Raw genomic sequence first — 57671 nt, 5'->3', positions numbered from 1 at the left:
CCCGGCGTGCGCCACAGGGGGCGCATCACGGGTTGCATCAGCACCCCGATGAATTCCAGCAGGCCGAAACCGAGCAGGAAGGTCAGGGCCATGGCGCCGATAGGCACGATGAGACCCACAGACATGGCCAGTTTGTCGAACAGGAAGGGGAGGCGATCCGGGGTCATCAACCAGGCAGGGCCCCAGTCTGTGACATACAAAATGGCTAGGGCCAGCCCGAGCAGCTTGAACAGGCTCAATACCCTGTCGATGGGACGGGCGCGCCAGCGGCCATCCAGCAAGGGGGTGATGGCGCCATAGGCGATGAGCAAGAGAATGAGGGTCAGGGCAAGGGGGCGCTGGGCAATCAGAAAGCCGGCCAGGTGATCCACCACTATGGTGCTGCGCCCGCCAAGCTCGAAGGGAACAAAAAAGATGGCGATGCCAAGCAGGCTGGCCAACAGCAGCTTGATGCCGGCCCCTGATCCTGCCGGTGCAGTGAGCGTGTGTTCAGGTTCCATTTTCTCTCCTTGTGATCCGCATGGTTCAATTCCATTGAGGGGATGATTTGTATATACAATATCGTCCGGCGCTCAAAATGGAAACACCAAAGTCACCAAAATGCAACATGTGAATCGGTGTGGATGCAGATGACCCCAATGTTGAAAAGCGTGATCTTGGGGGGAAGAGGGGCCGGGATGGCGAGTGGGTGGTTAGACATCAAGAGGTAAAACAGGGAGGTAAGCGACCAGCGCCAGGAAAAACATGAGCGGCTATTTACCCTTTTTGGCCATATTCATTCATGAGCCTATATTCATGACTATTTATGAATAAATCATAAACCCTTTGTTCATTTGACTACTTTTCGACTATCCCATTGCAGAGTAAGATGCCTCTTCAATAAAAATAAGAATTAGGAGTTCGGGTGTGAAGGCATTAGAGAAAGAAAGGATATCGCCCTATATCAGCCAGTTATACGAGTGCGGTATTAATGATTCTGACATTAAGCTCGTCGTGGACCAATTTCGTGCCGACGTTTCCTGTAGTTCATCCCTGTTTTTATTGCGGGATGATGACAAGAGCGACGGAATAAAGCTTTTTTCCAGCGGTCTGACCGAGGCCCAGCAGCAGTTTTACCTGCAACATCATCGCCAGGATGTGTGGTTCAACCATTACCTGGATAAAGGGTGCAAGGGGATTGTCAGCGCCAACAGCATTTCAAGCTCGGTGGGCCTGCTGGCAAGTTTCGGCGCCCAATTCGCCGCCGGCGGCGTCTGCCAGGTGAAAGGGAGGGGGCTGAGCAGCCTGTGCAGTTACCGTGGTGCAACGCAAGATGATTTCAGCAGTCGCGACCTCACCTCGCTCTCGGAAATCTATTCCGGACTGGCGGCCTGGAGCCACCATTATTGGAACTTGCTGGCCCTGGAAACCCAGAACTATCAGTTGCAACAACTGGTGAAAAACCATAATAAGCCCAGCGCCATCATAGACGACAAGGGGCATATTCATTATTCCAATGTGGCCTTCAACCGTATCGCCGATGAAAATGTGGAATTGCGGGCCATCAATGGCATTTTCTCTTTGCAAAATAAGGAGCAGCAACGTCAGCTCAAGGAGATCCTCAATGGCTTTGCCTATTTGCTGCCCGGCGCCAGCGCCTATATGTCCATTCCCCGTCAGCCTAACCTGCGCCCGCTGCTGGTCCAATGCACCCTGATGAGCGGACTCAGCCGCTTTGAACGCTATGTGGAAGTGGTGCTGCGTGACCCCGAGCACGCCTTCAACCCCGACATCGAAGCGCTGGCCAGCCTCTATCCTCTCACCATTGGCGAGAAGGAGCTGCTGGTGCTGATGAGCAAGGGTTACAGCAGCAACGACATTGCGGAGCTGCGCGGTGTCAAGGTGGAAACCGTCCGCTCCACTCTGAAAGGGGTGTTCAAGAAGACCGACTGCCACAGCCAGAACGAGCTCTTGCTCTTGCTGCAATCCATCTCCTGATCCATGCGGACTATGCTTGGAGTGAGCCGGACATAGTGCCCGGCTCTTGCCTCCCCTCGGGAGGCTCGTTGGGGGAAAGCGTCATGGAATCACTCAAAGCAAAGGACTACATGCAGACCAAGCCCATCACCTTCAGCGCAGAGATGATGGTACAGGCGGCGGTGGAAAAATTTCTCAACAGTCATCAGTTGGGCGGCCCCGTAGTGGACAGCCAGGGACATCTGATTGGCTGGGTCTCCGAGCAGGATTGCATCGCCGTCATGTTGAAAGAGGCCTACCACTGTGAACAGGTGGCCCAGGTCAGGGATGTGATGCGCAAGGAGGTGCTGGCCGTCGGCCCCGATACCAGCATCCTGGATCTGGCGGAGATGATGATGGGTCAAAAGCCCAAGATCTATCCTGTGGTGGAGGAGGGGCGCCTGCTCGGGGTCATCAACCGCCACAATGTGATGCAGGCCATCCACGCCCAGCTTGGCACCTGTTTCGTGCATCAGGCCAGAGTCTGAACGGTGTTGTCTGGTTGTTTTCAAAGAGCAGGCTCCGGCCTGCTCTTTTCATCCGTGACGGTCATGACGCCTCCGGCTTGATATGCTGGCGCGGCGCTTTAAGGCTTGCACCGCCCAGCCTCGCTCTTTAGGATCTCCCCCAGCTATCGATATGGCCCTTGATGGGCACTCTTTTAAGGAATTCGTACCTTGTCTCTCTCTATCGAGGCGCTGCGCCGCCGTCTTACCGCCTGCATGAATCTCGACGCCCGCCGTCTCTCCAGTCGACTGCACGGGGTCAAGAAGCTGCCGGAAGCCAATCAGGCTGCCGTGCTCGAGACCATCGCCGCTGACCTGGATGTGGCACAGGCGCGCTACCAATCTCGTCTGGCGGGCGTGCCCAAGGTCACCTATCCGGACAATCTGCCGGTCAGCCAGAAGCAGGCGGAGATCGCCAAAGCCATTGAAGAGCATCAAGTGGTGATCATCGCCGGCGAAACCGGCTCGGGCAAAACCACCCAGATCCCCAAGATCTGTCTGGCGCTCGGGCGCGGGGTCAAGGGCCTCATCGGCCACACCCAGCCACGCCGTCTGGCGGCCCGTACCGTCGCGGCCCGTATTGCCGAGGAGATGGAGTCCGAGCTTGGCCACTACGTGGGTTACAAGGTGCGCTTTACCGATCAGGTGAGCGAGCAGACCCACATCAAGCTGATGACCGACGGTATCCTGCTGGCGGAGATCCAGAACGACCGGATGCTGACCCAGTACGACACCATCATCATCGATGAGGCCCACGAGCGCAGCCTCAACATCGACTTCATCCTGGGCTATCTCAAACAGCTGCTACCAAAACGCCCGGATCTCAAGGTGATCATCACCTCGGCCACTATCGACCCCCAGCGCTTCTCCCGCCATTTTAACAAGGCGCCGGTGATCGAGGTCTCCGGTCGCACCTATCCGGTGGAGGTGCGTTACCGCCCACTGTTTGTTGATAAAAAAAGCAGTGACAAGAGCGAAGGGCTGGAGGAGCGCGACGAGCTGCAGGGGATCTTTGATGCGGTGGAAGAGCTGGCCCGCGAGGGGCTCGGGGACATCCTCATCTTCATGAACGGCGAGCGGGAGATCCGCGATACCGCCGATGCCCTGCGCAAGCTCAACCTGCGCGATACCGAGGTGCTGCCGCTCTACGCCCGCCTCTCCAACGCCGAGCAGAACAAGGTGTTCCAGCCACACGCCGGACGGCGCATCGTACTGGCCACCAACGTGGCGGAGACCTCGCTGACGGTGCCGGGCATTCGCTACGTCATCGATCCGGGCACCGCCCGCATCAGCCGCTACTCCTGGCGCACCAAGGTGCAGCGCCTGCCCATCGAGCCGGTCTCCCAGGCCAGCGCCAACCAGCGTAAAGGGCGCTGTGGCCGGGTGGCGGACGGTATCTGTATCCGCCTCTACTCCGAGGAGGATTTCAACGGCCGTCCGGCCTTTACCGACCCCGAGATCCTGCGCACCAACCTGGCATCGGTCATCCTGCAGATGCTGGCGCTCGGCCTTGGCAATATGGAGGCGTTCCCCTTCGTCGAGCCACCCGAGTCGCGCCATATCAAGGACGGCCTGACCCTCTTGAAAGAGCTGGAGGCGGTGCGCGAGCTGCCCGCCACCGGCGATCGCGAAGCCAAACTGCAGCTGACCGAGACCGGTCGCCAGCTCTCGCGCATTCCACTTGATCCGCGTCTGGCCAAGATGGTGATCAGTGCGGCGCAGACCGGCTGCCTGAGCGAGGTGATGGTGATCACCGCCGCCCTCAGCATTCAGGATCCCCGCGAGCGGCCCATGGAGAAAAAGCAGGCCGCCGACGAGCAGCACAGACGCTTTGAAGACAAGGATTCCGACTTCCTCGCTTTTGTTAACCTCTGGAACTATCTGAAAGAGCAGCAGGATGCCCTTGGCAGCAACCCGTTTCGCCGCATGTGCCAGAAGGAGTTTCTCTCCTACCTGCGGGTGCGCGAGTGGCAGGATATTCACTTCCAGCTGCGTCAGACGGTCAAGGAGCTGGGCTTCAAGGCCAACCAGGAACCGGCAGATTTCAAGACGGTGCACTGCGCCCTGCTGACCGGCCTCTTGAGCCATATCGGCAACAAGGAGCTGGAGAAGCCCGAGTTCCTCGGCGCCCGCAATGGCCGTTTCCACCTCTTCCCGGCCTCGGGTCTGTTCAAGAAACCGCCCAAGTGGGTGATGGCCGCAGAATTGGTGGAGACCTCGCGCCTCTACGCCCGCATCAACGCCAAGATTGAACCGGAGTGGGTGGAGCCGCTGGCAGGTCACCTCATCAAGCTGCACCACAGCGACCCCCACTGGTCGAAGAAAAATGGCGCCGTGATGGCCAAGGAGAAGGTGACGCTTTATGGCCTGACTCTGGTCAACGAGCGCACCATCAACCTCAGCCGTATCGATCCGGCGCTGTGCCGCGAGCTCTTTATCCGCCGCGCCCTGGTGGAGGGGGATTTCGAGACCCGTCACCGCTTCTTCAGCGATAACCGCAAGCTCCTGGCCGAGGTGGAGGCGCTGGAGCACAAATCCCGTCGGCGCGACATCCTGGTGGATGACGAGGACTTGTTCCGCTTCTACGATGCTCGTTTGCCGGAGGAGGTGATCTCCGCCCGCCACTTCGACAAGTGGTGGAAAGAGGCGCAAAAGCGGGAACCCGAACTGCTCAACTTCGAGAAAGAGATGCTGATGAAGGGGGATGCGGCCCACATCAGCGATCTCGACTACCCCAACTTCTGGCAGCAGGGGCGTCTCAAGCTCAAGCTGACCTATCAGTTCGAGCCGGGGGAGGCCGCAGATGGTGTGACCCTGCATATTCCGCTTCCGCTCCTGAATCAGGTGGAGGTGAAGGGGTTCGAGTGGTTGATCCCCGGGCTGCGTCACGAGCTGTTGGTGGCCCTCATCAAGTCGATGCCCAAGCCGATGCGCAAGAATTTCGTGCCGGCGCCGAACTATGCCGATGCGCTGCTTGCCACCCTCAATCCCGAGCAGGGGCCGCTGTTGGACGAAATGGAGCGTCAGCTGCGCCGCATGACCGGCGTGACCGTGCCCCGCGAATCCTGGGATTGGGCTGCGGTGCCCGATCACCTGAAACTCACCTTCCGTGTGGTGGACGACAAACACAAGAAGGTGGCGGAAGGCAAGGATCTGGAGGCATTGAAAGAGTCCCTGCGCGGCAAGGTGCAGGAGACCCTGTCGCAAGTGGCGGACGATGACATCGAGCAGTCTGGCCTCACCCTGTGGAGCTTTGGCGAGCTGCCCCAGGAGTACAGTCAGAAGCGGGGCGGGTTCGAGGTGAAAGCCTATCCGGCCCTGGTGGATCAGAAGGATTCGGTCGCGATCCAGCTGGTGGAGAGCCCTGTGGTGCAGCAGCAGCTGATGTGGGCAGGCCAACGCCGGCTGGTGCTGCTCAACGTGCCATCCCCCATCAAGTACCTGCAGGAAAAGCTGCCCAACAAGGCCAAGCTCGGGCTCTATTTCAACCCCTTTGGCAAGGTGGCCGAGCTGATTGACGACTGCATCGCCTGCGGCTGCGACAAGCTGATTGAGCAGCACGGTGGGATGGCGTGGGACGAGGCCGGTTTCGAGGCGCTCAAGGAGTATGTCCGCGCCGAGCTCAACGATGCGGTGGTGGAGGTGGCCAAACAGGTGGAAGCCGTGCTGACCCTCTCCCATGAGATCAAGAAACGGCTCAAGGGCAAGATGCAGCTCGACACCGCCTTTGCCATGTCGGACATCCAGCAGCAGTTGGGTAACCTCATTCACAAGGGCTTTGTCACCGAGACCGGCTGGCAGCGGCTGCCTGACTTGCTGCGCTACCTGCGGGCCATCGAGCGGCGGCTCGAGAAGCTGGCCATCGATCCCAACCGGGATCGGGTCTACATGCTCAAGGTGCACAGCGTGGAGTCGGAGTACAAGGCACTGCTCGCCAAGATCCCCAAATCCCAGCTGATCCCGGCCGAGGTGGCCAATATCCGCTGGATGATCGAGGAGCTGCGAGTTTCCTTCTTCGCCCAGCAACTGGGGACGCCATACCCTATCTCGGATAAACGGGTGCAGAGCGCCATTGCCCAGTGCTAAGCTGCTATCTATCTGTTTTCTGAGCCATAGTGTGAAAGCAACGAGACGCCAAAGGGAAGGGAGGCCGTCATATGCTGGGGATCTGGTTGGGGGTGGCACTGGTCAACATCAGCGGGTATCAACCCATTGCGGAACAAACCTGGGTGCAGCTCAACCCGGAGTTCTATCCGGTGCAGCGCCCCGTGCCGCCCATTTTTGCGGCCTGGCGGGGCAATCAGTTTCCCCCTCTTGAACAGAGAAAGAAGAATGGCCGCTGGCAGATCCTCTTTCCTGCCCGGCTGGTGCCCCCCTTCGATCTGTTCGAAGGGGAGGCCCAGCTCTCCAAGGCTTACCTGGCCAGGCTAAAGCGCATCGATGAGATGGCCTATGGCATGGCGCCCCACCAATCAGTACAGCAAGCCGCCTCCTCGGCCCCCTCGTTCGAAGTCCCGGGCGCTGTCGCCTTTGTCGCCGAGTTCTCCCTGCCTCGGGAGAGGAAGGCGCGGATGCCCCTGGGGGAGCCCTTGCTCGCACGGCTTGGGGGGCAGGGAGTCCCCACCCAGGCCTTGGCAAGACAGGGAGATGCACAGCCCATGGCCACCGCAGATTCTGCCCCTGAGCAGGCGACCCTGACTCTTTCCGCCACGGCGGCAGGGGAGGCATCGCGGGTTTGTCATCAGGTGGCGGCGGGAGAAACCCTGTGGCGCATTGCAAGCCAGCTTCAGTCAAAGGAGGCCGGCGGCTCGGATACTTACAGTTATCTGCTGGCGCTGGTGCAGGAAAATCGTGACAGGATGGCCAAAGGGATCCAGGTACAGGCCGGGCTGCGCCTCTATTGCCCGAAAGCGCAGACTCTGGCGCAATTCGATTCCCTGAGCCCGGCCCAGCGACAGCAGCAGTTTGCCCGTCTGGAGCAGGGGCGTTAGGGGATGGCGAGAGGCGTGGTGGAGTGCCTTTTTGCCTAGAGAGGAGTGCCGCGGGTTCTTTCCTTGTATCCCCTCCGGGCCCGTGCTAGTATTCGCGCTCGTTTTGCGAGGTGCTGACCGGTCGCAGTCAACACCATACATTCATCTTAAAAGAGATAATCACTATGTCTTTCGTATTCCAAGCTGAAGTCCGTTCTGACCTGGGGAAAGGTGCGAGCCGCCGCCTGCGTCATGCTGACCTGGTTCCTGCCATCGTTTACGGTGCAGGCAAAGAAGCCGTGTCCGTTACCCTGGACCACAAAAAGCTGATCCTGGCCCAAGAGAAGCCGGAGTTCTACTCCTCCGAGCTGACCCTGGTCATCAACGGTGAAGAAGTCAAAGTGAACGTGAAGGCTATCCAGCGTCACCCGGTTCGCTACAAGCTGGTTCACCTGGATTTCGTTCGCGTCTAATCGACAACGAACTTTCCTGTGAAGAGGCCACCCAATCGGGTGGCCTCTTTGTTTTTACAGCATTTTTTCCGGGAAAATAAAATACTCAAACAGCACTATTGGTCTTTACTTGTAGGCATGATTGACAGCAGGACACGTGTTGTGGTGCTCTGATGTTCAAAAAGTACTCGGGTAAGTCCATTTTTCGGGGCGATGTTGACCGTTATGAAAGGAATCGTACGGACATATATCCTGCTGTTTTCACCTATTCTGCTGCTGGTCCTGGCGGGTGGCTATCTGCTGGGCAATGCACTGATCGAGCGCGAGCTCTATCGCGTTCGCAGCGATGAAAGCACCTTCCTGGCGCTTGCCAGCGGCCGCCTTGACGGCGAGCTGGCGGTGCCGCTGCGCCATGTGCGCAGCATGTCGGAAGAACCCATCCTGCTCGAAGCGGCGGCTCGCAATGACCGTGACACCCTGGCCGTCCAGTTCACCATCCTGCTGAACCGCAATCCCGACTATGCCCAGGTGCGTTGGCTTGCCCCGGATGGCATGGAGCGGGTGCGCATCGATCGCCAGGGCCAGCGTCTGTGGCGTGTGACGGACGACCAGTTGCAGAACAAGGGGGAGCGTTACTACTTTCGCGATGCCATGGCGCTGCCCTGGGAGCGGGTCTACGTCTCGCCGCTCGATCTCAACGTTGAACACGGGGTGATCGATCGCCCCTTCAACCCCATGATCCGCATTGCCAAGCGTCTGCGCCTTGGGGGACGTGATCTTGGTCTGCTGCTAATCAACGTCCAGGCTGCCCGTATGCTCAAGGAGTTTGCCGACAACCGCGGCAAGGCAGCCGATCACATCATGCTGTTCAACCAGGATGGATACTGGCTGCGCAGCCCGGACCCATCCCGGGAGTGGGGCTTCATGCTCGAGCGCCCGGATCTGACTCTGAAGCAGACTTCTCCCCAGGCCTGGCAGGCGTTCTGGGACGCATCAAACGGCCAGATGGAGTCTGCCGACGGACTCTGGAGCTGGACCACCCTGTACCCGGCACAGAATCATGATCAGCTGATCTGGAAAGCCGCGTCCCTGGTGCCGCACAGCGAGCTGCAGGCCATTCGCACTCATATCTGGGGGATCATCTTGGCCGCCAGCGCCGTGCTGCTGCTGTTGTTTGGTGCCGGTGTGGCTGCACTGGTGCGCAGCAGGCACAAGGAGCAACTGGCCCAGCAGGAAGCGGCCAGGTTGGCACAGGTCAAAGGTGATTTCATCGCCAACATGAGCCACGAGATCCGCACCCCCATGAACGCCATCATGGGGCTGACCTACCTGCTCGAACAGGGAGGGCTCGACGATGGTCAGCATGCCCTGGTGCGCAAAATCCACCAGGCCGGGCAGGCGCTGCTCGGGATCATCAACGACATCCTTGATTTCTCCAAGATTGAGTCGGGTCGGCTCGAGCTTGAGCGGGTGCCATTCAGTCTCGAAGAGGTGCTCGATCACGTGGCGGCCATCATGTCCACCTGCGTTGGCCAGAAGCACCTCGAACTGGTGGTGAGCAGTGCCCCCGAGCCGGTTTCCCATCTGATTGGGGACGCCCTGCGCCTCGAGCAGGTGCTGCTCAACCTGACCGGCAATGCCATCAAGTTTACCGAACGCGGCGAGGTGGAGGTCAAGGTTGTGCTGGAATCAGAGCAAGACGGCATGGCCACCTTGCTGTTTCGGGTGCGCGACACCGGGATCGGCATTCCCCCCGAGCAGCAGGCCAACATTTTCAATGCATTCTCCCAGGCAGACTCCTCCACCAGTCGCCGCTTCGGGGGCACCGGGCTTGGTCTGACCATCAGTCGCCGCCTGGTGAATCTGATGGGGGGGGATATCGGCGTCACCAGCGAGCTTGGCAAGGGGAGCGAATTCTGGTTCCGCGTCCGGCTGGAGCAGGTGGAGCGGCCCGAGGCCTTGAACGAGCGCCTGCAGCACATCTCGCTGCTCATCGCCGACGACAATCAGGTGACCCGCGACGCCCTGTCGATGACGGTGGGTTCCCTCGGATGGCAGTCGCGGGTGGTGGAGTCCGGTGAGCAGGCGCTACACCATCTGCTGCGCCAGGGGGAGCGTTTCGACGTGATCCTGCTCGACTGGATCATGCCGGGCATGGACGGGCTCGAGACCTGCCTGGCCATTCGCCGCGCCTTCGAGCAGCAGGAGCGTTCACCCATCATCATCATGGCGACCGCCTATTCCCAGGATGAACTGATGCACCGCCCCGGCTCGGATCAGGTGGATCTGGTACTGCACAAACCGGTCACCGGCTCCAGTCTCTACAACGCGGTGGCGCGTCTCATCCACGAGAAGCGCGAGCATGTGGAGCCCCTTGAGAGTGGCCAGCGCCGTCTGCGCCTGCCGGGCGTGCACATACTGCTGGTGGATGACAGCGACATCAACCTGGAGGTGGCGACCCGCTTGTTGCAACGGGAGGGGGCCGAGGTGATGACCGCCATCGATGGGGAGCGAGCCCTGGCCTGCCTGGCAGATCCGGCACGGCGCATCGATCTGGTGCTCATGGATGTGCAGATGCCGGTGATGGATGGCTACGAGGCGACCCGTCGCCTGCGCCTGCTGCCGGGGCGGGAGGAGACTCCCGTGCTGGCACTCACCGCAGGGGTATTCAAGGATCAGCGGGAGGCGGCGCTGGCCTCTGGCATGAACGACTTCATAGCCAAGCCGCTCGATGTGGAGCAGCTCATCGCGACCTTGCTGCGTTATCTGCCGGACGTAGTCCTGCCGCTCACCGTGAACGACGAGCGACTCCCCCACGAGCCGGTGGCCGGCATCGATATCGATACCGGACTGCGCAACTGGGGTGAAGCCTCGGTCTATCTTAAATACCTGCGGCGTTTTCGCGATGACTACATGACGGTCGGTACCGTGTTGCCGGGTTACATCGCCCAGCACGAGACCGATGCGGCCGCGAGCCTGACCCACAAGCTCAAGGGGGTGGCGGGCAGCCTGTCGCTCACCGATGTGGCGCGTATCAGTGCCGAGTTGAACGAGGCCATCGAGCAGGGGAGCGATACCAGCCAGCTTATCGCACCCTTCCTCGAGGCCCTGGAGCGGGCACAACACTCCATCGATACCTATGCCGGGCGCGAGCCGGGCGCGGTCAGTTCCCCGCTGGCCCAGGGGGAAGCGCGGGAGGTCTGCCTGCACGCCCTGCATCAGGCCCTGGTGAGCGAGGATCTGGATCTGATTGAGCCGGCGCTGAGCCAGGCAAGGAGTCACTTGCCTTGCGAGCTGGTGAGCGAAATAAGTGCAGCCCTGGAGCTGTTCGATATCCCGTTCGCCACCCGCAAGCTGGAGGATTATCTGGAGGATCGGGAGGAACCTGCGCCATGAGTCGACCGCGCGTGTTGATCATCGACGACGAGCCGAGCAACCTCGGGTTGCTGCGGCAAATCCTCAAAGAGGAGTACAACCTCTTCTTTGCCAAAGGGGGAGAGGAGGGGTTGGCCGCCGTGGGGCGTCACGAGCCGGCACTTATCCTGCTGGACGTGCGCATGCCCGACATGGATGGTTACGAAGTGTGCCGCCGGCTCAAGGCCGATCCGGCTCACGCCGGGATCCCGGTGCTCTTTATCACCGCGAGCGACAACGCAGACAGCGAGAGCCAGGGGTTCGAGGCGGGCGGAGTGGATTATATCTACAAGCCGGTCTGTCCGAGCACGGTGCGTGCCCGGGTGCGCAATCATCTCTCCCTGGTGCGCCTCGATCAGCTCGAGTGCAGCTATCGCACCGCCATCGTCATGCTGAGCGAGGCGGGCCACTACAACGACACCGACACGGGGGTGCATATCTGGCGCATGGCCGCATACGCCCGGGCCCTGGCTGATGCGGCGGGCTGGAGCCCGGAGCAGTCGGATCTGCTGGAGCTTGCGGCCCCCATGCACGACATGGGCAAGATTGGTATCCCCGATCACATCCTCAAGAAGCCCGGCCCCCTCACCGAGGAGGAGTGGGTCATCATGCGAAGTCATCCACGCATCGGTTACGAGATCTTGAGGCGATCCGATGCCCCCATTTTTCGCATGGCGGCGGAGATTGCCCTGCACCACCACGAGAAATGGGACGGCTCGGGCTACCCCGCTGGCGAGACCGGTGAGGGGATCCCCGAGGCGTCGCGGATAGTGGCCATCGCTGACGTCTTTGACGCCCTGAGCGTGCGTCGTCCCTACAAGGAGCCCTGGCCCCTGGACCGGGTGCTGGCTACCATGCGCGATGGTGCAGGCCAGCACTTCGATCCCCGGCTGCTCTCCCGTTTTCTCGAGATCATGCCGGAGATCTTGCGCCTCAAGGCGCAATGGGATGCCCGCGAGGAGCGGGGGGATTACCAGATGGGCTGTGTCAGATAGGGATTGCTGGCCCGTTCGTGACCAAAGGTGGAGCTCGGGCCATGGCCCGGAATAAAGACGATCTCATCCCCGAGCGGCAGCAGGGTCTCGGTGATCGACTTGATCAGCGTCCCGTGATCCCCGCGCGGGAAATCGGTGCGGCCTATGCTGCCGGCAAAGAGCACATCCCCCACCCATGCGAGGCGTTCTGCCTGGCAGAGCAGCACGATGTGGCCCGGAGTGTGGCCCGGGCAGAAATAGACCTCCAGCTCGCATTTGCCAACCTGTACCTTGTCACCCTGTTCGAGCCAGCTATCCGGTGTAAAGGCCGGAGTATGGGCAAAGCCGAACATCTGGCTCTGCTGGGGCAGGATATCGAGCCAGAAAGCATCCTCCTTGTGGGGGCCGGTAATGGCGATACTGGTTCTCTCGCGCAGCTCGGCGGCGGCGCCCACGTGATCCAGATGGCCGTGGGTCAGCAGGATATGGGTCAGGGTCAGCCCCCGTTTGGCAATGGCGGCCAGCAGCTTGTCCGCCTCGCCGCCGGGATCGACGAGGGCAGCCTGGCGGGTCTCGTCACACCAGATAAGGGAACAATTCTGGGCGAACTGGGTGACCGGGATCACCTCGAACTTCAACATGTGGGACTCTCCTGAGGGGTCTGAAGGGGGGAGCGTTTGGCGAAGAAGGCGAGGCAGGCCTCCTTGTCACCACGAAACAGGATCCGCTCGCGCTTGTTGTCCAGCTGATAGCGGTACATGGGGTCATAGTAGCGAGTCAGCAGCAGCCTGATCCAGACCAGATGGGCGCGGGTGTCCCCGCTCTGGGCCTGTTCCCTGAGGGCGGCCTGCAACAGCCCATCGAGTTCGCGATAATCCTTGTCCCCGAGTCGGCGCTTGAGCCTGGCCATGGCGTCGGTGAGGTAGCCGGCAAAGAGGGGCCAGCCTGCATCTGGCCCATGGAACTCCAGATAGCGCAGCCAGAGATCCTGCACGTAATCGGTGCGGATCTGCTCGGCCCGTGCCTCCTGCGGCACCTCCACCACCACCAGAGGAGCCCGGCACATGGCCTCATAAAGGTTGAGTGGCAGGGCGCAGCGACCGATGAGACGGCTCTCGTCTTCCAGCACAAACTGTGATTCCCCCCGGTTGCGACGCTGAAGCAGCTCGATGGCAAGCCGGTTTTCGAAGTCGATGTTGCCGGGTTGCCCACCCGGCAGCTGGCCAAACGACGACCCCCTGTGACGGGCGTGCCCTTCCAGATCCACCGCCTGGGTGATGTGCGCCAGCATGTGGGTCTTGCCGGAGCCGGTCATGCCGGTCAGCACGGTCCAGTCGCACTCTGCACTGGCCTTCGCCTGGGTCTCGATGAGAAAGTGGCGCAGCGCCTTGTAGCCGCCCGCGACCCGGGGGCGGGTGATGCCGGCCTCGGCCAGCCACTGCTGCACTGTCTGGGAGCGCAGGCCGCCGCGAAAACAGTAGAGCAGGGCGTCGGGTTGCTGGCGCAACCTGGCCAGCCAGCCTTCCATGCGCGCGGCGCGCACCGCGCCACCCACCAGTTGATGGCCCAGGGTGATGGCTGCGGCCTGTCCCTCCTGCTTGTAACAGGTACCGACCCGGGCACGCTCCTCGTCCGTCATCAGCGGCAGGCTGACGGCGGTGGGAAAGGCCCCTTCCTTGAACTCGACGGGGGCACGCAGATCGATGAGTGGAACCTCATCCAAAAAGATCTGGGCGTAATCCGTGGCCAGTGGCAGGACACTCATTGGACAACCTCGATGAACTGGTTGCCGGTGCGGGCCTGCAACTGGCCGATGGGAGAGAGGGGCAGCCCTGCCTGTGCGGCAATGGCAAGGAGCTCGGCTTCACTTTCTTTACCGACGGCCACCAGCAGGCCGCCGCTGGTCTGCGGGTCGCACAGGATGTTGCGAGTGCGATCATCCATGGCACCCAGCTTGTCACCATAGGAGTCGAAGTTGCGCAGGGTACCGCCCGGTACGCAGCCCTCACTCAGGTAGTAATCCACCTCGTCAAGCAGCGGCAGCGCCTTGAAGTCCAGACGGGCACTGACGCCGGAACCTTCGCACATCTCCAGCAGGTGGCCTGCCAGTCCAAAACCGGTCACGTCGGTCATGGCGTGCACGCCGGGTAAGGCGGCGAAGCGCTGGCCAATCTTGTTGAGGGTGCACATGGCATCCGGGGCCAGTTGCTCATGCTCGGGCTTGAGCTTGCCCTTCTTCTGAGCTGTGGTGAGGATGCCGATGCCAAGGGGCTTGGTCAGATAGAGGGTGTCGCCCACCTGGGCGGTGTCATTCTGCTTGATGGCGTCGAGTGGCACGATACCGGTCACCGCAAGACCGAAGATGGGCTCGGGGGCGTCGATGCTGTGGCCACCGGCGAGCGAGATACCCGCCTCGTGGCACACCTGGCGGCCGCCGTCGATCACCTGCTGGGCCACTTCCGGCGCCAGCGTGTTGATGGGCCAGCCGAGGATGGCGATGGCGACGATGGGCTTGGCGCCCATGGCATAGATGTCGCTGATGGCATTGGTGGCGGCGATGCGACCGAAGGTGAAGGGATCGTCGACGATGGGCATGAAGAAGTCGGTGGTGGAGACGATGCCCTGGCCGTTGCCGATATCGACCACGGCGGCGTCATCTTTGCTGCTGTTGCCGACCACCAGGGTGGGGTCGTCAAAGCCCGGGATCTGGCTCTTCAAGATGGTGTCGAGCACCTTGGGGGAGATTTTGCAACCGCAGCCAGCGCCGTGGCTGTATTGGGTCAGACGAATGGAAGACATGCTTTCCCCTTGTGTGGGCAGACTTGCGTGTACAAATAACTGCTGTGGCACCGTCAAATGTGCGCGCAAAAATAGGGTGGCCCTGGCGGCCTGTGAACACAGTGATGTCAGGCTGCCTGGCAGGACGGGAGGAGGGCAAGGATGCGCCGGCGAAGCCCCGCCGAGGACCACAGGACGGGCCATTATGCCACAGACGGCCCTCTTGATTCGAACTGGAATTCACACAAAGCGCAGGGGATTGTCGGGTTCAAAAAGAGCCGTACTCTTCGCCTTGCTCTGGCTAGTCCCACTTTGAGCCGCCCCGACGGCGTGCCTGTCTTGCATCGGGGCAGCATGTGGTGACGGAAGCTAGCCAGCTTGCTCCATCACTGGTTGGGGAGCCTTGCCTAGCCGGCGCAGGCGCCGTTGCAGCGGCCGCTCCAGCAGGGTGTAGCTCAGCGCCGAGAGCCCGATCAGCACGGCGAGCATCAACAGGGTGGCCAGCACCCCCAGCAAGGGGTTGGTCTGGGCGTACCACCACGCGGTGAGCCCCGGCGCCAGAGAGTGGACAAGCTCGCAGCCGGTGAGCAACACCAGGGCGTGGAGCAGGTAGATGGAGTAGGAGAGATCCCCCAGCCAGTTGGTGAAGCGGTTGTCTAGGAGGCGCAGCAGCGGGCTCTGGCGATCACCCTGGGCAGCGGCAATCCAGATCAGCAACACGTAGGCGCTGATCAGCAGCAGGGTCAACAACGGTGTCATGGTGAACTGCATCAGTGCGAAGGGGAGCACAAAGGCGAGCAGCAGCGGCAGATCTTGCTGCATCATGGACCACTGGCGGGCAGCCTTCACCTTCGGCAGCAGCCAGAGGCCGAGCACGAATTCACTCACCCCGCGCCCGATGGCCAGCGCCCCGCTGGTGACATCCAGGGTACCGCGACTGTGCACGATAAAGGCCAGCACCGTCAGGGCCAGCAAGGGGGCGAGGTTGCTCCAGGGGCTGCGGGTGACGGCGAGGGGAATGAGCAGCGGAAACAGCAGATAGCTAATCCACTCCACGCTGAGCGACCAGGCAGCGAAGTTCCAGGTCAGCCCCTGATCCGTCACCACCTGCAGCAGCAACAGGCTGCTTGGCAGCGCCTCGGCCGGGGTAAAGGGTGAGCCAAAAGGAGGCATTCCTTCCCACTCCCACATCTTGAACAGGGGACCGGCGAAGAAGCCAATCCCGTGGTGGGCCTTGTAGAGCTCCCAGCCTACCAGCAGCAGCAGGGTCACCAGGTAGAGGGGATACACCCGGGTCAGCCGCAGCCAGAGGAAGCGGCCATAACCGATGGTGCGGGGCGTGCGGGCGAAGGCCTCCCCGTAGACGTGGGCCAGCACCAGCCCGCTCAAAATAAAGAAGAGATCGACCCAGAGGTAGCCGTTCTCGATGAGTTGGGTGTGGCCGGCGATCGACTCCATCCACTGGGGAAAGAGCAGCAAGCGGGCGTGGAACAGCACCACCATCAGGGCAGCGATGCCCCGCAGCGGCGTCAACAGCGGCAATGATTGATTCATGACGGGATCCTTGATGATGTTCAGCTTGGCCTGACATCAATTTTTGTTGTGGTGCCGCTCATCAATCCTGATGAGTCGGCAGCCCCGGCTTGGCGGCCGCAGGCGGGATCACCCTACCTAAAAGAGAGTCATACGAGTGTGATTGACGTCATGAATGGGCGTTTATCATCCCAAAACCAGCATGGGATAGGGACGCATCGAAAATAGAGAGGGGATCTAGACTAGGGAAGTCATCCCTCTGAGCGTCAGGAACATCCCCATGAAACTCTATGCCCACCCCTTTTCGTCCTACAGCCAAAAAGTGCTGATCGCTCTCTACGAGAATGCCACGCCGTTCGAGTACCGGGATCTCGAAGAGCCGGCGGCGAACGCCGAACTTGCCGCCCTCTGGCCACTCAAGCGCTTCCCGGTGTTGCTGGATGACGGTCGCTGCATCCTCGAGAGCAGCACCATCGTCGCCCATCTGCAGGCGCACCACCCGGGCCCCGTCAGCCTGATCCCGCCCGGCGATGCGGGTCTGGAGGTGCATATGCTGGATCGCGTCTTCGACAACTATGTGATGACGCCGATGCAAAAAGTGGTGCTGGATGCGCTGCGCCCGGCCGCTGATCGCGACCGCTATGGCGTAGCGGAGGCCCGCGAGATGATCAATCAGATCTACCCCTGGCTTGATCAGCGACTGGAAGGACGCCACTGGATTGCCGGCGCAGACTTCACGCTGGCCGATTGCGCCGCCGCCCCCTCGCTCTTCTACGCCGACTGGGCCCACGAGATCCCGGCTGGCTATGGCCGTCTGCGTGCCTATCGCGCCCGTCTGCTCAATCATCCCTCCATCGTGCGGGTGGTGGAGGAGGCGAGGCCATTTCGACACTACTTCCCGCTGGGCGCGCCAGCGCGTGATTGAGCGGGATGACTTGTGGTGGGCGAGTATTGTCGCCCCAGGCAATGTGCGAGGCGGACAAGGGGCATGGCGTGATCCATTGCAGGGGAAAACAGCAATATTCATTCAAATGAGTGGGTATGCGTTTATGGCTGATATTTCCCCGAGGATTTTTTAATATTGATACGTAATATTTCATGCTTTTGCATAAAGCAAATGCCGGGCATGTCTCTGCTGGTGGGTTGTGTAGTGAAAGAGAGATGAGAATCGGGTTAACGATGCGGCAACTCTTGATTGAGGATGGCAGTCGTCAGTCGAAGAGGAGGGATGGGGGCAGCAATCGCTGTTGGTGGCAAAGTCGGGGGGAGGTTGTCTCTTTGGCGGCCGCATAAAAAAAGCCCGCTACGATCGCGGGCTTTTTGATGGCTTGCCGGACCCCGTCCTGGCCCGGATCTGGAACCGGGGAGAAGGGTTGTCAGCGCTGGTCTGCTCGGCTTAGCGGGCGCGCACCACCAGCCCCTTGAGGTAGAAGCCTTCCGGATAGGCGGTACCGATGGGGTGATCGGATGCCTGGGAGAGGAGCTCCAGGATCTGGGCGTCGCGGCCGGCATCGAGCGCTGCATCGGCGACGATCTTCTGGAACAGGCTCTGCTCCATCAGACCGGAGCAGGAGTAGGTCAAGAGCACGCCACCCGGCGCCAGCAGCTGGAACGCCAGCATGTTGATGTCCTTGTAGCCGCGGCAGGCGCCCAGCAGTTGGGCCTTGCTCTCGGCAAACTTGGGTGGATCCAGCACGATGACATCGAATTTCTCGCCCTTCTCGCGGTATTCACGCAGCAGCTTGAACACGTCGTGGCGGACGAACTGGGTGTTGCTGGTATCCAGCCCGTTCAGTTCGGCGTTCTGGCGGGCGATGTCCAGCGCATTTTGGGAGAGATCGACGTTGACTACCTCCTTGGCGCCGCCCTGGAGGGCATAGACGCCAAAACCGCCGGTGTAGCAGAAGCAGTTGAGCACCCGCTTGCCTTCAGTGTATTTCGCTGCGGCAAGGCGGTTATCCCGCTGATCCAGATAGAAACCCGTCTTGTGACCGTTACGAATATCGACCAGGATCTTGACGCCGCCGTTCTCCTCGATGACCACGGGGTCGGTCGGGGTCTCGCCATGGATGACACCGGTGCGCTCCTTCAGCCCTTCCTTCTTGCGCACGGCCACGTCGGAGCGTTCATAGATGCTGCACTCGGGGTAGAGGGTACGCAGCGCTTGCGTGATCAGCTCGCGCTGGAACTCGGCGCCGGCAGAGAGAATTTGGCACACCAGGAAGTCGGCGTAACGGTCGATGGTCAGACCCGGCAGGCCGTCGGATTCGGCGGCGCAGAGGCGATAACCGGTGAGGCCCTGACGCTTGATGAGCCCGTCACGGGACTCCTGCGCATATTTGAGGCGACGGATGAAGAAGTCGAGATCGACGCTCTCATCCTTGTCGAAGGTCCAGACCCGGGCACGGATCTGGGAGCTGCCGGACCAGGCACCACGGGCGAGCCATTTGCCGTCATGGGTGAAGATCTCGACGGTATCGCCGTCAACGGGGTTGCCCTGCACCCGCTCAATGCCCTTGGAGAAGATCCAGGGGTGGCGACGCAGCAGGGATTTTTCGCGGCCTTTGACGAGATAGATGGAAGCGCTCATGGGTAGTTGCCGATGGTAGAAAAGAAGGGGGCATATAGTAGGGGCTGTGAGGGTAGGCACGCAAGCCGCGTCTACCGGGATCCGTGCATCCACACGTGGTCAGGGTCGGACGGGCTGTTTCGCGCGTCCCCAGCGCCTGGCCCAGACATGGCAGGCCATCTGGACGATGGCCTGCCGGAGGGGTCAGATCCGCAGGCCGGTGAGCGCCTGACCGAGTTCGCTGGCGGTTCCCTTGAGGCCGGTGGTGCCGGCGACCGCCGCGCTGGCGGACTCCTCCACCCGGCTTGCCTCGTGGCGCACCTTGTCGAGGTTGCGGGTGATCTCCTCGGCCACCGAACTCTGCTCTTCGCTGGAGGTGGCGATCTGGGTGCTCATCTCCAGCACCGCATCGCTGTGGTTGCTGAGCCGCTCGATGTCCATGCCCACCTCGGTGATGAGCTGCTGGCTGTCGGCGGCGCGCCCCACCGTCTTCTCCATGATGTCGTTCAGCGCCTCGGTACCGGCCTGGAGCTCCTCGATCATCTGCTGGATTTCCACCGTGGCCTGCTGGGTGCGGCTGGCGAGGGTGCGCACCTCGTCGGCCACCACCGCAAAGCCGCGTCCCTGTTCACCAGCCCGGGCGGCCTCGATGGCAGCGTTGAGGGCCAGCAGGTTGGTTTGCTGGGAGATGGCGTTGATGACGTTGACCACTTCGTTGATGCGATTGGCGTTGTGAGTCAGCCGCTCGACCGCGCCCGAGGCATTGCCAATCTCGTCTGCCAGGGTGCGGATGGCGGTAATGGTACGTGCCACCCGCTGTGCCCCGTGAGTCGCCTCGTCGCTGGACTGGCGGGTTTGCAGCAGGGTGTCATTGGCGTTGCGGGCCACTTCCCGGATGGCGGCGGACATCTGCTCCATGGCGGCGGCCAGGGAGTCCATGTGCTGGCGCTGGGCGCGGGCAAGCTGCTCGCCGTCGCTGGCATGCTCGCGAAATTCGTCTGCGGCCAGGGTAAGGGCATCGGCGGACTCTTCCACCAGTTGCACTATCCTGTGCTGGCGGTCGGTGAAGGTGTCGATGCTGCCCGCCAGAATGGAGAACTCGTCCCGTACCGGGAAGAAGTTGAGCCGGAAGGTGAGATCGCCGTTCGCTACCGTCTGCAACGCCTTGTTGGTGGAGTAGAGGGCCCCCGAGACAAAGGTCATCAGATAGTGGGTGATGAGGGCCAGCAGGGCGGCCAGCACCGCGATGATGGTGAGCGTGGTGCCCTGACCATCCCAGAGGGCGTAGTGACTCGTATCCAGGGTGCCGGAGACGACGCCCGCCTGTCCTGCGCTGGCGCCATAGCGATAGATGTCCCCCTGCTGGCTAAGGCCGGTGGCGGCGCCAGGCGTGAGTACGAGATCCGCGGGCAGGGTAAGGGTCGGCTGCTGGCTCACCAGCTGGGCCGTGGTCTCGACCCGCCCTTTTAGCTGATCCACTCTGAGCTGCATCGCCTGATCATGGCCATCGGCCAGCAGATACCAGGTGAGGAAGGCGATGAACACCAGGGGGCACCAGAAGGTGATGAGAAATTTCTCGCTGATCGTGAGGTGAATGAGATAACGGTCAACCCACCGAAACTTTACTTCTTTCATAATGGTATTGCGTCCTGCAAGGGGAAGAGAGTGTCGCGCTCATTATCGCCCCGGGGAAAAATTACTTAAGGGAAAGGTGTGATAAATGGGAGAGCAATCGTTTGTCGTGCGGGTGTGGGGTCAGGTTCAGGGGGTGGGGTTTCGCTACTTCACCCGGGAGCGGGCGCTGCAACTGGGGCTGCGGGGGCATGCCTACAACCTGGAAGATGGCTCGGTGGAAATCCTGATTGCCGGTCCCGAACAGAAGGTACAGATGATGCTGGGCTGGCTTGAGCACGGGCCCCGAACCGCCACCGTCACCCGAATGGAGTGCACCCAGGCGTTGCCACCCACCGGAACCGGTTTTCATACCAACTAGCCGGGAGGGTTCATGGGGGAGAGCGGGATTGCGCAGGCCAACCGGCTCGTTGGGCAATATCGGGGGGCGACCCTGGCACTGCGCCAGCACAAGGGGATGGAAGAGGTGCATGCCTACCGGATAGCGGCCCGCCGCCTGCTGGCGCTGCTCGCCCTGTGGCGACCCCTCATTCATGAGCCCGAGCTGGAGCGGCGATTGACCCGTGCCGTCGGCACGCTCTCCGCCCTGCGCGATGCCCAGGTCTATGCGCAGCATCATGGTGGCTCGCTTCGGCAGAACCGCTTGCCACGGGTCCCCCTGTTGACCGGCCTGCTTGCCCGTTGGCTGGCCCGACTGGAAGAGGTGCCCGTCGGTGTCGATCTCTTGTCGCTGTTTCAGCTGCATCTGGCGCTGTCACTGTCGGATGCACTGGCGAAGACCACCTCCCTTCCTGTGGGCACCAGGGCGAAACTTCGGTGCTGGCACCGGCTGCGTCTGGTGCTGAAACAGGCGCGCTACGGGATGGAGCTGCTGACGGCACAGGGGGGAGGGGATCCGGCCTGGTTGTCCATGCTGGTGAGCTGGCAGGAGCGGCTTGGGCAATTGCAGGACAGGCGCCAATGGCTCAGACGCCTTGGGGGCGAAACGGGGCGGGGCCAGCAACGGCGAGCCCTGAAAACAGAGATCCGCTGCCAACTACTGCAACTGGATTGCCATCAGGCGGAGCTGGTCGGCCTTCGCATGGCATTGCTGCAGAGCGGGCAGTAAGCACCCCACAAGATAAAAAAAGAGAGGCCATTGGCCTCTCTTTTCATTGGGACTGTCCGGGAAGGGGCGTATTACTTCACGCGCATGCCCGGCTGGGCACCTTCCTGGGGCTCGAGGATCCAGAGATCCTTGCCGCCCGGACCTGCCGCCAGCACCATGCCTTCGGACATGCCAAAGCGCATCTTGCGCGGGGCCAGGTTGGCCACCATCACGGTCAGCTTGCCTTCCAGATCTGCCGGGTTGTAGGCAGACTTGATACCGGCAAACACCTGACGGGTTTCGCCGCCGATGTCCAGCTGCAACTTCAGCAGCTTCTCGGCTTCCGGCACCGCTTCGGCCTTTTTGATCAGCGCCACCCGCAGGTCAATCTTGGCAAAGTCGTCGTAGGTGATGGTCTCGCTGATGGGATCGTCCACCAGGGGGCCTGCCGGTTTCTTGCTCTGCTCCTTGGCGAGATCTTCCTTGGACGCTTCCACCATGGCATCCACCTTGGCGGACTCGATGCGGGAGAAGAGCGCCTTGAAGGGAGCGACGCCGTGGTCGACCAGAGGGGCGGCGATGCCGTCCCAGGTCAGGGTCTCGCCGAGGAAGGCTTCGGCGCGCTCGGCCAGTTGCGGCATGACGGGCTTCAAGTAGGCCATCAGCACGCGGAACAGGTTGATGCCGACGGAGCAGACGGCTTGCAGCTCGGCATCCGCCCCTTCCTGCTTGGCGATGACCCAGGGAGCCTTGTCGTCCACATAGCGGTTGGCCTTGTCGGCCAGGGCCATGATCTCGCGGATGGCGCGACTGAATTCGCGCGCTTCATAGGCTTCGGCGATGCTGGCGCTGGCGTTGGCAAACTCGGCGTAGAGTGCGGGCTCGGCGCAGGTGGCGGCCAGCTTGCCGTCAAAACGCTTGGCGATAAAGCCGGCGTTGCGAGAGGCCAGGTTGACCAGCTTGTTGACCACATCGGCGTTGACGCGGGAGACGAAGTCTTCGAGGTTCAAGTCCAGATCGTCGATGCGGCTGTTGAGCTTGGCGGCGTAGTAGTAACGCAGGCACTCCGGATCCAGGTGCTTGAGATAGGTGGACGCCTTGATGAAGGTGCCCTTGGACTTGGACATCTTGGCGCCGTTGACGGTCACATAGCCGTGCACGTTGACCTTGGTCGGCTTGCGGAAGTTCGCGCCTTCCAGCATGGCCGGCCAGAACAGGCAGTGGAAGTAGGCGATGTCCTTGCCGATGAAGTGATAGAGCTCGGCGTCGGAGTCCGCTTTCCAGTAGCTGTCGAAGTCGATGTCGCCGCGCTTGTTGCACAGGTTCTTGAACGACGCCATGTAGCCGATGGGGGCGTCCAGCCAGACATAGAAGTACTTGCCGGGGGCACCGGGAATTTCGAAGCCGAAGTAGGGGGCGTCACGGGTGATGTCCCACTGCTGCAGGCCGCTTTCGAACCACTCTTGCATCTTGTTGGCCATCTCTTCCTGGATGGCGCCGGAGCCGCGTACCCAGTCGGCGAGCCAGGCTTCGAACTGGGGCAGGTCGAAGAAGTAGTGCTCGGAGTCCTTCATCACCGGGGTCGCACCGGAGACGGCGGATTTCGGATCAATCAGCTCGGTCGGGCTGTAGGTCGCGCCGCAACTGTCGCAGTTGTCACCGTACTGATCGGGGGACTTGCACTTGGGGCAGGTGCCCTTGACGAAGCGATCCGGCAGGAACATGGATTTTTCCGGATCGAACAGTTGGGAGATAGTGCGGATCTTGATTTTGCCTGACTCTTTGAGGCGGCCATAGATCACGCCCGCCAGCTCGCGGTTCTCGTCACTGTGGGTGGAGTGGTAGTTGTCGAAGCTGATGTTGAAACCGGCAAAATCCCCCTGGTGCTCCTGGGAGACGGCGGCAATCATCTCTTCCGGCGAGATCCCCATCTGCTGAGCCTTGAGCATGATGGGCGTACCGTGGGCATCGTCGGCACAGACGAAATGCACCTGATGGCCACGCATTCGCTGATAACGAACCCAGATATCGGCCTGGATGTGTTCCAGCATGTGGCCGAGATGGATGGAGCCGTTGGCATAGGGGAGGGCGCAGGTTACCAGCATTCTACGAGGATCAGTTGCCATAATACGTTCTTTATGTGCCTGTTGGGATGATACAGTGCCGTGCATGTTACCCGAATTGGGGGCGGCCTGCCTAGGGTTGTGGCCCCCGGTGCCCTGACTGGCGGCATCACGATGACGTCGGCAAGCCACTGATTTATGTGCGGTAACCGTTCACCTCAGCATAACGACAACATAATGGGGAGTTAATGGTGATTGATTCAGTAAAACAGATCCTGGCCGAATTTAAGCCGGCAGGATGGGGCAAGGATCTGGTCGCGGCCGGTTTTGTGCGTACCGTCGAGCGGCACGAACAGACCCTGGCCATCACGCTGGTGCTGCCCTTTGCCGGCCAGTCCCTGTTTGAACAGATCAAAGAGGAGTTCGATGCGCGGCTGCGCAGCGCAACCGGTGCGACCCGCATCGACTGGACGGGGGAGATAGACGTGGCCAGCATGCCTCGCGCGCAGCAACTGGCGGCGGTGCAGGGGATCCGCAATATCCTGGTGGTTGCCTCCGGCAAGGGAGGGGTGGGCAAGTCCACTACCGCGGTCAACCTGGCGTTGGCGCTGCAAAAAGAGGGGGCGCGGGTCGCCCTGCTGGATGCGGACATCTATGGCCCCTCCATCCCGACCATGACGGGGACCCTCAAGGAGCGCCCTGTCAGCTTTGATGGCAAGTTGATGGAGCCGGTGATGGCCTGCGGCATCAAGAGCAACAGCATCGGTTATCTGGTGGCCGAGCAGGATGCCACCATCTGGCGCGGTCCCATGGCGAGCAAGGCACTCGGGCAGATCCTTCACGAGACCCGCTGGGGCGAGGTGGACTACCTGGTGGTGGACATGCCCCCGGGCACCGGCGATATCCAGCTGACGCTGGCCCAGCAGGTGCCCACCACGGCGGCGGTGATCGTCACGACGCCCCAGGATGTGGCGCTGGCAGATGCCCGCAAGGGGATTGCCATGTTCAACAAGGTCAATGTGCCTGTGCTTGGCATCGTCGAGAACATGAGTTACCACGTCTGCAGCGCCTGCGGGCATCACGAGTCGTTGTTCGGTACCGGCGGTGGCCAGAAGATGGCGGAGCAGTATCACGTGGCGCTGCTTGGTCAGTTGCCGCTGCATATCGACATTCGCCAGCACATGGATGACGGCTGCCCCACCGTGTTCGGTGCGCCGGATGGCGAGCTGTCACAGACTTACCTGAAACTGGCTCGCCGGGTAGGGGCCGAGCTCTATTTCAGCGCAAAACCGATTGCGACCCCGCTCTACACGGTGGCGCTGGACGAATAATCGGCGTTCGGCCAAGGGGGACGGATTTGGGGTGGGCATGGCCACCCCTTTTTCATATAATGGATCGGTTTAAACAATCCCCAGTGCTCTTCTCTTTAGGTATTTTCAATGTCTGATACTCAACATTCCTGCGTGATCATCGGTATTGCTGGTGCATCCGCGTCCGGCAAGAGTCTTATCGCCCAAACCATCTATGAAGAGCTGGTGGCCGAGCTGGGAGCGGGTCAGATTGGTGTGATCACCGAGGATTGCTACTACCGTGATCAGACCCACCTGACCATGGAAGAGCGGGTCAAGACCAACTATGACCACCCCAATGCCCTGGATCACGATCTGCTGGTGCAGCATCTGACCCAGCTGACACAAGGGCAGGCGGTCAACATCCCCCAGTACTCCTATACCGAGCACACGCGCATGACCGAGGTCACTACCTTTGCACCGCGCCGTGTCATCATCCTCGAAGGGATACTGCTGTTGACTGACAGCCGCCTGCGCGAACTGATGGACGCCTCCATCTTCATGGATACCCCGCTCGACATCTGTTTGCTGCGCCGTCTGGTGCGCGATGTGCAGGAGCGCGGTCGTACCATGGACTCCGTGCTCAAGCAGTATCAGAAGACTGTGCGTCCCATGTTCATGCAGTTCATCGACCCGTCCAAGCAGTATGCCGACGTGATCGTGCCCCGTGGCGGCAAGAACCGCATCGCCATCGACATGCTCAAGGCGCGTATCCGCCATATGTTGATTGGTTGAGAGAAAACAAGCCGGGTGATGCCCGGCTTTTTTTAATGAATCTTTTGTCAGGAGAGTCGCAGAATGCGTCTTTGTGATACCGATATCGAACAGCACCTGGATGAAGGCAAGATCGTCATCGAGCCGCGGCCCGGTGTTGAGCGGATCAGCGGCGTCAGCGTCGATGTGCTGCTGGGCAACGAGTTTCGGGTGTTTCGCGATCATACCGCGCCTTATATCGACCTTGGCGGGACCAGTGCCGAGATGGCCGATGCCATCGAGCGGGTGATGAGCGAGGAGATCCACGTGCCGGACGGCGAAGCCTTCTATCTGCACCCGGGTCAGCTGGCGCTGGCAGTGACCTATGAATCGGTTACCTTGCCCGCCGATATCGTCGGCTGGCTGGATGGTCGTTCCTCCCTGGCGCGCCTGGGCCTCATGGTGCACGTCACCGCCCACCGCATCGATCCGGGCTGGTCCGGTCGCATCGTGCTGGAGTTTTACAACGGCGGCAAGTTGCCTCTGGCCCTGCGTCCCAAGATGAAGATCGGTGCCCTGAACTTCGAGATGCTGTCAGGTACCGCGGCTCGCCCGTACAACAAACGGGAAAATGCCAAATACAAGAGTCAGCAAGGGGCTGTGGCCAGCCGGATCAACCAGGATTGACCCCCGCACCGTGTGGCTTGTCTATCGAGGAGGGTGCCAGGGCACCCTCTTTTATATCTGACAAAAGGAAACGGACGTGCCGAGCGGGTTGAAAGCGGCCTTTTTCGGGACATTGAGCCATGCTACGGCTTTGATTGGCGCCTATCCACAGCAATGGAATGGACTTAAATTAATCCTCGACAAGCCCCGTTCCTACAGGCCCTAAGACATTTTCTGACGGAATGCCCTTTTTTTTTTTTGCTGAAATATTTCAACAACGGGTATGGCGCATCGAGCCTTCTGGCATAATCCGCCGCAACTCATAAACAGGTTCGTTTTTATGTTTGAAATGTTTAGTGGTTTGGGTTTGTGGTGGTCAATCGGTTTGGTATTGGCCGTTTTTTTTGTGCTGGCCTATGAATTCATCAACGGCTTTCACGATACCGCCAACGCGGTAGCAACGGTTATCTATACCAAGGCGATGCCGGCTCATATGGCGGTGGTGGCTTCCGGTCTGTTCAATTTCGCCGGTGTCATGCTGGGTGGATTGGGGGTGGCCTACGCCATCGTTCATCTGCTGCCCATCGATCTGCTGCTTGGCATGGACTCCACCCAGGGTCTGATCATGGTGTTCTCCCTGCTGTTCTCGGCCATCGTCTGGAACCTGGGAACCTGGTACTTCGGCATTCCGGCATCCAGCTCCCACACCCTGATCGGTTCCATCCTGGGGGTAGGCGGTGCCTATGCCCTGATCAGCCATCAACCCCTGAAAGAGGGTATCAACGTCGGCAAAGCCATCGACATCATGCTCTCTCTCATCATCTCTCCCACTGTGGGCTTCATCATTGCCGCCTTGCTGCTGTTCGCCATGAAGCGCGTATGGCTTGGCAGCAAGATCCACAAGACCCCGGAAGAGCGCCTGCTGGTGGACGGCAAGAAGCATCCACCGTTCTGGGCCCGTGTCACTCTGATTTGCTCCGCAATGGGGGTGAGCTTCGTGCACGGCTCCAACGATGGTCAGAAAGGCATCGGTCTGGTGATGCTGGTGCTGATCTGCATGGCGCCTGCCTATTTTGCGCTGGACATGAACAGCCGCTCCTATGATCTGGACAGAACCCAGGATGCCAACCAGCGCATCATGGAGATCTACCAGCGTAACCAGGATCAGGTCTCCCATCTGGTGAACTTCAGTGTGCCTGCCAAAGCCCAGGAAGAGCTGATGAGCCACTGTGCGGCTGGGGAGGCCCTGCAGGCCATGGCGACCCTCGACAAGCGTCTGGGCCAGGTGCGCACCTACGAGGAGATGAACCTGGTGGATCGCCGCGAGGTGCGTCGTCTGCTGCTGTGCATCGACGACACTGCCCGCAAGGTCTCCAAACTGCCGCTGCCGGCCAAGGAGCTGACCGATCTCGCCAAATGGCGCAAGGATCTGACCGCCACGGCTGAATATGCGCCGACCTGGGTCATCGTGTCCATCGCCCTGGCGCTCGGTTGCGGTACCATGGTGGGCTGGCGTCGTATCGTCTACACGGTAGGGGAGAAGATCGGTTCCTCCGGCATGACCTACAGCCAGGGCATTGCAGCCCAGATCACGGCCGCCGCGTCCATCGGGATTGCGAGTCTGACCGGGATGCCGGTGTCCACCACCCACATTCTCTCCTCTGCGGTAGCGGGGACCATGGTGGCCAACAAGTCCGGCCTGCAGAGCCAGACCATCAAGACCATTCTGCTGGCCTGGGTGCTGACATTGCCGCTCACCATGCTGCTCTCCGGCGGTCTCTTCCTGCTGAACAACCATCTCTTTGGCGGATAAGCGCGACAGTCATTGGAAATGAAACAAGGGCCTTCGGGCCCTTTTTTGTTGCCTGGTGAATGTCACGTCATACGGCAATAGTTCAATGAGTAATAGCTGTATGCCATCAGACAAGAAGTTGAATGACATTATCTATCACCTCTTTGGCTTCTCTACATCCCTGAGCCACTCGTTGTGCACAGTGAGGGGAACCTGCCTGTGTAACGCCTTGTTACGAGCCGACCCTTGCACGTGAAGCTGAAGGGAGGGTGTGCAACGGGTCTATGTTCCTCACCAGAAATGATGAGAGTGAAGAGTGCCACAGGTTGTCCTATGCCTGGCATTCCCGTTCAACCTGGGCTGTCTCAGCCACCACTGAACACACCGACTGTGCTACCAAAGGGGAACGCTGCCAGACTGTTTGCCAATGGCTTCATATGCTGTCAATGCACGGACCCTGTCGACAGAGCAGGGCATGTCGTGATGCTTTGACAGAGATGAATCCTCTGTCTGGTGTGTTATTCACGTATTTTGGGACTGAGTGTGTGTGGCCGCTGAACATCGGGAAAGCGGCGGATATCGAACGGGCAGGGAGGGAGAGCAAGGCGATGTCAGCCCCAATAAAGAGACAAAAAAAGAGCCACACGATGTGTGGCTCTTTATTCAGACTAACGAGTCTGCTCAGGGGCGACCGGCCGGGCTGGTTGCCACGTTGCTGGCAGCGGTGCTGCCACCGTGGCGACCGGAGGTCACGACTTCACTGCGTACCAGGGGAGCGTACTCCACGGGTTCACGGGGGGTCGGGGCAGGAGCCGCAGCCGGCGTTGCCATGGGCGCATAAGCCTTGCGGGCACGGGCCAATACACCGGCACCCTTGCTGACCTTCACTTCGGGGCTGGTTGCTGGCTCGGTTTGCACCACGGCAGCCGGCATCTCGACGACCTCCGCCTCGACGGTGGCCGTCTCCTCAGCGATCACGACAGGTGCCGCTTCAGCAACCGGTGCAACCTCTTCTGGGATGGCCTCCACTTGCTGGGTCTGCTCGACAGCATCGATCACGGCGACAGGTTCGTCATGAGAGGCGGTGTCGACGATAGGTTCGACCATCTCGGGTTCGACAACTGCCACTTCGGCGACGGGTTCAGGGTCTGCTTGCGCAGCCCGCTCAACTTCGTCAGTGGAGGGCGCGTCCACAGCCTGGGCTGCCAGTGCTTGCTCTGCCGCTTCCTCAGCAACGGCTTCAGCCACCACGTGTTCGGTCAGTGCGGCGGACGCCTGCAGGGCGGCTGCAACCGCTTCTGCGCTCGGAATGGTGATGACAGGCACAACCGGTTCTTCCACCTTCACCTGAGCCGCATCGGCCTGGGCAGCGGTAGTCAGCTGCACTTCACCTTGTGCTTCGTCTTCACGCTGGCCACGAGCCTCTTCGTTGATGCGCTTGCGACGTTGCCCTTCGATGCGCTGATTGCGCGGGGTACGGCGGGAACGACGCTGACCTTCGCCTTGCTCTTCTTGTTGCTCAGCAGCGGCGGCTTGCACGTCGGCGACATCGGTGATTTGCTCGTCAGTCGGCAGGGCAGGGGCGTCGGTCGCGGCGACATCGACACGGATCTGCTTGCGTAGTTGGCGACGTTCGCGGCGCTCGGCCACTTTTTGCTCTTTTTCCTGACGCGGTTCAGCGCTGGCGACCGCAGTATCAACGGTATCAACCGCCTCGACGCTCACCTCGGCACGGGGTTCGCGGGGAGCGCGAGGTTCACGAGCCGGACGCGGGGCACGAGGTTCGCGCTCCTGGCGGGGTTCGCGAGGCTCACGCTCCATGCGCTGTTCGGTGCGCACTTCGCCACGGGGTTCCCGTTCCTGGCGCGGTTCCCGCTCTTGACGAGGCTCACGCTCTTTGCGCGGGCGACGATTGCGATCACTGCTCTCGCGGCTGGCTGCGCCTTCACGCTTTTCGCCGGCCTCGGCATTGCGACTGCCGCGGTTGTCATCGCGACGGCCACGTTGACCACGGCTGCGGGATTCATCGCGCTGGTGACGGTGCCCGTCATCCTTGCGAGCTTCGCGCTGGGCGGCCGGTTTGTCGGCAGGCGCCTTCACTTCGGCCGGAGTCGCATCGGAGGAGGCACCGAACAGGCCGGAGAAGGCCTTGGCCAGCTTGCCAAAGAAGCCGACTTGTTCTGCAACCGGAGCGGGAGTCGCAACAGGAGCCGGGACGGTGGGCGCAACCGGCTGGGGAGCCGGGGCAAACCCTTGCAGCAGCGGCTGTTCGCGCTCGACTACCTGAGCCTGGCGCGGCTGATAGACCGGCTTGGCAATCTCGGTTTTGAGCTCGTAGCTGGCCGCTTCCGGGATCTCGTTCTGACGGATGCGGGTCACTTCGTAGTGCGGGGTTTCCAGATGCTGGTTCGGAATGATGTAGACACGCACATCATTGCGCTGTTCCAGATTGGCGATGGAGGTACGCTTCTCGTTGAGCAGATAGGCGGCCACATCGACCGGCACCTGGGCATGAACCTGCTCGGTGTTGTCCTTCATGGCCTCTTCTTCGATGAGACGCAGGATGGACAGGGCGAGGGATTCGTTGTCACGGATGACCCCCTGACCCTGGCAACGGGGGCAGATATGGCTGCTGGACTCGTTGAGGGAGGGACGCAGACGCTGGCGAGACATCTCCAGCAGACCGAAACGGGAGATACGGCCCAGCTGGATACGGGCACGATCCTGATGCACCGCTTCACGCAGACGGTTTTCCACTTCGCGCTGATGGCGAACCGGGGTCATGTCGATGAAGTCGATGACAATCAGGCCACCCAGGTCACGCAGGCGCAGCTGGCGGGCAATTTCGTCTGCTGCTTCCAGGTTGGTCTGCAGGGCGGTCTCTTCGATATCTCCGCCCTTGGTGGCGCGGGAGGAGTTGATATCGATGGAGGTCAGTGCTTCGGTCGGGTCGATGACGATGCTGCCGCCGGAGGGCAGGCGCACTTCGCGCTGGAAGGCCGATTCGATCTGGCTCTCGATCTGGAAGTGGTTGAACAGGGCGACATCGCCCTTGTACAGCTTCACGCGATTGAGAAAATCGGGGCGGACCAGCTCGATATGCGACTTGGCGCGCTCGAAGATGACCGGGTTGTCGATCAGGATCTCGCCCACATCGCGACGCAGATAGTCACGGATGGCGCGCACGATGACGTTGCTTTCCTGGTGAATGAGCACCGGAGCGGAACGTTGTTGTGACGCCTTGTGGATGGAGTCCCAGTGATTGAGCAGAACGTTCAGATCCCACTCCAGCTCTTCCGGGGACTTGCCCACACCGGCGGTGCGCACGATGAGGCCCATGCCGTCCGGCACGGTCAGTCCGCTCAGGGCTTCCTTCAGCTCGGTCCGCTCGTCACCCTCGATGCGACGGGAGATGCCGCCGGCACGAGGGTTGTTCGGCATCAGCACCAGGTAGCTGCCAGCCAGACTGATGAAGGTGGTGAGGGCTGCACCCTTGGTACCACGCTCTTCCTTGTCGATCTGGACAATGACTTCCTGGCCTTCGCGGACCACTTCTTTGATGTTGGGACGACCCTGATAGGAGTAACCGGAGGGGAAGTAATTGCGGGCGATTTCCTTTAACGGCAGGAAACCGTGGCGTTCGGCGCCATAGTCAACAAAAGCAGCTTCGAGACTGGGTTCTACTCGGGTAATTTTGCCCTTGTAAATGTTCGCTTTTTTCTGCTCGTGTCCCGGACTTTCAATATCCAAATCGTAGAGCTGTTGTCCGTCAACCAGCGCTACGCGCAACTCCTCTTCCTGAGTCGCGTTGATTAGCATTCTTTTCATTGAGTTCTCATTATTTTGTCATTTTGATTCCTCCACTGGGTCCTGCCGGCGCCGGCCTCGGGTCTTCAGCATGCTGGGGCAACCTCCCGGTTGGGGTATGCATGAGGCGCAAACTAAGGGCACTCTGGTTCAGCCTTCTCGAGAGGGCGTGAATTAAGGATACCGATGTGGAGACAATTTACGTCGGCTCTGTTTGTGTTCTCCATGCGTTGTACCTCGCACCCGGGAACCGTCATGTTCTTATATACACGGTGTTTCGGGATTGGGTGGCATACATTTTGGCCACTTAGTACAAGGCTTGAACACAATGACAAAACCTTGTTTATTATCCCATTTAAACCACTTTTATAGCAAGACGCCATTTTTTAACAAAGCATGGAGCCAAGGGCTGTTAGCGGTGTTAAAATCCGCGCCATGACACAGATACATCAACAAGTGCAGCTGCTCACCATCGAAGCTGAGCATGACGGGCAGCGCATTGACAATTTTCTCAAGACTCAGTTAAAGGGCGTCCCCAAGAGCCTGATTTATCGCATCCTTCGAAAAGGGGAGGTGCGGGTCAACAAGAAGCGCATCAAACCGGAATACAAGCTTTGTGCCGGTGACGAGGTGCGTGTGCCCCCCGTGCGTGTGGCCGAGAAGAATGAGTTGCCTTCTGCCAACCTCGGCAGCATCCAGCGTCTGGAGAGTCAGATCCTGTTTGAAGACGACGCCATGATAGTGCTCAACAAGCCGTCCGGCATGGCAGTGCACGGCGGCAGCGGCCTCAGTTTTGGCGTCATCGAAGGGCTGCGTGCCCTGCGCCCCGAAGCCCGCTTCCTCGAACTGGTGCACCGGCTGGATCGTGACACCTCCGGCGTACTGCTGGTTGCCAAGAAGCGCAGTGCCCTGCGGAGCCTGCACGAGCAGCTGCGGGTCAAAACCATGCGCAAGCAGTATCTGGCGCTGGTGCGTGGCCAGTGGCAACCCCACGTCAAGGTGGTCAATGCGCCACTTCGCAAAAATGATCTGCAATCCGGCGAGCGGGTGGTGCGGGTCAGCAGCGATGGCAAACCCTCCGAGACCCGGTTCCGGATTGCCCGTCAATTTGCCGAAGCCACACTGGTCGAGTGCAGCCCCATCACTGGCCGCACCCACCAGATCCGTGTCCACACCCAGCACGCCGGCCATCCCATCGCCTGTGATGACAAATATGGTGAGGCCGGGTTTGATGAAAAAATGCGAGGGCAGGGGCTAAAGCGTCTGTTCCTGCACGCCTGGAAGCTCACCTTTACTCATCCGGTGGATGAGCGGGAGATGCAGGTGGAAGCGCCATTGTCACCGGAACTTGAGGCGTTTCTCGCCAAGCTGCCACGCTGACAACCATGAAAAACGGGAGCCAAGGCTCCCGTTTTTCATGGCAGAGTTCTTGTTATGGCAGAGCCAGGCCGTGGCGACCCAGGAGATCAACCAAGCCTATCAGGGGAAGACCGACAAGGGCGTTGGGATCGCGCCCCTCCAGCGCCTTGAACAAGACGATGCCCATTCCCTCGCATTTGAAGCTGCCGGCACAATCCAGAGGACGTTCGGCCTCCACATAGCGACGGATGGCGGCTTCGTCGAGCGAGCGAAAATGCACGGTGAAAGGCTCGACGAGCTGCTCGGCATGGCCATTCGCAGCATTGATCACACAGAGCCCGGTGTAAAAGATGACGCGCTTGCCTTGTGCCCGCAGCAACTGCTCGACCGCCTTCTCCACCGTGCCGGGCTTGCCGAGGATCTGCCCGTCACAGACGCACACCTGATCTGAACCGATGATCAATCCTTGATCACGGTCAGCAGCAACGGCATTCGCCTTGGCAAATGCCAATCTGCTGACCAGGGCTTCTGCGGTCTCCCCGTGTCGCGCTGTCTCATCGACTTGAGGCGCAGCACAGTGAAATGGCTGACCGAGTTTTTCCAGCAAGGTTTTGCGGTAGGACGAGGTGGACGCGAGGATCAAGGAAGGCTGCATGTTTTGATGATATCCATTTATAAATCAATTGGTTGATTCTATCTGTGCAGATGGGGCCACGCAAACAGGAGATGTCTACAGCGGGACTCGCCTAATTAGCTGGAAGCATGCATGCTGATGGAACCACAGCACAAACACAAGAGATCGGAATTGAGCGTGATGACACGATATGCGGCCTTGGTCATGGCACTGATCTCCTTCGCCAGCTGGGCAGGGACATGGCAACCCCGTCAGGGGGATGAGGGGGTGATGCTTTGGACCCATACAAATCCTCCGACCTCTTTTCAGGCCTTACGTCTGGAGATGCGGGTGAATGCCGATCCTGGCGCGCTGATCACGGTGCTGCGCAACACGGCGCGCCATGAAGAGTGGTTGCCCCAGAGCCGTGAAGTCAGGGTGCTGGCCAGATCTGGTCCCGACGATGATCTGGTCTATACCCGCCTGGCGTCTCCCTGGCCGGTGCAAGACAGGGAGCTCATCACCCGCTCCCATTTGAGTCGACGCATCGATTGCGGCCTGACTCTCGAGGTGTGGGCAGAGCCGAATGCCCTGCCATTGCATGCAGGGCTGTTCCGGATCCAGGAAAGCGCCGGACGGTGGGAGGCGCTACCCCAACGGGATGGCAGCACACTAGTTCGGCTCGAAACCTATACCAACCCGGGCAACAACTTGCCGGGCTGGCTGGTCAATCCCATTGCCATCAAGGCTGCCGTGGGCAGTTTCAAAGCCATACGCCGACTGATGGAAGCCGAGCCCAGAGTGGCTGCGACACCAGGCATGCTGGGGAGCGACCCGCGCTGTTCTGCCACCTGATGAGACACCAAAGAGCACATCCGGTGGACAGACAGGGGAGGGGAACAGGATCCTGTGCCAGATCCTGCACGATATGGCATAATCGGCCACCGATGAGCACAAGTTCCTCTTGCAGGGGCCTGTGAAGGTAAAATCATCGGCGGTAAGGACTTTTTCCTTTGACTATCCCTTGTTGGACCTATAATATTCGCGCCCTATGCAAAAGGTGAAGTTGCCCGTTAAGGTTGATCCAGTCCGTAATGCCTTGAAGCTACTCGATTATGTCGGGATAGTGGAAAAGTCGCAGATGCACAGGCTGGAGGAATCAACCGAAGGCTTGCGAAGTGATGTGGATGTCACACTGCACTTTGGCAAAGATGTCCAGAAGTTGACCGTTATGAAAGGCACTGCCCATGCCAAGGTCGACCTGGTTTGCCAGCGTTGTGGTGAGACGTTTGAACACCTTTGTGAAGCTAGTTTTATTTACACTCCGCTGTTCGAAAGAACAAACGAGGAAGAACTGCCGGAAGCTTATGAGCCCATTGAGTTGGACGAAAACGGCGAGATAGATCTTCATCAAATCCTGGAGGATGAACTCATCCTCTCGTTGCCTCAAGTAGCCATGCATCCGGTGGATGTGTGTCCCAGAGGAAACATGGAGATGACCTGGGGTGAAATCGAACCTGCTGATGAGCGGCCGAATCCCTTTGCAGTTCTTGAAGCGCTCAAACGTAAGTGAATTTTAGGAGTTAGCCTACCATGGCCGTACAACAGAACCGTAAAACCCGCGCCAAGCGTGGCATGCGTCGTTCCCACGATGCGCTGACCACCGCTGCCCTGACTGTTGATCAGACCAGTGGCGAAATTCATCGTCGTCACCACGTGACTGCCGATGGTTTCTACCGCGGTAAAAAGGTAATCGCTTAAGGATTGCCTTTGTCTACGCAAACTGTCGCGCTAGACATAATGGGGGGAGATATCGGCCCCTCGGAAACAGTGCCTGCCGCCGTGCAGGCACTGTCTCTTCTACCCCAGCTAAAACTTGTTCTGGTCGGTGATCAACACCAGACCGCCCCTCTTCTGCAGCAACATGGCTTGCTCAACCACCCTCGCGTTCGTCTCGTGCATGCCTCCCAGGTCGTGGGCATGGGCGAAAAGCCTATCGTGGCGCTGCGTACCCTGAAAGACTCCTCCATGCGCGTGACCCTGGATCTGGTCAAGAGCGGCGCTGCCGATGCCTGTGTCAGTGCAGGTAACACCGGTGCCTTGATGGCCATGGCCAAGTGCGTGCTCAAATCCTTGCCCGGTGTTGACCGGCCAGCCCTCATCAAGGCGCTGCCCACATTGAGTGGAAAGCGGACCGTGATGCTGGATCTGGGTGCGAACGTGAGCTGCGATGCCGACACCCTGCTGCAATTTGCCGTGATGGGCGCCGTAGTCGCAGAGAAGGTGGAGGGGATACCTTCACCCAGAGTGGCACTGCTCAACGTAGGGGAGGAGGAGATCAAGGGCAACGACCTGGTGCGCCACAGCGCCGAGTTGCTGCGCCAATGCTCCGCCCTGAATTTTGTCGGTTTCATTGAGGGGGACAGGATCTTCAGCGGCGAGTGCGACGTGATCGTCTGCGACGGTTTCGTGGGCAACGTGGCGCTCAAGACCGCGGAGGGGGTGGTGCGGATGATGGCCGAACTGGCCGGATATCCGCGCAAAAAACGCAGTTTTCTTGGTCGACTCGCCGGATTTATGATCAAACGGCGTTTCTCTTACCTGAACCCCGACCAGTATAATGGCGCGAGTCTGTTAGGATTGCGCGGCATTGTGGTAAAAAGCCATGGGCGGGCCGAGTGCCGCGCTCTGTGTCATGCGATTCTGCTGGCCGCACAAGAAGCCAGACATCAACTTCCATTGCAAATTGCAGATCGCCTTGAATCTGTCTTTTCCGACAGGGATTTATAAAACTCTATGCATAGCAAAATTCTGGGTACTGGCAGTTATCTGCCGAGTTCGGTTCGTACCAACGCCGATCTTGAACAGATGGTTGAAACCAGTGACGAATGGATCGTGGAACGCACCGGGATCCGTGAACGCCGTATCGCCGGAGCCGACGAAACCGTCGCGACCCTTTCTCATCAGGCGGCCTTGCGTGCGCTTGATGCGGCAGGTCTGACTGCCGCCGATCTGGACATGATAGTGCTGGCCACCACCAGCGCAGAGAATGCCTTCCCAGCTGCTGCCTGTGAACTGCAGGGGCTGCTTGACGTACCGGGGATCCCGGCGTTTGACGTAGCCGCCGCCTGTGCCGGCTTTACATATGCTCTCGCCATCGCCGATCAGTTCGTCAAATCCGGCGCTGCTCGCCACGTGCTGGTTGTCGGTGCGGACGTGCTGTCACGCATGTGCGATCCCGAGGATCGCGGCACCATCATCCTGTTCGGGGATGGGGCAGGGGCCGTGGTCATCGGTGCCAGCGACACTCCTGGGATCCTCTCCACCCATCTGCATGCCGATGGCCGTTATGGCGAGCTGCTCAAACTGCCGCAGCCCCGTCGCGGCATGCCGGGTGCTGAGCTCGAAGCCTACATGTACATGAAGGGCAACGATGTCTTCAAGGTGGCGGTGACACGCCTTAGCGAGATCGTGACCGAAACCCTGGCTGCGGCCAACGTCGAGCCGAGCGAGCTGGACTGGCTGGTGCCCCATCAAGCCAACTTCCGCATCATCAATGCCACCGCCAAGAAACTCGGCATGGGGCTCGACAAGGTGATCCTGACCCTGGATCGTCATGGCAATACCTCCGCGGCCTCCGTGCCCATCGCCTTCGATGAAGGGGTGCGCGATGGTCGCATCAAACCCGGCCAGCTGGTCCTGCTGGAAGCCTTCGGCGGCGGTTTTGCCTGGGGCTCTGCGCTGGTTCGCCTCTGATACCGAGCGGTGCCCGGTCCTCGGGCGCCCGCTTACCGAATTCGTCTTACCTTAAAGGAATCAATGATGACCCGATTTGCCATTGCCTTCCCGGGACAAGGCTCCCAGAGCGTCGGCATGCTGGCTGAGCTGGCCGAGCAACACGCCGTGATTAAAGAGACCTTCGCCGAGGCGAGCCAGGTGCTGGGTTATGACCTGTTTGCCCTGGTGATGGCAGGCCCGGCCGAGGATCTCAACAAGACCTGGCGTACCCAGCCAGCGCTGTTGACCGCCTCCGTCGCGCTGTGGCGCCTGTGGCAACAACAAGGCGGGGTAACCCCTGCCGTGATGGCCGGCCACAGCCTGGGGGAATACTCCGCTCTGGTGTGCAGCGGCGCGCTGGCGTTTGCCGATGCCGTCAAACTGGTCGAGCTGCGTGGTCTGGCCATGCAGGAAGCCGTACCGGAAGGGACTGGCGCCATGGCTGCCATCATCGGTCTGGACAACGAGAGCATCGCTGCCAACTGTGAGAAAGCGGCCCAGGGGCAGGTGGTCTCTCCGGTCAACTTCAACTCTCCGGGCCAGGTGGTCATCGCCGGCCACAAAGAGGCGGTCGAGCGTGCCAACGTGCTGATGAAAGAGTCAGGCGCCAAGCGTGCCCTGCCGCTGCCGGTCTCCGTGCCCTCCCACTGTGCCCTGATGAAACCGGCCGCAGAAAAGCTGGCCGCCGCCCTGGATGGGATCGAGATCAAGGTTCCTGCCATCGCCGTCATCAATAATGTCGACGTTTCCTGTGAGCAGGATCCGGCCGCCATCAAGCAAGCCCTGGTGCGTCAGCTGTTCAGCCCGGTTCGCTGGACTGAAACGGTAGAGCGCATGGCCAACGACGGTGTTACCCTCGAAATCGAGATGGGCCCGGGCAAGGTGTTGACCGGCCTGGCCAAGCGCATCGATGCGCGAGTGGAAGGTATTCACGCCAACGACGCCGCCTCGTTCGAGCAGGCGCTGGCCCAGATCAAGTAAACAGGAGCAAGTCATGAGTTTTACCGATAAGGTTGTGTTGGTCACTGGCGCCAGCCGTGGCATTGGTCGTGCGATTGCGGAGACGTTTGCTGCTCGTGGCGCCAAAGTCGTGGGGACCGCGACCAGCGAGAGCGGTGCCGAAGCGATCAGTGCTTACCTGGGTGAGCAAGGCTGCGGCATGGCACTGAACGTGACCAGTCAGGAATCCATCGAAACCGTCTTCGCCGCCATCAAGGCGCGTTTTGGCGACATCGACATCCTGATCAACAACGCCGGCATTACCCGCGACAACCTGCTGATGAGGATGAAGGATGACGAGTGGAACGAGATCATCGACACCAATCTCACCTCCCTGTACCGTCTGAGCAAGCCGGTATTGCGTGCCATGATGAAGAAGCGTAACGGTCGCATCATCAGCATCGGTTCCGTGGTCGGCACCATGGGCAACGCCGGTCAGGTCAACTATGCTGCTGCCAAGGCTGGTCTGGTTGGCTTTACCAAGTCGCTGGCCCGTGAAGTGGCATCTCGTGGCATCACGGTGAATGCGGTTGCTCCCGGTTTCATCGAGACCGACATGACCAAGGCGCTCAATGAAGAGCAGCGCGCCGGCATCATGAATCAGGTGCCTGCCGCCCGTTTGGGCGATCCGAAAGAAATTGCTGCCGCTGTGGTATTCTTGGCATCGGATGATGCCGCCTATATTACCGGCGAAACCCTGCATGTTAATGGCGGGATGTACATGGTGTAATCAATTTGTCGTGAGTTCTGTTCAAATTTGCGATAATACGCCGAAGTTTGGCGAATTTCGTGGTTTGACCAGCGGCAAGTCACTTGCAAACTCACGTCAATTGAATACACTACCCCAACCAGACGCAATAGCGTATTTTTAAAGGAAAATTCAGGTCATGAGCAACATCGAAGAACGCGTAAAGAAAATCATCATCGAACAACTGGGTGTTAAAGAAGAAGACGTGAAGAACGCTGCCTCCTTCGTCGACGACCTGGGCGCTGACTCTTTGGATACCGTTGAACTGGTAATGGCGCTGGAAGAAGAATTCGATACCGAAATTCCTGATGAAGAAGCCGAGAAGATCACCACTGTTCAAGCGGCTATCGACTACATCACCGCTAATCAGGAATAAGTTCCTGTTCTGAAAGAAGCGGCCCAAGGGCCGCTTCTTTTATGTTTACTCCTTTCAAAACACCTCTCGGAGACTACCTCAGTGTCAAAACGCAGAGTCGTGGTGACCGGCTTGGGGATGCTTTCCCCGGTAGGCAACACTGCCGAATCCAGCTGGCAAGCCCTGCTCAACGGGCAGAGCGGCATTTCCCTCATCGACCACTTTGATGCAAGCGAGTTCGCAACCCGTTTCGCAGGCTTGGTCAAGGATTTCGACCCCGAAGAGTTCGGCATCAACCGCAAAGAAGCCCGCAAGATGGATCTCTTCATCCAGTATGGCGTGGCGGCGGGTGTTCAGGCCCTGGAAGATTCCGGCCTGATCATCAACGAAGAGAACGCGGAGCGGGTAGGCGTTGCCATCGGCTCCGGTATCGGCGGTCTGGGTCTGATTGAGCAGAACCACAGCAGCCTCATCAATGGCGGCCCCCGCAAGCTGAGCCCTTTCTTCGTTCCGTCCACCATCATCAATATGGTGTCCGGTCATCTTTCCATCATGAAAGGCATGCAGGGCCCGAACATCGCCGTGACTACCGCCTGTACCACGGGTACCCATGCCATCGGCATGGCTGGCCGGATGATCGCCTATGGCGATGCGGACGTGATGGTTGCCGGTGGTGCCGAGAAAGCCTCCACCCCCATGGGCATGGGCGGCTTTGCCGCTGCCAAGGCGCTCTCCACCCGCAATGACGAACCGCAGAAGGCGAGCCGCCCCTGGGACAAGGATCGCGACGGTTTCGTACTGGGCGATGGTGCCGGCGTACTGGTGCTGGAAGAGTACGAACATGCCAAGGCCCGCGGCGCCAAGATCTATGCCGAGCTGGTCGGCTTTGGCATGAGTGGGGATGCCTATCACATGACGGCCCCTCCCTCGGACGGCGATGGTGGCGCACGCGCCATGAAGAACGCCATCAAGGATGCTGGCATCGCACCCGAGCAGATCGGTTACATCAATGCCCACGGTACCTCCACCCCCCTTGGGGATGTGGCAGAGCTGCGCGGCATGAAGAAGGTGTTTGGTGAACATGCCAGCGCCCTGATGGTCAGCTCCACCAAGTCCATGACAGGCCACCTGTTGGGTGCGGCTGGCGCCATCGAGGCGATCATCACCGTGCTCTCTCTGCGTGACCAGATGGTGCCTCCCACCATCAACCTGGACAACCCGGATGATGAGTGCGACCTGGATCTGGTGCCGCATGTTGCCAAGGCCGGCAGCTTCGAATATGCCCTCTCCAATTCCTTCGGTTTTGGCGGCACCAATGGCTCCCTGATCTTCAAACGCGTATAATTCGCTCTGGGCGAATGATAAGGCCCGATACGGCAGTATCGGGCCTTTTTTATCGGAGGGATCCCCTTGCTGATTAATGGAATACCCACAGAAACACTGTCAGCCAGGGATCGTGGACTGGCATACGGTGATGGTCATTTCACCACCATGCTGGTGAGGGAAGGGAAGGTACTCTGGTGGCAGGACCATCTGGCCCGGCTGCAACATGCCAACGCCCGGCTTGGTTTTGGCGAGCACTCCTGGGACCTGCTTGCCGACGAGGCGGCGCAGCTGGCTTCTGGGCAGACACAGGCTGTCGTCAAGATAATGCTGACCCGGGGCGCCGGTGGGCGGGGATATGACGGCGCAGGCTGTGACACGCCCACTCGCATCGTCTCTTTGGCACCTTATCCTGAGCATTATCATGATTGGCAGCAAACCGGCATCAATGCCCTGGTATGCCAGCAGCAGCTTGGGGACAGTCCCATGCTCGCCGGTCTCAAGACGCTGGGGCGCCTCGAACAAGTGATGTTGAAGCGCGAACTTGCTGCGCGCGGCGGGGTCGAAGGTATAGTCTTGAACAGCCGGGGATTTCTGGTAGAAGGGGTCAGCGCCAATCTGTTTTGGCGTCGCGGCAGGACGGTGTTCACACCGGATCTCACCCGCGCCGGGATCGATGGCATCATGCGCAAGCGCGTGATGACGATGCTTAAACAGATGGGCATTGAACTGCGTGTCGTCGAGGCTCCATTGGAGTCACTCTGGCAGGCGGAAGAAGTCTGGCTGACCAATACCCTGATGGGCATAGTCCCGGTCACCCGCATCGGGGATATGCACTATCCCAGCCCGGTATTGATCCGCCGTTTACAGGAGCGCTTGGTCATTGAAGTTTAATCGGCTTTACACCCTGCTCGCGGGGGCGGCACTCTCTGTCGCCGTTGCCGGAGGGTACGTGTATCACAAGTGGCAACAGGTGGAGACGCTCACCAACAAGGGGCCAACCCGTCTCTTTACCGTCGAAAAAGGCGCCCATGCGGCGCGCCTGATTGCCGAACTGGGGGAGGGGGAAACCAGCCCCTGGGCGGTGCGCCTCTGGTTGCGCGGTCATCCCGAACTGGTGGCCATCAAGTCCGGCACTTATGAAATCAAGGAAGGGGCGCCGCTCAAGGAGACTCTCTCTCTCTTTGCTTCCGGCAAGGAGTTTCACTTCAGCCTGACCTTTGTCGAAGGATCCCGTTTTGAGGATTGGCTGAAGCAACTTTCCAGCGCCCCCTATCTGGAGCGCCTGACTCTGGAGCAGAGCGAAACCGAGCTGGCTCAGGAACTCGGCATCGAAAATGGCAAGCTGGAGGGGTGGTTCCTGCCGGAAACCTACGCCTATACCACTCATGCCAGCGATCTTTCCATCCTGCGCCGCGCCTATCAGGACATGAAAACGTTCCTGGAGGCTTCCTGGGAGAAGCGTCAGGCCAATCTGCCCTACAAGACACCCTATGAGGCGCTCATCATGGCCTCCATCATCGAAAAAGAGACGGGCCAACCGGATGAACGGGCCCAGATTGCCTCTGTGTTCGTCAATCGTCTACGCCTTGGCATGAAGTTGCAGACCGACCCTACCGTCATCTACGGGGTGAAGGAGAGGTACGATGGCAACATTCGCCGCAGCGATTTGACCGACGTGAACCCCTACAACACCTATGTGATCGACGGTCTGCCTCCGACGCCCATCGCCATGCCGGGCAAGGCCTCCATCGAAGCAGCGCTCAACCCCAAATCGACCGACTATCTCTACTTCGTTGCCAAGGGGGGCGGTGCCCACTACTTCTCCAAGACCCTCGATGAACACAATCGGGCGGTGCGTGAATACATATTGAAGAAACCCTAATGTCTAAATTTATCGTGATTGAAGGATTGGAAGGGGCAGGGAAGAGCTCTGCGGTGCGCTATGTCACCGACTATCTGCAAGCCCACGGAGTGGCGCGGATCGAGTGCACCCGGGAGCCGGGCGGCACGCCGCTGGCGGAACGCATGCGGGCCATCGTCAAGGAAGTACACGACGAGCGCCTGACCGTCGAGGCCGAGCTGCTGTTGATGTACGCCTCCCGGGTACAACTGGTGGAGACCCGGATCAAGCCGGCCCTGGCAGACGGCATCTGGGTAGTGGGCGATCGCCATGATCTCTCCTCCCAGGCCTATCAGGGGGGTGGCCGCGGCATCGATGCGAACCTCATCGGCGCCATCAAACGGGCGGTCCTCGGGGATTTCAAGCCGGATCTGACGCTCTATCTCGACATCGATCCTGCCATCGGCCTGCAGCGGGCCCGCCATCGCGGCGAGCTGGACAGGATTGAGCTGGAGCAGATCGGTTTCTTTGAACGTACCCGCCAGCGTTACCTCGAGTTGGCGGCCGCCGATGATTCCATCCAGGTCATCGATGCCGGGTTGCCCCCGGAGCAAGTCAAAGCCGCCATCGAGGCAGCCCTTGAGCATTATCTGGCAAGCGAGGGGCTATGTATCCCTGGCTGATCCCGGATTGGCATGCCCTGAGCGAGACGGCCCGGGCCGGACGGCTCGGCCACGCCTGGTTGCTGCTAGGAGATCCTGGTCTTGGCAAGGAGCAGCTTGCAGAGCGACTGGCGCGACTGCACCTGTGTCAGCATCCACAACGAGGTGAGCCCTGCGGTCAGTGCCACTCCTGCCAACTGTTTGAGAAGGGGCATCACCCGGATCTTGGCACCCTGGGGCCCGAGGGCAAGACCATAGGTGTCGAAGCCATCCGGGAGATTTGCAGCCGTCTCCAGAGCACGTCGCAGCTCGGTCGCGGCAAGGTGGTGATCATTCAGGAGGCGGAGCGCATGACGGAGTCTGCCGCCAATGCTTTGCTGAAGACGCTGGAAGAGCCGGCTGGCGACAGTCTGTTGCTGCTCATCGCATCCCGGGTATCTCGCCTGCTCCCCACCATCTTGAGCCGTTGTCACAAGCATGTCTGCCAGCTCCCCTCTGAGGGGGAGACCCTTGCCTGGCTCGCCGAGCAGGGCCATCAGGCCACCCAGGCCCAGGTGCGGATCTGCCAGGGTGCGCCGCTGCGGGTGCTGAGCTATATCGAAGCACAGCAAGATGATGCCAGACGGGCATTGCTCGACGGATTTGTCTCGCTGGCATCGGCCCCCACCCGTGCGGCGAATGTCTGCGCCCAGTTGGCCGAGGATAATCAGGTCCGGCTGCACTGGTTGCAGCTCTTCCTGTGCGATGCCCTCAAGCTTCAGGCTGGCTGCGGCCATCATCAACTGGCGATGCCGGATCTTGCATCACTCAGCCAGCAACTGGCTGAGAGACACTCCAGCGAACGGCTCCTGGAAGCTGAACAGCAGCTGGTTGTGCTGAAAGAGGCTTGTCAGCCAGGGCAGCTTTCCAATCCCACCATCCATTTGATGAACTGGCTCAATCGCTGGTTATAAACAAGGTTGTCTATGTTACTCGTTGATTCCCATTGCCATCTCGATCGCTTGAGTTATGGCTCCAAGCAGACGGACATGGCCGATGTACTGGCCAAGGCGGCGCAGCAGAGCGTGGGATATTTTCTCTGCGTGAGTGTGACCCAGGCCCAGTTCCCGACCATGATGGAGGCCATCGCTCCCTATCCCCAGGTGTTTGCCTCCTGCGGTGTTCACCCGCTCAATCAGGATCCCGGGGTGGATGCTCCCTTGCTGCTGACTCAGGCGGCCGATGAGAGAGTGGTGGCCATCGGCGAAACCGGGCTCGACTACTTCTATTCACCGGAAAACAAGGATGTACAGCAAGCCTCTTTCCGCGAACATATCCGGGTAGCCCGGGCACTGAACAAACCGCTCATCATCCACACCCGGGATGCCCAGGAAGACACGCTGCGGATCATGCGAGAGGAGGGGGCCGAACAGGTGGGCGGAGTGCTGCACTGCTTCACCGAGTCCCTCGAAATGGCCGAGGCCGCGATGGCCATGGGGTTCTATATTTCCATCTCGGGAATAGCCACTTTCAAGAACGCCTCAGCCCTGCAGGCCGTGGTCAAGGCGTTGCCACTGGAACGACTGCTGGTTGAAACCGACTCTCCCTATTTGGCACCGGTTCCCCACCGGGGGAGGGAGAACGAGCCTGCCTTTGTTCGCGACGTTGCCCAATTTATCGCTGATCTTCGCCAGATATCGCTCGCCGAATTGGCGGAGGCCACCAGCCACAATTTCTTCGAATTGTTCAAGTTGGCAAAGCGATAACAGACAACGCCCCGCATAGCGGGGCGTTTTACTATGACAATCAGCACTATCATTACCCATCCAAAAACAATCATGCCAAGTTGTTATCTCTCACCTTTTTTTGCGGTGGATACTGATGAGATTAAATCCACAATCCTGATAAAACGGAGCAGGGATGACAGGGTACTTGAGAAATAAATGAGGGAGCTGAAATGGGTTAAAAGCACTCTTCCTAAGTATCGATAATATTCATTATCGATACTTGATAGATCTGAATGATCCTGTAAGATCCACCGAAACTCCGCTTTAAATCATAGAGTTAAGTGAACTACCCAAGCCTTCAAAACCCAGTTCAGCAATCCTTGCAGAGCGTCTTCAATCCTCAGCTGAACAGCCGGGCAAGACGCTTCCTGCGCAGCGCCAAAGCCGACTCCACCCTCAATGCCTATCAGGCAGATACCCGTATCTTTGTCTCCTGGTGCCAGCTCCACGGGCTGGATCCCTTGCAGACGACACACCACGACATCATGAATTTTTTGGCGGATCAGGCCGACGGCATCCTGGCCAACTGGGTCTGGCTGGACAAAGAAGAAGGGAAGGGGGAGCTTCGCAACGGGGAACCTCGCAAACCGGCCACCCTGGTAAGACGGCTTGCCGGCATTCGCTATGCCTTCAAGCAGAAGGGGATCCACCCCATGCCGACCGAGCATGCGGAGATAAAGGAGATGATGCGGGGCATAGTACGGCTCGGTGATAACCGCAAACGCAAAACGGGGGCGCTGACCCTGAAACCATTGGCCTGCGTGCTGGACGAGATAGATACCAGCAACCTGGCGGGACTTCGGGATTACACCCTGTTGCTCCTGATGTTCAGTGGCGCCTTGCGCCGGTCGGAAGCGGCAAGGATCGAGGTGAATGACGTGCAGTTTGTGGGGCAGGGGATACGCCTTCGTCTCAAACCAAGCAAACATCAGCTCCATGAATCGGAGATAGCACTCATTCCAGGAACCCGGTATTGCCCGGTCTCTGCATTGCAACAATGGCTGAAAAAAAGCCGGATTGCTGAGGGCCCCCTGTTTCGTCGAATGAATCGCTGGGGACAGCTGATGACAGATCCCCTGGGGCCGCAAGGTGTCAACTTGATGATCAAGCGGCGAACCGGCCAGGCCATCGACGATCTCCACGTCAGTGGCCACAGTTTGCGGCGGGGGTTCATCACCTCGGCGGTGACGGCGGGCAAGCCGATGAACAAGATCATCGAGGTGACCCGACACAAGGACATGCGCACCTTGCAGGAATATTTCGACGATGCCCACAAGTTCTCCGATCACGCCCTGGATGGGTTGTTATAGAAAACCGCGCCCCTGCCTTTTTTATGTTAAATGATATCCTGTTGATCTGGTGATATATTCATGTCGTCCTCCACAGACATCATGACGGTGGGGGAGTCGTAATCCGATTTACTTTCGTAGAAGATGCCAACGAAAAATGAGAGATAACATTCACGATATAGACATGTCGGAAGGTCACGATAGCCAGGAATTGAAAAAAAGCGCTGCGCAAGAGAATGCCGAACGGCAGCGCCAGCACGTGAAGCGCAAGCAGGAAACCCACAGCCGGTTGCAATGCTGGATAAGCAATCGTCATGCAGAGCGGTTGGCCATGCTGGGGCAACAACTGGAAGACAGTCAGGCCTCCATCATCGAGCAGGCAATCGATCTGCTCTATCAGCACGAACTGCAACAAACGACCAACGCGCAGCAGAGCGATGTCCCCGAGTCGGCAGACATGCTCGAATAGACGATGGCGTCGTGTCGGCATGGTTGAAAAAGGAAGACAAAAAAAGCCAGGTACGAATTCCTTGTACCTGGCATAGGGGAATTGGCTCCTTGCAGAGCCGTGCGCTAACTGGTATGCGGATAGCCTTAAGCTTAGACAAGGCTCTAGGCATTTCAAGAACCGGGTAAAAGTTCAACCAGAGTGGGGGTTTTTCAGACTCGAACAGGCGCTATTTTTGCTCGAGCGACCCACTCTCACGCATTGAACAGGTTGTTGTCCCGTACCAGCTCCCGGGGCAGGGCATTCTTGATGCGGCTCCCCACCCATTTCCCCATGCCGAGCGGGTGCCCCTGGTAACGAACGATCACTTCCCCAGTCCCGGCATCCTGCTCTGGCCAGACATCTCGTCCCATCATGAATTCACGGGCATTGGAGGCATCCAGCTCGACGCATCCCTTGCTCGCCTCATGGCCGTAAGCCAGAGCCCATTCATGGGTCAATCGATATCCCTTCTTGAAGGTCTCAGCCAGCTTGATGCCGATGCGATCGAAGCGCAGCTTCCCCTGTACCTGCTCGAAGGCGTGAGGGAAGAGCCAGATCTCGTCATTGCGGCCAAACAGTTGGCCATGGGGCACGATGCCAAAATTCCCTTCAATCTCCCGCAGCATGGGGCCAGCCTCTTTCTCTGGCAGCGGCGAGAAGGGGAACTTGCCGAGCTTGCCCGGTTTGAACATGGTGTTGGGCACGGAGTGATGCTTGCGCAACCGGGCGACGAAAAATCCTTCACTGTCGAAGATCTGGGGCCAAACGTGCAGGTATCCCTCCGGCGTACAGGCTTTCTCCGCTCCCGAAAAGAGATCGGCCAACGAGTCAAAGCTGAAGGCATCGCCGAACTTCTCTTGCAGTGACTGGCAGACGTCCTGGTTCTCTTGCAGGCTCAGGGTGCAGGTGGAGTAGACCAGTACGCCGCCAGGTTTAAGGGCGTGAAAAGCGCTCTCCAGCAGGCCACGCTGCACAGTGGCGATCTCCTCGATGCTCTCGAGACTCCAGTTGCGCAGCGCGTCTTCATCTTTTCGCACCGTCCCCTCCCCGGAGCAGGGGGCGTCGAGCAGGATGGCGTCGAAGGTTTCCGGCAGCCATTGGCCAAAGACCTTGGCATCGAAATGGGTCATGCCGACGTTGGTCACACCGCAGCGCTGGATATTGGCGCTCAGTACTTTCAACCTGCTGCTGGAAAACTCGTTGGCGATCAGCATGCCGCGGTTTTCCATCAGCGCCGCGATCTGGGTAGTCTTGGAACCAGGGGCGGCGGCCGCGTCCAGCAACATGCCATTCCGTCTGGTTTGCTCACTGGCAAAGAGCGCCGTCACCGGCAACATGGAGCTCGCTTCCTGGATATAGAAGAGGCCGCACAGATGTTCGGCCGTGTTGCCAAGGGGAACGCTCTCATCGCTGCGGGTGAGCCAGAAGCCGGTTTCACACCAGGGCACGGGATCCAGCTGCCAGCCAAGCGGCGCCATGCGGGCGACAAACTCGGATACCGGGATCTTGAGGGTGTTGACCCGGATGCTGCGCCGCAGCGGCTGCCGGCAACTCGCCACGAATGCCTCCATGGAGAGATGGGATGGCATGAACTCCGCAATGTGACGCAGGAAGTGATCGGGGAGGTAGGTGTTGTCGTGCACGGCGCAATCTCGCTGACCCAAAATGAGGGGCGACATCTTACCACAGTGCGTGGCCCTTCTTGATGGGGGAGTCCATGAGGCCATAAAAAAACCGGCACAAGGCCGGTTTTTGACGAGCAGGGGAATAACTCAGGGCAAGATGCGGGGACTCCACTCCAGCCACTCTTTTTCCGCCTTGGCATGAAGCGGATAACGATGGCCCGCCTTGACGGTCGCGCCCATCTCCCGCTCCGGCGTATTGAAGGCAATCCCGCCCGCCAGCAGGCTTTGCACCGTTTCGACCTCGATGGTGCCACCGGTCAGCCCGATATCGGCCTTGACCCCGGAGACATTCCAGAAGCGGCTATTGGCGCGTATCAGATGGGCGTACTGTCCATCCACATTCACATCGATCAGTACCTCACTGCCATCCCGGGCCAGGGTCACGCCGGTGACGCTGCCCACGACCATCTTGCGAAACAGCAGGGGGCTGCCCACGCTGATGCCATCGACGGAGGGGCTCTTGAGGGTCAGGGCAAGACCGGCGGGGCCACTCTGGCTCAAGGGGAAGGTCTCCTTGCCAGCCCCCCGGCCCGGTGTCGCCTCCACAAAGGCCCCCTTGATCAGGGTATCGAGGTGGGCAACCCCCCCCAGCCCGACCTTGGCCTGCACCAGGGCATAGCGTGCCCCGGATTGCAGGAAACGCGCGGCATATTGCTCATTCAGCTCGGCCTTGAAGCTTACCTGGCCCAGGGTCGGGTCCAGTTCCACCTGCTCTACTTTGCCGATGTCCACTCCGCGATAGCGGATGGGGCTGCCAACCCCGAGACCCGGGTTGTGATCCGCCGTGAGCGTGAGGGTACGCACCTGGGAGCTTGCCTGCTCCTTGCTGTCAAAGAGCTGATGACTGCTGCGACCTGTCCCCAGCTTGTCGAATTCGATGGCACCACGCAGCAGGGTGGCGAGGTTCCCCATCTTGACCTGCACGCCATCGAGCCGGATCTTGCCGTCGATGGCGGCCTTCTTCCAGAACTGGGGTTGCTGCTTGAGCAAAGGAGCATAGATGGCATTGATCTCCAGGGTGATGGCCACACCGCGATCATCGGCATCCAGCGCCTTGACCTTGCCCGCTTCCAGTCCCAGGTAGAGGACGGGGGAGCCCACACCGATACCATCAGCCTGAGCGGCACGCAGCGTCCAGCTGACCGCTTTGGCATGGCGGCTCCCAAGCAGGGCTAGCTCCTGGCTGGGGTAGAGGCGGTCAATCCTGTCACCCTTCGCAGCCTGTACCAGCTTGATGCCCCCCGCCAACCAGGCACTGGCCGGGCTGGTCTCCACCTTGATACCGCTGAGATCCGCCTCCACCTGCAAGGGGGCGGCGCGATAGAAGCGAGCCCGTTGCAGCAGATGGCGATAACGCTCGTTCACCAGCAACTCGACACTGGCATTGCCGCCGGCATCCAGGGTCAGTGCCCCGAGCTGACCTATCTGCAACCCCTTGAACCAGAGCGGAGCCCCTTCGCTCAAACCGGCGAGATCCTCTGCCTGCAGGGTCAGCTTGATGCCGCCGCGCTGTGCCTGGCTCTCCAGGGTCATGGTGTTGACCCGTTTACCGGGTTCATAGTCCAGACGAATGGCGGGCCCGGCCAGCAGGCGATCCGCATGCTTGATCCCGGCAGGGGAGAGAGAGACGGTCTCCCACACCAGACGACTCTTGCCGGTCACCCGGAACGCCTGTTCGGGGTTGATGAGGGCCGTCACGCTCCGCCCCTGCTCGGTGAGGCGAATGGGGTCGACTCGTCCAATCTCGATGCCCTCATAGAGGATGGGCATCCCTTCCTTGATGGGCAGAGTCCCCGCCTGGATGGTGATGCGCTCACCCCGGGCGGCCTCGGCCAGCCCCTTGTAGAGGATGAAGTTGACCCCCTTTTGCGCCACGGGAGAATCCTTGGGGGAGTCAAACGCAATGCCGCCGCTCAGGATGGAGGTGAGGCTGCCCGCCTCCACGCTGACGCCAGCCAGGCTGAAGGAGCCCTTGATGCCGCTGATGTTCCAGAAGCGGGTATCCGCCTTGACGAGGTGCTCGAAGCGCGGCTCGATCACCAGATCCAGGATCACGTTCTGGTTCTCTTCCCCAAGACGGGTGTTGATGACACTGCCCACCTCCAGCCCGCGGAAATAGATCTTGGCGCCGATGCCCACCGACCCCAGAGAATCGGCTGTCAGGTGCAGGGTTCGCCCCTGGGCCTGATAACCGGGGGGAGGGCCATCCAGGGCATCGAACTCATCCTCCAGCGGGTTGTTCTCCCGTCCGGGTTGCAGGTTGATGTAGTTGCCTGACACCAGGGTGTCCAGGCCGGAGATCTCGGTCAGTGACGCCTTGGGACTCACTAGCCAGAAGTCGGAGCCCTTGCGTATGAGGGAGCGGGCACGGCTGTCCACCTTGGCCAGCACCGCAATCTTGCGACCATCCTGTGCCAGTTCCAGCTCCTGGACCACGCCGATGGCGACCCCCTGATAGCGCAACTGGGTCTTGCCCGGCAAGATACCGTTGCCCTGGGCAAAGTTGATGCGAATGAGTTGACCACTGCTCGTCCACTGCTGGTAGAGAAAGCCTCCCGCCAGCAAGAGGGCGATGAAGGGCAGCAACCAGACCGGTGATAACCAGCGGTGCTTCTCAATGACGGGCTCAGCCCCGACCATACCGACTCCTTACATTGGCTGTGATGCACAGCGCGTTCGACACAAAAAACATTAACGGGCCGCCTTGTCCCACAACAGGCGGGTATCGAGCATCCTGGCCGACATCATGGTGAGCACCACCACGCCGGCGAACGCCGTCGCCCCGGGGCCGGCACGCACGTTGAGCAGCACGCCGCGATCCACCAGGGCCACCATCAGCGAGATGACGAACAGGTCCAGCATGGACCAGCGTCCGATGAAATCGATGATGCGGTACATGACGAGCTGGCGTTTGCGGCGCACCGGCTTGCTGCGCTGCAACTGCCAGCAGATCCAGCCAAGGCCCAGGATCTTGCCGATGGGCACGATGATGCTCGCGGTCAGTACTATGGTGGCGATGCCGGACATCTTGCTGCGATAGAGCGCCATGATACCGCTGAAAATGGTATCGGACTGCAATAATCCTTTGTTGTAGAAGTGGGTGATGGGCAGCAGGTTCGCAGGCAACAACATGAAGGTGGCCAGCGCCAACAGGCCCCATGACCAGGCGAGGGAATGGGGGATGCGCATCTGCAAGGGGGTGTGACAACGAGGGCAGCTCATGCCGTGTTGATGGCGCACCAGCAACCCGCAGGTATGGCAGCGGCAAAGCCCCAGTTCACGGGCGCTGATCGGGGACATGGTCCGGCTCCCGGGAGGCATGTTGCAGCGGAATCCGCTCCCAGTAAGGGGCAGGATCAAAGAGGATCAGCAGCGTCATGTTGAGCAGCATCAGACAACCCAGGCTTAGCAGACCACCTCCCAGGCGCACGTCGGCGATGTCGATAAGCTTGAACAGGGCGACCAGCAGGCTGACGATGTACACCTCCAGCATGGCCCAGTGGCGAAATACCTCGACCGCTTTGAGGGTCCACGCCAGCAGATGCCAGCGCTTGGCCAGGCCGGAGGCGAGGGCAAAGATCCCGAGCAGCAGCCCCGTCGGCGCCAGCACGGCGCACCAGAGCACCAGTGTTGCCACCCAGAGCTCGCTCTCGGCATACAGCATCATAATTCCCTTGATCAGGTTGGCGTCCGAGTTCACGCCCGCCAGACGAAGATAGATCAAAGGCTCAAAAAACGCGGAAGGCAGCAACAGGAATCCGGTGATGGTCAGCGCCATCAACTGGGAAGGGCGAAAGGCATAGCGCCCATACAGATGCTGATGACAGCGGGGGCAATGGGCGTGACGGCGCAGTGGCAGCAACTTGCGTTCGATCAGCAAGTCACAGGCCGGACAGACAATCACCGAGTGCGGATCCGACATACGATTCAACCTGTTGAAGGAATTGATGAAATTTACCTTAAAACGCCTGCCCTGTCTTGCCGCGCTGCACACCCCCCTTTGAAAAGACGTGTTTTCCGCTGTGAACTGGCCGCCGCCAGCCAAGCAGGGGCTGGCGATGCATGCCGACATGCTGAGGGTATTTGCAATACTGTATATACGTACATATACTTGCAATCACTATCATCAGGAGGGCGCCGCGATGGCCGTTGAGATCAAGTATGTTGTGGTACGTGGGGGAGTGGAGAAGATGACCTTTGCCAGCAAGAAAGAGGCGGATGCCTATGACAAACTGCTGGACACCGCCGATGAGCTGATGACACTGCTGGCGGGTGCGCCGGTCGCGCTTGCACCGGAGCAGCAGGAGAGTCTGGCCTTTTATCTGGCCGAGGAGCGGGATCAGTTGCAGCAGGTATTGCGCGGTGGAAAAGGGCAGGGGAATCCACCCAAAGAAGACAAGCTGGATACTGAACTGCCAAAGGGGAAGCCCCTGAAGAGCGTGGCTTGAGACGAAAGGGCGGGGAAGGGGATGTGAGGCAGAAGCCGCTCTCTCATTCATGAAAAGTGCAACTTAAGTCATTTTCACGACTCTTTTCCCCGATGTTTTTCCAACCACACTGCATATTCATTGAATATGCCGATTGCTCGTCATCATGGGGTATCACAGCAAGATGCCTCAGGTCGTTGCCCCCAAGGCGCACTGCAAGCCCTGATGCCGATAACCCCATTTATCGGCATCAGGGGGTTGCGGCCCCGTTCAAAACATTCAACCGACATCACACACCATCATGACTCATCCAGCACTTCCACCCGCCATGCCGCTGTTCGATAGCGTGGACCACCTTGAGGCGGGCAATCCCCAGGTCAACCAGTACCTCGCCACCCTGAGTCTTGGCAAGGTCCCCGACGCGGGGATCGTGTATGAGCTGGCCGTCGACTGGCTGCTGGAGCAGCGCCACAGCGAAAACAACTACAAGACCTATCGCAGTGAGCTGACCACCTTTTTGCACTGGTGTTTTTGCGAGGTGGCCATCAGCCCCAGGGATCTCACCAGGCGCATCATGATGCGCTATCTCGACTATTGCCAGGCACCACCGTCCGGACTGATTGCCTACCGCAACGTCGCCCAGTTCGTGCTCGACAAGGAGTGGGGGGAACGGTTGCCAAACCCCCTGTGGCGTCCGTTTCTTGGCAAGCGGGAACTGGGCCGGGAGCTGCCGTATCGACTGAGTGAGCAGGCGATGAAGACAAAACTCGCCATTTTGTCCGCCTTCTTCCAGTTTCTCATCCAGGAGGAGTACATGGATCGCAATCCGGCTCTCCTGCTGCAGCGGGTTAAACGTGCGGGCCCCCAGGAGGCCGGTGAAGATGCGCAATCCTTCACCGAACTGCAATGGTCCTATGTGATGCAAGCCGCCGAACAGCTCGCTGCCGAATGCCCGGCACAACATGAGCGCAGCCGCTTTCTCATCTGTCTGATGTACGCCTGTTATCTGCGGATTTCCGAGGTGGCGGCCAGGCCGGGTTTCAGCCCCGTCATGGGCCAGTTTCGACGTGACGCCAAAACGGGCGTCTGGGGTTATGACATTCCCCGCAGCAAAGGCGGTAAACGTCGCACCGTGGCCGTTTCTCAGGCTCTGCTCGAAGCCCTGGCTCGCTATCGTACCTTTCTTGGACTTTCGCCACTGCCGGCCCCCGGGGAGCAGACCCCGCTGTTCGTACGCCACAAGGCGGCGGCCCATGGCCGCGAACAAGGCGAACTCAATGCCAATCTGGGTATCCGCCAGCTACGAGACCTGGTAATGGCGGTATTTGAACAGGCCGCAAGCCTCGCCGAACAAGACGGTTTTGATCAGGATGCCGCTGAAATGCGAACCCTGACGCCGCACTCCATTCGCCATACCGGTATCACCCATGACATCAATCTGCACGGCCGGCCTTTATCCCACGTACAAGCCGATGCGGGACATGACAGCATCGACACCACCTCCAAGTACCTGCACACCGGCAACCGGGAACGTCACGAGAGTGCCAGCCGCAAGCCGCTGGACCACTTGCTCGACCAGAACCGAACATATGATTGATAACCAGTGGTGAACAATAAAACTGCACTCATAACCAAGACGCGGGACCTAAAGACAATCCTTGATTGACCATGCCCTGGGACTCACAAATCCGACACTGCGCATAATGTATATTATGTTAAATCAAGTATCTTGGTATTCTGTCACCCTCAACCGAACTGTGTATAATGGTGGCAATTGATCCTATCCCCGACCGGATGTCTTAAGTGGCTGAATTAACATCAGAACAATTAAAACCCGCTTTCTCGATTGAGCAGTTCCCCACACTTGGCGAACTCGACCCCATTCCGTTTGCCGCCCTGCAACCCAGAGCGATTTCGGGTATCAAACGGCTGGCCAGTTTTGATGGTGACTGCCCGGTCATGATCCTCAACGGTTTCCCCGGTGCAGATTACGAGAATGTCTGCCAGACCCTGATCGCCTCTTCGAATGGCAAGGATGGCGACCTGTTCGATCTCTGTTATACCGAGAATCTCAACAACCCTTTCAAGCCCATCTGGCTGCGCCTGCAACCGGGCTCGGGTTTCGAGTTCTGCGAAATGGTCGGTGAGCTGCTCAAGCTGATGAGCCACCATCTCGACGCAGAGCGGCTGGTCACCCGGATCATCCGCAAACAGAACAACGACCCCAAGATCGTGGATTTCCTCTCCGATCTGGCCGCCCATGTCGCCCAGGGCCTCGAGTTCCAGCACCCGGTGCTCATCAACCTGCTGATCCATCATGAGGATCAGCAAGCCCCTGTCGTCTACGGCCGTGACCTGAACTGGGATACCTTGTTCGGCTCCATCAACTATCAGACGGAACAAGGCTCCGTTTACGCCAACCAGCACCTTTTGGAACCTGGTCTGCTGCGGGAAGCCAACGGTGGTTACCTGATACTTCAGCTCGATGAGCTGCTGGATCAGCCTCATCTCTGGTTCAAGCTCAAGAACGCCATGCAAAAAGGCGAGCTGGACTGGAATGCCTATCAGGAAGGCAAGACGCTGACGCCGTTCTTCACCCCGGAAGCGACCCCCATCCGGTTCAAGTTGATCCTGGTCGGTGACAGGCTGGACGTGGCGGAATTCCAGATGCTGGACAGGGACATGGCGGAGCGCATCTTCCTGCGTGCCGATCTGGTCTCCGAAGTGAACATCGAGGAAGATCTCCCCGCCTTCCTGCAATATCTCGCCTGGCTGCGAGCGCGCTGGGCGCTGCTGGATTTCACGCCAAGTGCCCTCCTCGCCCTCTGTCGCCATGCCAGCCGCCTGTGTGACCACCAGGAGTGGCTATCCCTCTCCGAGGTACAGCTCGGCGCCATCATGCGCATGGCCGACAGCCTGGCCCGCGAGCTGGAAGCGACCTGCGTCACTGACGAACATATCCTGCTCGCCCTGGAAGAGCAGGATTACCGCCTCAACTATCTGGTGGAGCAATCGGATCAGGGTGTTATCGACGGCCAGATCCTGCTGCAGACCGACGGTGAAGAGGTTGGCCAGATCAACGGCCTTTCCGTCATCCAGGTGGCCGGCCATCCCTATGACTTCGGGGAGCCGGTACGCCTCACCGCGACCGTCCACCTCGGGGATGGCGATGTGGCTGACATCGAGCGCAAGGCGGAGCTCGCCGGGCACATTCACGCCAAAGCCATGATGATCATCCACGGTTACCTCTCCAACAAGTTCGGCGCAGAGAACCCCTCGCCGCTCTCGGCCAACCTGGTGTTCGAGCAGTCATACCACGAGATCGATGGTGACAGTGCTTCCCTGACCGGCCTGTGTGCCCTGCTCTCTGCCCTCGCCCGCCAGCCCATCTACCAGCACTTCGCTGTGACCGGTGCGGTCGACCAGTTCGGCAATGTGCAGGCCGTTGGCGGCGTGAACGAGAAGATTGAGGGCTTCTTCCGGGTGTGCAAGATCCACGGCCTCACCGGCAAGCAAGGCATTCTGCTGCCCGGCACCAACGCCCAGCAGCTCAACCTCTCTGATGAAGTGATCGCGGCAGTAGAGGCCGGCCAGTTCCACATCCACCCGGTGGATCACGTGGAAGAGGCTATCGAGCTGCTCACCGGCTGCGTCGCTGGCGAACCGGACATGCCGGATACCCTGTTTGGTCGCATCCAGGAGAGACTGGACGAACTCAATGGCACGGCAACCAAGAGTGGCGGCCTGCTGCGCAGCCTGCTGGATCGGCTGCTTGGCCGTTAAATGAAGTGATCGGAGTTGTTTAGCGAACATCTGTAAGCTAAATTGGCCCGGCTTTGACCCATATGAAGGATAAACAGCGTGACCCTAGATAACGACACCACTGATCCCCGCCTCTCCCTGTGCGAACAAGGCAAAGAGTCCTTTACCCGTGAAGAGCTGCTTGCCTGCAGCCGTGGCGAATTATTTGGTGAAGGTAACAGCCAGCTGCCCGCCCCCAACATGCTGATGATGGATCGCATCGTCAAGATCAACGACCATGGCGGCGAGCACGG

Annotated in this window: 49 protein-coding genes (2 of these 49 cut by a window edge); 35 read left to right on the top strand and 14 right to left on the bottom strand. The window is 59.8% G+C overall.

All coding sequences use genetic code 11. The features are described from left to right. Window positions 1-500, bottom strand: partial view of a YjiH family protein gene (locus AB5Y89_RS19705; protein WP_010674712.1) — the 5' portion only. The gene continues 823 nt to the left of window position 1, outside the view; the window shows 500 of its 1323 coding nt (coding positions 1-500); its start codon is at window positions 498-500; its stop codon lies off the left edge, out of view. Between the two features lie 406 nt (window positions 501-906). Here AB5Y89_RS19705 and AB5Y89_RS19700 point away from each other — a divergent pair, with 406 nt between their 5' ends. The 7 genes from AB5Y89_RS19700 to AB5Y89_RS19670 all read left to right on the top strand — a co-directional run bounded on the left by AB5Y89_RS19700 (window position 907) and on the right by AB5Y89_RS19670 (window position 12332). Then, window positions 907-1977 (top strand): transcriptional regulator, encoded by a 1071-nt coding sequence (locus AB5Y89_RS19700; protein ID WP_045524846.1) that lies wholly within the window; start codon window positions 907-909, stop codon window positions 1975-1977. A gap of 83 nt (window positions 1978-2060) precedes the next feature. Next, window positions 2061-2483: a CBS domain-containing protein gene (locus AB5Y89_RS19695; protein WP_010674714.1), complete on the top strand. Its 423-nt coding sequence runs from the start codon at window positions 2061-2063 to the stop codon at window positions 2481-2483. A gap of 189 nt (window positions 2484-2672) precedes the next feature. Beyond that, entirely contained in the window at window positions 2673-6587 is a 3915-nt protein-coding gene (gene hrpA, locus AB5Y89_RS19690; protein ID WP_368224328.1) for an ATP-dependent RNA helicase HrpA, read from the top strand. 71 nt (window positions 6588-6658) lie between these two features. Beyond that, on the top strand, window positions 6659-7492 hold the full coding sequence (locus AB5Y89_RS19685; RefSeq protein WP_368224327.1) for a hypothetical protein: 834 nt from the start codon (window positions 6659-6661) through the stop codon (window positions 7490-7492). A gap of 164 nt (window positions 7493-7656) precedes the next feature. Beyond that, the gene (gene rplY, locus AB5Y89_RS19680) at window positions 7657-7944 is read left to right on the top strand and encodes a 50S ribosomal protein L25 (protein ID WP_010674717.1); all 288 of its coding nucleotides are present in this window, start codon (window positions 7657-7659) and stop codon (window positions 7942-7944) included. A 204-nt stretch (window positions 7945-8148) separates the two neighbouring features. Then, the gene (locus AB5Y89_RS19675) at window positions 8149-11319 is read left to right on the top strand and encodes a response regulator (protein WP_045524849.1); all 3171 of its coding nucleotides are present in this window, start codon (window positions 8149-8151) and stop codon (window positions 11317-11319) included. Then, window positions 11316-12332 (top strand): HD domain-containing phosphohydrolase, encoded by a 1017-nt coding sequence (locus AB5Y89_RS19670; RefSeq protein WP_039039149.1) that lies wholly within the window; start codon window positions 11316-11318, stop codon window positions 12330-12332. The genes AB5Y89_RS19675 and AB5Y89_RS19670 overlap by 4 nt, the downstream gene beginning before the upstream one ends. Here AB5Y89_RS19670 and AB5Y89_RS19665 read toward each other — a convergent pair. The 4 genes from AB5Y89_RS19665 to AB5Y89_RS19650 all read right to left on the bottom strand — a co-directional run bounded on the left by AB5Y89_RS19665 (window position 12308) and on the right by AB5Y89_RS19650 (window position 16643). Then, window positions 12308-12952: an MBL fold metallo-hydrolase gene (locus AB5Y89_RS19665; RefSeq protein ID WP_368224326.1), complete on the bottom strand. Its 645-nt coding sequence runs from the start codon at window positions 12950-12952 to the stop codon at window positions 12308-12310. The genes AB5Y89_RS19670 and AB5Y89_RS19665 overlap by 25 nt on opposite strands. Further along, on the bottom strand, window positions 12946-14076 hold the full coding sequence (gene mnmH / locus AB5Y89_RS19660) for a tRNA 2-selenouridine(34) synthase MnmH (protein ID WP_368224325.1): 1131 nt from the start codon (window positions 14074-14076) through the stop codon (window positions 12946-12948). The genes AB5Y89_RS19665 and mnmH overlap by 7 nt, the downstream gene beginning before the upstream one ends. Next, entirely contained in the window at window positions 14073-15110 is a 1038-nt protein-coding gene (gene selD / locus AB5Y89_RS19655) for a selenide, water dikinase SelD (RefSeq protein WP_368224324.1), read from the bottom strand. The genes mnmH and selD overlap by 4 nt, the downstream gene beginning before the upstream one ends. Window positions 15111-15458: 348 nt before the next feature. Beyond that, a complete protein-coding gene (locus tag AB5Y89_RS19650) occupies window positions 15459-16643 on the bottom strand; it encodes an acyltransferase family protein (RefSeq protein ID WP_368224323.1) in 1185 nt (394 codons plus the stop codon). A 259-nt stretch (window positions 16644-16902) separates the two neighbouring features. Between AB5Y89_RS19650 and AB5Y89_RS19645 the strand changes: the two genes are divergently transcribed. Next, complete coding sequence (locus tag AB5Y89_RS19645) at window positions 16903-17547, top strand: glutathione S-transferase family protein (protein WP_323952840.1); 645 nt, start codon at window positions 16903-16905, stop codon at window positions 17545-17547. A 471-nt stretch (window positions 17548-18018) separates the two neighbouring features. Here AB5Y89_RS19645 and AB5Y89_RS19640 read toward each other — a convergent pair whose 3' ends face one another. Continuing rightward, window positions 18019-19212: a class I SAM-dependent methyltransferase gene (locus tag AB5Y89_RS19640; RefSeq protein ID WP_039039155.1), complete on the bottom strand. Its 1194-nt coding sequence runs from the start codon at window positions 19210-19212 to the stop codon at window positions 18019-18021. Window positions 19213-19395: 183 nt separating this feature from the next. Further along, window positions 19396-20826 carry a methyl-accepting chemotaxis protein gene (locus tag AB5Y89_RS19635; RefSeq protein ID WP_368224322.1) on the bottom strand — a complete coding sequence of 477 codons (1431 nt, stop codon included), beginning with the start codon at window positions 20824-20826 and terminating at the stop codon, window positions 19396-19398. A gap of 85 nt (window positions 20827-20911) precedes the next feature. Here AB5Y89_RS19635 and AB5Y89_RS19630 point away from each other — a divergent pair, with 85 nt between their 5' ends. Further along, window positions 20912-21184 carry an acylphosphatase gene (locus AB5Y89_RS19630; RefSeq protein WP_010674727.1) on the top strand — a complete coding sequence of 91 codons (273 nt, stop codon included), beginning with the start codon at window positions 20912-20914 and terminating at the stop codon, window positions 21182-21184. A 12-nt stretch (window positions 21185-21196) separates the two neighbouring features. Continuing rightward, window positions 21197-21931, top strand: coding sequence for a CHAD domain-containing protein (locus AB5Y89_RS19625; RefSeq protein WP_368224321.1), 735 nt, complete (start codon window positions 21197-21199; stop codon window positions 21929-21931). 71 nt (window positions 21932-22002) lie between these two features. On the opposite strand, the gene metG is transcribed toward AB5Y89_RS19625, so the two are convergent. Then, window positions 22003-24036 (bottom strand): methionine--tRNA ligase, encoded by a 2034-nt coding sequence (gene metG / locus AB5Y89_RS19620; RefSeq protein ID WP_368224320.1) that lies wholly within the window; start codon window positions 24034-24036, stop codon window positions 22003-22005. A 185-nt stretch (window positions 24037-24221) separates the two neighbouring features. Between metG and apbC the strand changes: the two genes are divergently transcribed. From apbC to AB5Y89_RS19600, 4 genes are all read left to right on the top strand, one after another. Next, window positions 24222-25304, top strand: a complete 1083-nt coding sequence (gene apbC / locus AB5Y89_RS19615; RefSeq protein WP_368224319.1) for an iron-sulfur cluster carrier protein ApbC — start codon at window positions 24222-24224, stop codon at window positions 25302-25304. Between the two features lie 108 nt (window positions 25305-25412). Further along, a complete protein-coding gene (gene udk / locus AB5Y89_RS19610; protein ID WP_368224318.1) occupies window positions 25413-26057 on the top strand; it encodes a uridine kinase in 645 nt (214 codons plus the stop codon). 63 nt (window positions 26058-26120) lie between these two features. Beyond that, window positions 26121-26702: a dCTP deaminase gene (dcd, locus tag AB5Y89_RS19605; RefSeq protein ID WP_368224317.1), complete on the top strand. Its 582-nt coding sequence runs from the start codon at window positions 26121-26123 to the stop codon at window positions 26700-26702. 319 nt (window positions 26703-27021) lie between these two features. Then, a complete protein-coding gene (locus AB5Y89_RS19600) occupies window positions 27022-28494 on the top strand; it encodes an inorganic phosphate transporter (protein ID WP_029314527.1) in 1473 nt (490 codons plus the stop codon). Between the two features lie 660 nt (window positions 28495-29154). Here AB5Y89_RS19600 and rne read toward each other — a convergent pair. Continuing rightward, on the bottom strand, window positions 29155-32301 hold the full coding sequence (gene rne / locus AB5Y89_RS19595) for a ribonuclease E (protein ID WP_368224316.1): 3147 nt from the start codon (window positions 32299-32301) through the stop codon (window positions 29155-29157). Between the two features lie 414 nt (window positions 32302-32715). On the opposite strand from rne, the gene rluC reads away from it, so the two are divergent. Then, the gene (gene rluC, locus AB5Y89_RS19590) at window positions 32716-33660 is read left to right on the top strand and encodes a 23S rRNA pseudouridine(955/2504/2580) synthase RluC (RefSeq protein ID WP_201889990.1); all 945 of its coding nucleotides are present in this window, start codon (window positions 32716-32718) and stop codon (window positions 33658-33660) included. 52 nt (window positions 33661-33712) lie between these two features. Here the strand turns inward: rluC and AB5Y89_RS19585 are convergent, their stop codons facing one another. Further along, a complete protein-coding gene (locus tag AB5Y89_RS19585) occupies window positions 33713-34294 on the bottom strand; it encodes a nucleoside triphosphate pyrophosphatase (protein WP_041215169.1) in 582 nt (193 codons plus the stop codon). Between the two features lie 117 nt (window positions 34295-34411). Between AB5Y89_RS19585 and AB5Y89_RS19580 the strand changes: the two genes are divergently transcribed. The 16 genes from AB5Y89_RS19580 (at window position 34412) to AB5Y89_RS19505 (ending at window position 47483) form a co-directional block, all read left to right on the top strand. Further along, the gene (locus tag AB5Y89_RS19580) at window positions 34412-35107 is read left to right on the top strand and encodes an START domain-containing protein (protein WP_368224342.1); all 696 of its coding nucleotides are present in this window, start codon (window positions 34412-34414) and stop codon (window positions 35105-35107) included. A 196-nt stretch (window positions 35108-35303) separates the two neighbouring features. Next, complete coding sequence (yceD, locus tag AB5Y89_RS19575) at window positions 35304-35825, top strand: 23S rRNA accumulation protein YceD (protein WP_368224315.1); 522 nt, start codon at window positions 35304-35306, stop codon at window positions 35823-35825. Between the two features lie 20 nt (window positions 35826-35845). Further along, window positions 35846-36013 (top strand): 50S ribosomal protein L32, encoded by a 168-nt coding sequence (gene rpmF / locus AB5Y89_RS19570; protein ID WP_005300935.1) that lies wholly within the window; start codon window positions 35846-35848, stop codon window positions 36011-36013. Between the two features lie 9 nt (window positions 36014-36022). Beyond that, window positions 36023-37042, top strand: coding sequence for a phosphate acyltransferase PlsX (plsX, locus tag AB5Y89_RS19565; RefSeq protein ID WP_368224314.1), 1020 nt, complete (start codon window positions 36023-36025; stop codon window positions 37040-37042). Window positions 37043-37048: 6 nt separating this feature from the next. Next, window positions 37049-38008, top strand: a complete 960-nt coding sequence (locus AB5Y89_RS19560) for a beta-ketoacyl-ACP synthase III (protein ID WP_010674740.1) — start codon at window positions 37049-37051, stop codon at window positions 38006-38008. Between the two features lie 66 nt (window positions 38009-38074). Then, window positions 38075-39010, top strand: a complete 936-nt coding sequence (gene fabD, locus AB5Y89_RS19555; RefSeq protein WP_010674741.1) for an ACP S-malonyltransferase — start codon at window positions 38075-38077, stop codon at window positions 39008-39010. Window positions 39011-39023: 13 nt separating this feature from the next. Further along, entirely contained in the window at window positions 39024-39758 is a 735-nt protein-coding gene (fabG, locus tag AB5Y89_RS19550) for a 3-oxoacyl-ACP reductase FabG (protein ID WP_039041169.1), read from the top strand. A gap of 157 nt (window positions 39759-39915) precedes the next feature. Further along, window positions 39916-40152, top strand: a complete 237-nt coding sequence (gene acpP / locus AB5Y89_RS19545) for an acyl carrier protein (RefSeq protein ID WP_005300909.1) — start codon at window positions 39916-39918, stop codon at window positions 40150-40152. A gap of 81 nt (window positions 40153-40233) precedes the next feature. Continuing rightward, on the top strand, window positions 40234-41475 hold the full coding sequence (fabF, locus tag AB5Y89_RS19540; RefSeq protein WP_039041168.1) for a beta-ketoacyl-ACP synthase II: 1242 nt from the start codon (window positions 40234-40236) through the stop codon (window positions 41473-41475). A 66-nt stretch (window positions 41476-41541) separates the two neighbouring features. Then, a complete protein-coding gene (pabC, locus tag AB5Y89_RS19535) occupies window positions 41542-42348 on the top strand; it encodes an aminodeoxychorismate lyase (protein WP_045524866.1) in 807 nt (268 codons plus the stop codon). Further along, entirely contained in the window at window positions 42338-43339 is a 1002-nt protein-coding gene (mltG, locus tag AB5Y89_RS19530) for an endolytic transglycosylase MltG (protein WP_029314535.1), read from the top strand. Before pabC ends, mltG begins: the two co-directional genes overlap by 11 nt. Then, window positions 43339-43980, top strand: coding sequence for a dTMP kinase (tmk, locus tag AB5Y89_RS19525; protein WP_045524868.1), 642 nt, complete (start codon window positions 43339-43341; stop codon window positions 43978-43980). The genes mltG and tmk overlap by 1 nt, the downstream gene beginning before the upstream one ends. Further along, a complete protein-coding gene (gene holB / locus AB5Y89_RS19520; protein WP_042017644.1) occupies window positions 43965-44912 on the top strand; it encodes a DNA polymerase III subunit delta' in 948 nt (315 codons plus the stop codon). The genes tmk and holB overlap by 16 nt, the downstream gene beginning before the upstream one ends. A gap of 12 nt (window positions 44913-44924) precedes the next feature. Beyond that, on the top strand, window positions 44925-45704 hold the full coding sequence (locus tag AB5Y89_RS19515) for a TatD family hydrolase (RefSeq protein ID WP_202042471.1): 780 nt from the start codon (window positions 44925-44927) through the stop codon (window positions 45702-45704). Between the two features lie 302 nt (window positions 45705-46006). After that, on the top strand, window positions 46007-47035 hold the full coding sequence (locus AB5Y89_RS19510; RefSeq protein ID WP_368224313.1) for a site-specific integrase: 1029 nt from the start codon (window positions 46007-46009) through the stop codon (window positions 47033-47035). 163 nt (window positions 47036-47198) lie between these two features. Next, the gene (locus AB5Y89_RS19505; RefSeq protein WP_041215903.1) at window positions 47199-47483 is read left to right on the top strand and encodes a RepB family protein; all 285 of its coding nucleotides are present in this window, start codon (window positions 47199-47201) and stop codon (window positions 47481-47483) included. 233 nt (window positions 47484-47716) lie between these two features. Here the strand turns inward: AB5Y89_RS19505 and rsmF are convergent, their stop codons facing one another. The 4 genes from rsmF to AB5Y89_RS19485 all read right to left on the bottom strand — a co-directional run bounded on the left by rsmF (window position 47717) and on the right by AB5Y89_RS19485 (window position 53111). Beyond that, window positions 47717-49147 (bottom strand): 16S rRNA (cytosine(1407)-C(5))-methyltransferase RsmF, encoded by a 1431-nt coding sequence (gene rsmF, locus AB5Y89_RS19500; protein ID WP_368224341.1) that lies wholly within the window; start codon window positions 49145-49147, stop codon window positions 47717-47719. A 129-nt stretch (window positions 49148-49276) separates the two neighbouring features. Then, window positions 49277-51829 carry an MlaD family protein gene (locus AB5Y89_RS19495; RefSeq protein ID WP_288212329.1) on the bottom strand — a complete coding sequence of 851 codons (2553 nt, stop codon included), beginning with the start codon at window positions 51827-51829 and terminating at the stop codon, window positions 49277-49279. 51 nt (window positions 51830-51880) lie between these two features. Beyond that, window positions 51881-52489: a paraquat-inducible protein A gene (locus AB5Y89_RS19490; protein ID WP_010674753.1), complete on the bottom strand. Its 609-nt coding sequence runs from the start codon at window positions 52487-52489 to the stop codon at window positions 51881-51883. Continuing rightward, window positions 52467-53111 carry a paraquat-inducible protein A gene (locus AB5Y89_RS19485; protein WP_010674754.1) on the bottom strand — a complete coding sequence of 215 codons (645 nt, stop codon included), beginning with the start codon at window positions 53109-53111 and terminating at the stop codon, window positions 52467-52469. The genes AB5Y89_RS19490 and AB5Y89_RS19485 overlap by 23 nt, the downstream gene beginning before the upstream one ends. Window positions 53112-53331: 220 nt before the next feature. Between AB5Y89_RS19485 and AB5Y89_RS19480 the strand changes: the two genes are divergently transcribed. The 4 genes from AB5Y89_RS19480 to fabA all read left to right on the top strand — a co-directional run. Continuing rightward, on the top strand, window positions 53332-53637 hold the full coding sequence (locus tag AB5Y89_RS19480) for a YebG family protein (RefSeq protein WP_368224312.1): 306 nt from the start codon (window positions 53332-53334) through the stop codon (window positions 53635-53637). 280 nt (window positions 53638-53917) lie between these two features. Beyond that, entirely contained in the window at window positions 53918-55213 is a 1296-nt protein-coding gene (locus tag AB5Y89_RS19475) for a site-specific integrase (protein ID WP_045524874.1), read from the top strand. A 206-nt stretch (window positions 55214-55419) separates the two neighbouring features. After that, window positions 55420-57399 (top strand): Lon protease family protein, encoded by a 1980-nt coding sequence (locus tag AB5Y89_RS19470; RefSeq protein ID WP_045524875.1) that lies wholly within the window; start codon window positions 55420-55422, stop codon window positions 57397-57399. A 78-nt stretch (window positions 57400-57477) separates the two neighbouring features. Next, window positions 57478-57671, top strand: partial view of a 3-hydroxyacyl-[acyl-carrier-protein] dehydratase FabA gene (fabA, locus tag AB5Y89_RS19465; protein WP_368224311.1) — the 5' portion only. Its footprint extends 367 nt past the window's final position; the window shows 194 of its 561 coding nt (coding positions 1-194); it begins with the start codon at window positions 57478-57480; its stop codon lies off the right edge, out of view.

This window comes from Aeromonas sp. s4 (genome assembly GCF_040907855.1).
GTDB lineage: Bacteria > Pseudomonadota > Gammaproteobacteria > Enterobacterales > Aeromonadaceae > Aeromonas > Aeromonas caviae.
Note: the sequence above shows the minus strand (reverse complement) of the source record. Positions and strands in the feature narration are given on the sequence as shown.

Bases quoted from the DNA above. Each gene is read 5' to 3' on its own strand.
- acpP (WP_005300909.1), top strand. From the start codon at position 39,916: ATGAGCAACATCGAAGAACGCGTAAAGAAAATCATCATCGAACAACTG.
- rne (WP_368224316.1), bottom strand. From the start codon at position 32,301: ATGAAAAGAATGCTAATCAACGCGACTCAGGAAGAGGAGTTGCGCGTA.
- AB5Y89_RS19600 (WP_029314527.1), top strand. From the start codon at position 27,022: ATGTTTGAAATGTTTAGTGGTTTGGGTTTGTGGTGGTCAATCGGTTTG.
- AB5Y89_RS19480 (WP_368224312.1), top strand. From the start codon at position 53,332: ATGGCCGTTGAGATCAAGTATGTTGTGGTACGTGGGGGAGTGGAGAAG.
- metG (WP_368224320.1), bottom strand. From the start codon at position 24,036: ATGGCAACTGATCCTCGTAGAATGCTGGTAACCTGCGCCCTCCCCTAT.
- dcd (WP_368224317.1), top strand. From the start codon at position 26,121: ATGCGTCTTTGTGATACCGATATCGAACAGCACCTGGATGAAGGCAAG.
- apbC (WP_368224319.1), top strand. From the start codon at position 24,222: ATGGTGATTGATTCAGTAAAACAGATCCTGGCCGAATTTAAGCCGGCA.
- rplY (WP_010674717.1), top strand. From the start codon at position 7,657: ATGTCTTTCGTATTCCAAGCTGAAGTCCGTTCTGACCTGGGGAAAGGT.
- fabD (WP_010674741.1), top strand. From the start codon at position 38,075: ATGACCCGATTTGCCATTGCCTTCCCGGGACAAGGCTCCCAGAGCGTC.
- yceD (WP_368224315.1), top strand. From the start codon at position 35,304: ATGCAAAAGGTGAAGTTGCCCGTTAAGGTTGATCCAGTCCGTAATGCC.
- tmk (WP_045524868.1), top strand. From the start codon at position 43,339: ATGTCTAAATTTATCGTGATTGAAGGATTGGAAGGGGCAGGGAAGAGC.
- AB5Y89_RS19670 (WP_039039149.1), top strand. From the start codon at position 11,316: ATGAGTCGACCGCGCGTGTTGATCATCGACGACGAGCCGAGCAACCTC.
- AB5Y89_RS19485 (WP_010674754.1), bottom strand. From the start codon at position 53,111: ATGTCGGATCCGCACTCGGTGATTGTCTGTCCGGCCTGTGACTTGCTG.
- udk (WP_368224318.1), top strand. From the start codon at position 25,413: ATGTCTGATACTCAACATTCCTGCGTGATCATCGGTATTGCTGGTGCA.
- AB5Y89_RS19635 (WP_368224322.1), bottom strand. From the start codon at position 20,826: ATGAAAGAAGTAAAGTTTCGGTGGGTTGACCGTTATCTCATTCACCTC.
- fabG (WP_039041169.1), top strand. From the start codon at position 39,024: ATGAGTTTTACCGATAAGGTTGTGTTGGTCACTGGCGCCAGCCGTGGC.
- AB5Y89_RS19685 (WP_368224327.1), top strand. From the start codon at position 6,659: ATGCTGGGGATCTGGTTGGGGGTGGCACTGGTCAACATCAGCGGGTAT.
- AB5Y89_RS19585 (WP_041215169.1), bottom strand. From the start codon at position 34,294: ATGCAGCCTTCCTTGATCCTCGCGTCCACCTCGTCCTACCGCAAAACC.
- AB5Y89_RS19695 (WP_010674714.1), top strand. From the start codon at position 2,061: ATGGAATCACTCAAAGCAAAGGACTACATGCAGACCAAGCCCATCACC.
- mnmH (WP_368224325.1), bottom strand. From the start codon at position 14,076: ATGAGTGTCCTGCCACTGGCCACGGATTACGCCCAGATCTTTTTGGAT.
- AB5Y89_RS19650 (WP_368224323.1), bottom strand. From the start codon at position 16,643: ATGAATCAATCATTGCCGCTGTTGACGCCGCTGCGGGGCATCGCTGCC.
- AB5Y89_RS19645 (WP_323952840.1), top strand. From the start codon at position 16,903: ATGAAACTCTATGCCCACCCCTTTTCGTCCTACAGCCAAAAAGTGCTG.
- AB5Y89_RS19560 (WP_010674740.1), top strand. From the start codon at position 37,049: ATGCATAGCAAAATTCTGGGTACTGGCAGTTATCTGCCGAGTTCGGTT.
- AB5Y89_RS19490 (WP_010674753.1), bottom strand. From the start codon at position 52,489: ATGTCCCCGATCAGCGCCCGTGAACTGGGGCTTTGCCGCTGCCATACC.
- rpmF (WP_005300935.1), top strand. From the start codon at position 35,846: ATGGCCGTACAACAGAACCGTAAAACCCGCGCCAAGCGTGGCATGCGT.
- AB5Y89_RS19475 (WP_045524874.1), top strand. From the start codon at position 53,918: ATGACTCATCCAGCACTTCCACCCGCCATGCCGCTGTTCGATAGCGTG.
- AB5Y89_RS19495 (WP_288212329.1), bottom strand. From the start codon at position 51,829: ATGGTCGGGGCTGAGCCCGTCATTGAGAAGCACCGCTGGTTATCACCG.
- selD (WP_368224324.1), bottom strand. From the start codon at position 15,110: ATGTCTTCCATTCGTCTGACCCAATACAGCCACGGCGCTGGCTGCGGT.
- AB5Y89_RS19665 (WP_368224326.1), bottom strand. From the start codon at position 12,952: ATGTTGAAGTTCGAGGTGATCCCGGTCACCCAGTTCGCCCAGAATTGT.
- AB5Y89_RS19630 (WP_010674727.1), top strand. From the start codon at position 20,912: ATGGGAGAGCAATCGTTTGTCGTGCGGGTGTGGGGTCAGGTTCAGGGG.
- AB5Y89_RS19515 (WP_202042471.1), top strand. From the start codon at position 44,925: ATGTTACTCGTTGATTCCCATTGCCATCTCGATCGCTTGAGTTATGGC.
- holB (WP_042017644.1), top strand. From the start codon at position 43,965: ATGTATCCCTGGCTGATCCCGGATTGGCATGCCCTGAGCGAGACGGCC.
- AB5Y89_RS19580 (WP_368224342.1), top strand. From the start codon at position 34,412: ATGGAACCACAGCACAAACACAAGAGATCGGAATTGAGCGTGATGACA.
- AB5Y89_RS19640 (WP_039039155.1), bottom strand. From the start codon at position 19,212: ATGAGCGCTTCCATCTATCTCGTCAAAGGCCGCGAAAAATCCCTGCTG.
- AB5Y89_RS19625 (WP_368224321.1), top strand. From the start codon at position 21,197: ATGGGGGAGAGCGGGATTGCGCAGGCCAACCGGCTCGTTGGGCAATAT.
- AB5Y89_RS19675 (WP_045524849.1), top strand. From the start codon at position 8,149: ATGAAAGGAATCGTACGGACATATATCCTGCTGTTTTCACCTATTCTG.
- AB5Y89_RS19505 (WP_041215903.1), top strand. From the start codon at position 47,199: ATGTCGGAAGGTCACGATAGCCAGGAATTGAAAAAAAGCGCTGCGCAA.
- rluC (WP_201889990.1), top strand. From the start codon at position 32,716: ATGACACAGATACATCAACAAGTGCAGCTGCTCACCATCGAAGCTGAG.